The sequence below is a fragment of the Nostoc sp. DSM 114161 genome, assembly GCF_052692665.1.
Genome location: NZ_CP195141.1, coordinates 3,753,173 through 3,810,843 on the forward strand (window position 1 = coordinate 3,753,173; position 57,671 = coordinate 3,810,843).

The following is a 57,671-nucleotide window of genomic DNA, read 5'->3' on the forward strand; positions in this document are numbered from 1 at the left end:
ATGCTAGCAGCAATTAAATTTGATGCCTCTCAAGCTAGGGGATTAGGTGGTGCATTGGCAGCTTTGGCAAACCAACCCTTTGGCCCCTGGATTTTAGGTGTAGTGGCTTTGGGTTTAATTGCTTACGGTATGTATTGCGTAATAGAAGCTCGCTATCGGCATATTGCTAGATAGATTTTTGATTCTACTTTTGCTCGAAAATGCTTCTATCCCGTTAGAAGCGTACAAGTATCGCTGGTTTAGTGTTGAGTAATTAAAATCATCAGCTTATCCACTATGTAGTGTGATTGCAAAAAGATGAAGCTTAAACTTGATACAAATACTTGGTAGGGGCGCACAGCTAGCTGTGCGCCCTTACGTAAATCTATATGTATCAAGATTTTTGTGAAATGATATAACGTTTAAAAATTGGGTCTGATTTTTCTTTGATCGGAGTTATGAAAGAGCGATAGATCGTAAAGTTTCTTCATACTAGATATAGAGAATTTATATTTGCCATCCTGCATAAATTCAACCTCAATTCCTGAAGGTAGTAAAGAGAGTTTGTAGTAATTGAGGTTGAGCCGTTATGCACAAATCTGCTGTTGCCCGTCTCCTGTTCCCTCTTACGATGATTGCAAGGATGCGGAGATATCAGATTTACTCGATGGGTTGGTGTAGGCATATCCAAAATTCTTCGGAATTGGATTTTAGACTTTTGTAGTTTTATTTGAGTAAAATTGGCTATAAAATTCCAGCTTTCTCAATACGTTCATTTGTACTATATAAGTAATTAAATAACAATACAGTGTTAGATGAGGCCATAGAACTCTATCACCAAAAACTTGGAGCGTTTGAAGTTACTTCTGATGTATCAGATAACGAAATTTTGAGCGTTTTGATTGCTCGCGATCGCATCCAAGCTGGATTAAATGATATTACTCAAATATCCGACGAACAGTTATTTAAAATAATCGAGCTTGATACTCGCTTAAAGCAACAAGCTCATAAAATTAAGCAACTAGCTAAACTTGCAGAGTGGCGTACAAATCTGAATGTACCAGTCACATCTTGGTGGTGGTTTTTACAAACTCCTAGTCATCCCTTAGACAATTTTGATTGGCTTTGGAATGCACTCACAATCGCTTCTCTGACAAGTTCTCTAAGTTTAGTAATAGATATCTCTACCCGTTTTTTGAGTGGGGGAGCAGGTTTTTTAAGTTCATTTGCTGTCATTTCTCAGAGTGTATTAACACTATTAACTGTTGGTGGTGTGCTAACTGAAGCAGGACGAAAAGGAGTAGAACAAACACTTTCGCGTTTTGGGATAAAAACTTATCTTTGGCAAGAAACAAAATTTGGGTTATCAGCTTTACTTTTACTTAGTTTAATTTGCTTAAAAGCTTCACTTCCTGAAATTGCTAAATACTTTAACGATCGGGGTTTGGAACGCTACCGAGCTAGTGAATGGGACAATGCAATCTCTGACTATGAGCGGGCCATTAGCCTCGATCCAGACAATGCCGACGTTCACTATAACTTAGGGCGATTGTATGAACAAGTACGAGATGTTAATAAAGCACAAACTGAGTATCGGTTAGCTATTCGTGGCAATATAGCTATTGCCTACAACGATTTAGCACGATTGTATCTTCGTGAAAACAAACCCGGCGAGGCGATCTCTTTGCTTTTTAAGGCAAGAGATCTGGAGCCACAGCTAGAACAGCGGACTTTATCAGAAGATCAACAAATTTTGATGTATGAAATACGAAAAAATCGAGGCTGGGCTAGATTCCAGCAAAAACGCTATGCGGATGCTCAAGCAGAATTAGAAGATGCGATCGCCAAAAATATAAGTCTTAAAGATATAAATTATCCGACTTATGCCTCTGCTTATTGTCTGTTAGCCCAAGTTTTGGAAAAGACAGGTAATCCGAAAAAAGCACTAGTGCAATGGGATCTATGTAATAGATATGGCAACCCACGCCAACCAGAAGAAGATGAGTGGATGGGAATAGCTGAGGAAAAATTGAACAAAGGAAACAAATAATGGCACTAAAACCAACAAAGATTACTAAAGTATCAGGCACAGTAGAACTGCTACGAGATGGTCAACAAAATTGGTTCAAAGTATCTGTAGGCACAGAAATTTATCCTGGTGATTACCTGAGAAGAAAACAAGGCGCTATTGTCACAGTTCGTTGTAGTGATGGCAGGGAAGGAACATCTCTGCCAGAAGGTGTACAAAAGTCATTAGGCTATATTTGTCCGAGCAGGTTCCGCGATGCAACCGATTCCACCATTCCTTATACCATTAGCCCACGGGATACCCTAATTCTTAGTAAAAGACCTACATTACGTTGGCACGCTCCAGATAATGTTAATCGCTTCAGAGTGACAGTGAGAGGTCAAGGATTAGATTGGACAAAACAAGTCAATCGAGACAAGGCTTGTCAAGGGGATATCTGCCAACTAGTTTATCCAAGCGACGAGCCGCCATTGCAACTGGGGATTACCTACGTATTGGTGATTGAAACAACAGATCCAAATAGATCGTCGGAAGCCCCAGGACTCGGATTTAAGCTTATTGATGAAAGCAAAGCACTTGAGATTCAAAATCTAGCTCAAGAGATTGAGCAACAAGAATTATCTACTGTAGAAAAAGCATTAAAGCTAGCTGACATTTATGAACAAAACCTTCTGACAGCAGAAGCGATCGCCATTTTAGAAGCTTTACCAAACGAAGGCAAGAACGCAGCTGTTTACCGCCAACTCGGTCAAGGCTATGACTTGATTGGACTCCCCTTGGAAACTAAAGCATACTACGAAAAAGCAATTGCTAAGGCAGAATCCGTTGGGGATAAGTCAGAACTAGCAGCAGCACAGCTTGGATTAGGGGAAGTCAACTGGACTCTTGGCAAAAATCAGGAAGCGCAAAATTTGCTAGAAGCTGCTAAAGCAACATACACAGAATTGAAAAATGCAGATATGCTCAGTTATTTAGAAGAACGCCTGCGCGAAATGGCGAATGAATAGCTAGTAATTCACTCAATTCTATTAAGATACCCGACTTATTTAAACAGGTCGAGTATCTATAACATTTAATAATTTTTGTGGCTGATTAGATATTGTTACTACATACTAGAAAACTAAGAGCAAATTACTTATGCTTCAGATTCAAGAAACATTGCATAAGCAATCACAATCTAAGATACTGAATCTAGAAACCAAAGCATTCCAATTTTTGGAACGTTTTTGTTTAGTGTTGAACAACTATTTACCAATAATTGAATTTCTAGAAAAATTTCGTTTTATTTTGCCACTTATAAAAAATTATCGAGTCAAAGACAAATTGCTGTTGCTTGTATCTAACTTATATTATTACCAAGGGGAGAAATGTTTTAACAAGTTCAATATTTTAGAAGCACTGCAATGCTGGCAAACATCCCTCGATTGCCATGAAAAACTGAATAATTCTGATGGAAAAATGAAGCTTCTCAGAGCTTTAGGAAATGCTTACAACTATGGATTCTACGAGCAAAATAAAGCGATAGATTACTTGGAGAAGAGTTTAGAGATTGCCGAGCAACTGCCAGACGAGCAAATGCAAGGAATATTACAGGGAGACTTGAGTGCTGCCTATACGGCTCTGGCTATAAATGATGAAAATGGAGTTGATGATGAGAAAGTTAATCTAGCAGTTAATTATGCTCAAAACAGCTTAAATATAGCTCAAAAATACCAAAATATTCAACTTAAGTGGCAATCTTTAGACCATTTAGGAGATGTATACTTTTTTTTAAATGAAGAATACGAAGAAGCTATTAAATCCTACCTGGAAATACTCAAAATCGCCCAGCAATATAAACTTCCTGCTGCCGAAATGCAAGCTTTACACAATTTGGGAGAAGTTTACTTAAAGATGAAAAACTATGCTAAGGCATTGTTTTACTTTAACTGGGCTTTAGATCTGGCTAAAAAACTCCCAAATCGTCAACAAGAAGCAATGGAATTGGTAGCCTTGGGTAAAGTTGCTAAAGAACAAAAAAATATAACTGATGCTATTAATTATTACCAAAAAGGACTGAAAATTGCTGAAAACATTCGCAGCACGATCAAAATAGAAGAAAATACAGCATCATTTGTTAATTTTTGGGCAAAGTATTATAGAGATCTAATTCTGTTACTTTGGCAAGAAAATCGTTTAAAAGAAGCCTTTGAGTTCGTTGAACGGTCAAAAGCGCGAGCGTTTCTTGATAAACTTGCCAATGCAAGGGTAGGCGGGCGTGGGAGAGTAAAAGCTGATTTTTTGAAGCAGGAGCAAGCCCTAAGAAACCAAATCTTTGCTCTGCGTCAGGAAGACCCGAATCATGAGTTAATTTCCCGCGAAAAAGACTACAAAAACTTATTAGAAAAGTTAGAAATCCAGAATCCGGAGGCGGCCAGCTTAATCAGTGTTGATGTTGTATCTCTAGCTGAGATTCAGAAAAAACTAGATACTGATACAACTTTACTAGAATACTTTGTTACCAGTGAGTGTACCCTAGCTTTTATTATTACTCGCGATCGCTTGGAAGTAGTTAATTTAGATGTGAATCGAAAAGGCCTTAAGGAACAAATCATTCTGTTTAGGGATTTTGCCGATACATTTGAACCCCATCCCCTAGAACTGAAAAACCTCTATAATTACCTAATTGCACCCCTAAAATCTCAACTGCAAACACCCAGGCTTATTATTGTTCCTCATAACATTCTGCACTATCTCCCCTTTGCGGCTCTGACTGATGGGGAACGCTACCTGATTGATGACTATGCTCTAGTGAACCTTCCTTGTGCTAATGTTTTACGTTTTTTACCAAGCAAACGCAGTCAAAGCACTAATAAGGTTTTAGCCCTTGGCGCACCAGATAATACATTTAACAAATCATTACTACCTTTAAATTTTTCTCGTAAAGAAGTAGAAGCGATCGCCAACTTGTTCCACACTAAAGCTTATGTAGGCAAAGATGCGGCTGAAAGCCTAGTTTGGTCACAAGCCAAAAACGCTGAAATTCTTCATATTGCTGCTCACGGGGAGTACAATCCCAATGCTCCCCTGTTCAGTACCATTCACCTTGCGATGAATGACAATGCTGATGTCGCCCAGAAAGACGGTAGGCTAGAAGTTCATGATATTTACAAGTTAGATTTAACTACTGCTACAAATTTAGTCGTCCTGAGTGCTTGTCAAACTCTTATTGGCAATACTCAAAAGGTCAGCCTTGGAGATGAAATTATTGGGCTAAACCGAGCCTTTATCTATGCTGGCACACCTAGTGTAATAGCAAGCTTGTGGAATGTAGAAGATCGAGCAACACAATTACTCATGGGACACTTCTATGAATATTTACAAAGGGGAATGGATAAAGCAAAGGCTTTACAGCAAGCACAGATTGAAGTGCGGAAAGATCAACCCCATCCCTTTTACTGGGCAGCATTTGTGTTGACAGGAGATGCAGAAAAAATTCATCCTTCAACCTTTGAAGAAGACAGGCAGGCAAGAAGACACGAAGAATAATTTTTGATTACATACCGATGCTTCACAGCGATCGCCTCAAATTCCTGCCTCCGTTCATCCGGAGGGTTTACGCTCCCCAAAATGCCCCATTCGCTTCTGTATCAATAATCTTAATTAAGTAAAATGGCGCAAAAAACCAAGGTGATTTCTAACAAAGAATCTACCCAGGTTGACGAGTTTCGACTTCGCTCAACTCTCGATCCCTTAGTTGGTTGAGCGAAGTCGAAACCAACGGCGGCGCTAGATTTATTAACGGAAATTGCCCAAAGTATATAACGGAAAGTAAAGTTGCTCAAAAAGCTCTTTCCTCCTGCCTCCTGCCTTGTCATAACGACAATTTTCAACACCGACCTACTTCGACTTGACAACCACCCATTGCGTAACACCCCCCATTCCTCGCCAGCCCAAAAATTTACCAATAGGTTCCGCCCGCTGGATGGCAATACGAATTAAATCGCCACCAACTCGTTGATGCCATTGAAATAAAGTTTGTTCGCCCTCTACCGTCACTACATTTGCCACCAAACGTCCACCTGGACTTAGTGCTTCCCAGCAAACATCAAAAAGTCCCGTTGCTGTCACTCCACCACCAATAAAAATTGCATCTGGTGTAGGTAAGTCTTTTAAGGCAGCAGGGGCTTTACCTTCGACGATTTGCAGATTTGGAGTACCGAGAGTAGCGGCATTATCGGCAATATATAGCAGTCTAGATGAATTTTGTTCGATCGCCACTGCCCGACACCGCACATCAGTTCGCATCCATTCAATAGAAATTGAACCGCAACCCGCGCCCACATCCCACAATAATTGTCCCGGTGTCGGCGCCAAAGCTGCTAAGGTGATTGCCCTAACTTCACGCTTGGTTAACTGTCCATCGTGGTGGTAGGCGTTATCTGGTAATCCTGGTAATCTTGGTAAAGGCACAACCCCAGCATCGGCAATACAATCAACTGCGATCGCATTTAATGGTGCAATTTCAGTTTCACTCCAAGATGCAGCCGTACCTACCACAATTCTTTCATGAATGCCGCCCATACGCTCCAAGACGGTGATTTTGCTACCCCCGTAGCCGCGATTTGTCAAAATTTGGGCAACAATGGCGGGCGTGTCCTTTCCTTGGCTCAAAATCAACAGTTTAGCTTTCGGATAAATGTAAGATTCGAGCAAGGAGGATGGACGGCCATTTAAACTCAAGGTTTCTACTTCGGTTAAAGACCATCCCACCCTGGCACAGGCGAGGCTGAAGGTTGAAGGTGCGGGGATAATTGTTATTTCTGAAACAGGAATTCGTTGCGTTAAGGTGACACCAATGCCATAACACATAGGATCGCCGCTTGCTAGTACGCAGATTGACTCACCGCGACGCTTGATGATTTCCTCTACAGAAATGCTGATAGGAGATGCCCAGACTATTTTCTCACGTTGGTCATCACAAGGGAGCATTGCCAAATGGCGATCGCCTCCCACAATTACTTTAGCTTGTTCGATGACCGAAAGAGCGATCGGGCTTAATCCTTGTAATCCATCTTCTCCAATACCGACGATCGAAAGCCATTTTTCTGTCATGCTAATTCATGATTTATTACTTGGTAAATAAGACTTGATGCTCATTCTAATTGTGAATTATCCAGTCATTTTTGGTAAAATATAGTCTATAGTGCTGGATTGAGGATAACTCGATGAACTCACTTGCAGAAATCGAAGCTGCTATTATGCAATTGTCTGAAGGTGAAATACGAGACTTATCAAACTGGCTCCAAGAATATATTAATCATTCTTGGGACAAGCAAATTGAAGCAGATGCAAAATCAGGTCGATTAGATCGGTTAATCCAGCGTGCTAAAGCAGATATTGATGCTAATCAGGTGAAACCGTTAGATGAAGTCCTTAACAACCCCTGATTTTTGGCGTTCATATGCTGCACTTTCATCTGAAGTTAAAGAGCAAGCGAGAAAAGCATATCGCCTTTGGATTGGCAATCAATTTCATCCGTCTTTGCATTTCAAAAAAGTAGGAAATGATTTGTGGTCAGTCAGAATTACTGGTGGATATCGGGCACTAGCACTTAAGAGAGGTGAAGATTATTACTGGATCGGATTGGGTCACATGATGAATACGAGGCACTGATTGAATAAAACTTTTGCTGGTTCTCCCTTCATTCTTTAGCTCATGTTACTACTTTTTGAGCTGTTATAAATAAGTAATCTCCTATATGGTTTTCATATTTTTTGACAATCTCTGCGATGCGCCCTGTGTGAATATCTGCTGCTAGCCTTTCACATCCATTAGCAATTTCTTCCGCAGAAGCTACCAAAGCAAAGGTAGAAATTCCAGAACGCACATTTTCATCTAAATATATTTCTGGACGATGTTTTCCACTATATAAAAATAAGTCTTGTAAGTTTTCAGAAATAAAATAAGGTTCGATATCAACTGAATCAAAACCTGCTTCATTGAGAGCATATTTTACCTTTTCTAAACTTGGCATTTGTTCAGCAGATTTATATATAGCCTCTGGAAAATATTCGACCAACCAATATTTACTCATTTGCTCTGGCGTCGCACTAAATAATAAAAAACGGCCAGCGGTTAAGACACGATAAATTTCTCTAAAAGCAGGAGTTAGCGCCACAAAATGATGTATTGCTAGCGTGCATAGTATACCAGAAAAACTACCATCGGCATAAGGTAGCACCTCTACTTCTCCAACTTGCCAAGCTACAGCACTACTCTTATTTCTAGCAACATCAATCATCTTTGTTGATTGGTCTATTCCATGCCAAATACCGCCATGTTTTGCTAAAGCCAGCGTGTAATTTCCAGTGCCGCACGCCACATCTAGATATAACAAATCTGATTTTATCTGAAGTTGAACAGCTAATCGATTAGCAATTTCAGGGTCAGCACGACGGGTCAAATCATAGCTTTTACCAATTTGCTCATAAATAGCCATTTGTTTAAGTTTCTCACAAATTTATAGATGCGATGGGGCATTGGGCACTTGTACTGAGCGAAGTCGAAGTATTGGGTATTTATCAATTGTTTTCCTTGTGTCCCTATGCCCCATTCCCCATTCTCTTTTATACTAACGTTGCTGCTGATTTTAAAGTGAAAATCCTTTCAATTACATCTTCTACTACCTTATCTGGGGTGGATGCACCAGACGTAATTCCCACAACAATTTCTCCATCTGGTAACCAGTTTTCTGTAATGATTAATTGTCCATTTAATTGCCGATGTTCAATCGAGTTTGCTGATTGAATCCGTTCAACACTATCAATGTGATAAGAAGGAATTCCCCTCTCAATTGCAATTTGTTGCAATTGAGTAGTATTTGAGGAATTAAATCCACCAATTACTACGATTAAATCTAAATTATCTTCCACTAACTCCAACATTGCGTCTTGCCTTTCTTGGGTGGCATCACAAATAGTATTGAAGCTTTGGAAATGCTGATTTAATTCGGTAGGCCCATACTTCTGCAACATAGTCCGCTCAAAAAGCTTACCGATTTGCTCGGTTTCACCTTTGAGCATGGTAGTTTGGTTAGCAATGCCAACTCTTTCTAAATCGCGATCGGGGTCAAATCCTGGCGAACAAGCTTTGGCAAATTTTTTCAAGAATTCTTCACGATTTCCACCGTTAATAATATAATTAGCGACATATTCGGCTTCTGACAAATTCAAAACAATTAAATACTTGCCAGCAAAGGAACTCGTTGCAACAGTTTCTTCGTGTTTATATTTACCGTGAATAATTGAAGTATAATCAACTTTTTTGTGCTTTTCTACTGTATTCCAAACTTTAGATACCCAAGGACAAGTTGTGTCAACAATTTTGCAGCCTTTTTCGTGGAGTATCTGCATTTCTTGAACGCTAGCCCCAAATGCTGGTAATATAACGACATCGCCTGTATCAACAACAGAAAAGTCTTTTTGATTAGCTTCCACCGGGATAAATTTTACTGCCATCTCCTGCATCCGCTGATTCACAGAAGGGTTGTGAATAATCTCGTTAGTAATCCAGATGCTTTCTGTGGGGAAGTGTTGACGGGTTTCATAGGCCATAGCCACAGCACGTTCTACACCCCAGCAAAAACCAAAGGCTTGGGCTAGTCTGATGGTGACATCGCCTCGTTGTAGGGTGTAATTGCGATCGCGAATTTCCTGAATCAAGTTACTTTGATATTCAGATTGCAACTGGCTGGTAACTTCTGCTTGGTGACCAAACCCCTTGCGATTGTAATTTTCGGAATGTTGGAGCGTCCGCTTAAAAGCTTTTGTATCCATGATATTAGTCTACTTAAACCACTATTTTTTATTCTCTCGCGCCTAGACGCGATTTATACAGACTTGCATTCAAAGATATTACTTCTTATCACTTGCTGAAACGCGTTGAAGTTCAGGTTTTAATTCGATATTGCTATAAATCTGCAATGCAGAACGCCAAACTATATAGCCTTCGCGATTTAGATGTAAGCCATCAGTAGTAAATTCCTGGCGGAGATTACCTTGGGTGTTGGTAAACAGGGGATATAAATCGAGAAATTTCACACCTTTTTTTGCAGATATGCGTTGCAGCCGCTCATTTAATCGGCGAATGCGATTATTCGTAATAGCCAGAAGTTTATCTCGTCCTTGCCAAGTTGCTTGTTCTCCACCATGCGGTAAAATCGACTGGACAACAATTTCGGTTGTGGGATGCACTCTTCGGAGGTAACTCATAATTTGCTGGTGATTATCTAAAATCACCGCATCGCTCGTTCCCCGAATGAGGTCATTAATCCCAATCATCACAAAAATCACTTCTGGCTGGGTGCGGTCAAATATATTCAATCTTTTCAAAAGTCCGTGGCTGGTTTCGCCAGAAATTCCTTGATTGAGCCAATTTTTACCTTCGGGTAATAACTCAGCCGGAAACCATAAACTCAGAGAATCTCCCGCAAGTATAGTTAAGTCCGCAGGACGCCGGTCGGCGGCTACTTTTGCTTCTTGTTTGAGAATATCTACCCACTGTTGGTAAGTGAGTTGGTGACGGCGGCCTAAATCAGGTGTAACAACTGGGCGCGAGTTGTTTACGTTGATTTGCTCTGGAGATGTTATCATCCCCCCAAAAAAAGCGGTCAATTTCTGCTGTTGCCAAATTAGCAGAACGACCGCCAACAATAGTACGCCGTTGGTTAACAGCGAGAAAAATGCCCAGATAGGAAAGGTTTTAAAAGAAGTAGACACGACTAGCGAAATTTACCAATTATTTTGAATCAGATTTTAACGCTAGTACTCAAAAATCACACTAAATGAAAATAGGGAATCAGGAATAGTGAGTGGGGAAAGGGAAAGGGGTAAAGGGGAAAGGTTAAATTTATCTCTTTTCCCTTTTCCCTTTAACCTTTTCCCCTGCTCCCTATCTCCCCATCTCCCCATCTCCCGACCCTCATTACTGAATGGGGCGATCGCCACCAAACTCAGAATTATAACCTTCTTCGCCGTGTTCGTTGATATCCAAACCTTGCAATTCTGCCTCCTCTTTGACTCGCAGCCCGACTGTCGCATCGATAATTTTGAGAATAATCCAAGTACCAGCAGCTGCTATTACATAGGCAACGACAATTGCTACTAGTTCGACTCCCAATTCACCAAAATTACCGCGTAGCACACCCTCTTTACCGCCTCCGTTGACTTGAGTGGTAGCAAATATGGCTGTTAAAATTGCCCCCACTGTACCACCAACGCCATGTACGGGATAGGTATCTAAGGCATCGTCAATTAGTAGCTTGTGTTTGAAACTAATCGCATAGAAGCAAACAAAAGCGGTGATGAAACCAATTAAAATCGCTGATAGCGGTGTCACAAATCCCGCGGCGGGAGTGATGCCCACCAAGCCAGCAACGGCTCCTGTAGCGGCTCCTACGGCAGTTGGTTTACCCCGCAAAGCTGCTTCCAAAATTAGCCACATTAAAGCCGCCGCCGCCGCCGCTGTATTAGTAGCAACAAAGGCTGTTGTTGCCAGATTTGTGATTAAGGTACCCGAAGTTCCGCTAGCAACGGATAGCGCACTTCCAGCGTTGAAGCCGAACCAGCCAAACCACAGCAAGCCTGCACCCAGTAAAATGAACGGAACGTTGTGTGGCGGGCTAAGGCGATCGGGATGGGTTTTCCGAGGCCCAAGAACGATGGCTGCTACTAAAGCAGAAACCCCGGAACTAATGTGAACTACTGTACCACCTGCAAAGTCCAGGGCGCCCAAACCACCAGCTAAACCTAAAAATCCACCTTTGGCCCATACCATATGTGCCAGGGGAGCGTAAACAAAGGTTGACCACAGTAACACAAACAATGAATAGGCGCGGAAACTCATCCGTTCGGCGATCGCCCCAGAAATTAAGGCTGGGGTGATAATGGCAAACATGGCTTGATAAATCATGAATGCCTGGTGGGGAATCGTCGCTGCATAAGAAACAATTTCCGCAGGATTTGAACCTTTGAGATAATCGGTTGTCTCTAAACCGACACCATTCAACCCCAACCACTGCAATCCACCAATGAACGGCAAACCCGGCGCAAAGGCCAGACTATAACCCCACAAAATCCAGGTAACTCCGACGATCGCCATTAACACAAAGCTCATCATCAATGTATTTAGGACGTTACGCGATCGTACAAATCCACCATAAAAGAACGCCAATCCTGGTGTCATTAGCAGCACAAGCGCTGCCGAAATCAACATAAATGCTGTATCTCCAGTATCGGCAGCAGGTGGACTGGCCGCTGATGTTTGGGCAAGAGCATTACCCATCAACGGTTGTGCCAAAATTACCAGGGTCATAACCCCGATGGTGACAACTTTCTTCAACACTTGTTTTTGTTCCTAAGCACCAACAAATTTGTATTAGATTAATATATTTTCAGTACATTTTGATACGATTTTTTGTCTTGAAAGCTACTCTACTTTGCTTTTTTTGAAATGTTAACAAAAGTATAATCATTCAAATGATTTTATGAGAGTTTGATTAAGATTTCAAGAATTTGTAAGCCTGGAGAATCTTTCCCAGCCTTACCGAATAATTTGCACAAATCCAGAATGATACAATTTTTTCCATCTCATACACAAACACGTACATAATATAGCCGTATAGTTGCTTGTAAGTACGTAGTTACTAAAAAACCTTTGGAATTTTGGCTGGGTTACTGTCTTTTGAAAACGAATCATCATAAAATTTATAGGTCATAGAATAAAACAAGGGAAAGACTTGTTGCAAGTTTGTTCTATTAAGAGGAAGAGGGAACGGGCAACAGCAACAGGTAAATCCTATACTTACACCGCTTGACTTTAAGCTTTATACAAATACCTTGTTATGGGCGCACCTGTTCCCTGTTCCCAACTTCAAGGATCTTCGCGAGCAACAATGCAGTAATATTACTTAACTACGCGGTACGAACATAATAATTAATACGCTTACCAAAGCTAAACAAGCTCCAATTAGGTCGTAGCGGTCTGGAATCACCCTGTCTACCTTCCAACCCCAAAGCATTGCCATTGCAATAAAAACGCCGCCATAAGCCGCATACGCTCTCCCAAAATTGGCTGGCTGAAAAGTTGCAATAACCCCATAGATAGTTAAAGCAATTGAGCCTAATATCCCCCACCACAACGGCTTAGCTTCACGCAACCACAACCAAATCAAGTAGCCACCAGTAATTTCAAATAAACCAGCACACAAAAAATACAACAGCGATTTAATCATTTGACAATTCTTGACTAGGGTCGAACTCAGTGAAATTACGCTAACGCTTTTAACTCAAGTATTGTCATTAATTAAAGTAAGTTTGTCGATCGCATTGGGGATTGGGTATGGGAAAAGGTTAAAGGTTAAAGGGAAAAGGAATAAATTTAATCTTTCCCCTTACCCCTTTCCCTTTCCCCATACCCGATGCCCAAGGCCCAATGCCCAATGCCCCATGCCCCATTCCCAATTCTCCGTAGATAAGGCTTAAGGATGAAAGCACCATTACCTGATAACGAAGCACAGAGAATCGAGACGCTTTTGCAGTATAAAATCCTCGATACACCACCTGAAGCTGCCTTTGACGATCTCACTCGTTTAGCCTCGTATATTTGTCAGACTCCCATTGCCTTAATTAGCTTAATTGATACAAACCGCCAGTGGTTCAAGGCTAAGGTGGGTTTGGATGTGCCAGAAACACATCGCGACCAGGCGTTTTGCGGCCATGCGATTCTACAACCTAATGTTCTTGTTGTACCTGATGCCACAAATGATGAACGTTTCGCCGCAAATCCGCTGGTTACTTCTAACCCAAAAATCCGGTTTTATGCTGGTGTGCCTCTAACTAATCCTCAGGGATATGCACTAGGAACACTTTGCGTGATTGACTACGTACCGCGGAAACTTACTCCACAGCAGATAGAAGGATTACGGACTTTGGGTCGTCAAGTTATGAAGCAACTGGAATTGCGTCGTAATTTGGCAAATTTAGTACTTGTGGCTGATAAAGGCGAACAGTCAAACAAAGTACGCAAACAATTTTTCAAAAGAATTGCAGCGGGCTTTGTTTTAGCATCGGCAATTTTAGCTGTGATTGGCGCAGTTTCTTATCAAAATACAAAAGTATCTACTAATAACCGCAGCATCATCAAAAATATTAATAAAAAAATTAACAGCTTAGAAAAACTACTGTCGCAGACAAAGGACGCCGAGACTGGACAACGTGGTTACATCCTGACTGAAAAAGAAATTTATTTAAAAGCGTATCAACAAGCACTTACTAACGTAGATATAGAAATTACAAAACTAAAGAATTTAACGGCAGGTCAACCAAAGGAACAAAAGCAGATCGCAACGCTTGAATCTTTAGTTGTAGCTAAAGTTACTCAACTAAAACAGACTATCAGTTTGCGCCAAAATCAGGGATTACAAGGGGCGTTGCAGGGACTAATGGCAAATGATGGTCAAAATCTCATGAATGATATCCATAAAAGTGTCTATGAGATAGAGAACCAGGAAAAAGGGCGGCGCCAGCAATTATCGCAAGTTACAAAAGCTTGGACTCGCCAAACAACTTTGACAATTGCGATCGCCATTTGTCTAAGTTTTTTCATTCTGGCTGTAGTCTACTATTTAATCTATCGTGAGGTTTGCGATCGCAAACTCACAGAAGAAATCTTAAACCAAGAACGTAACTTTATCTCAGCAATCCTCGATACGGCTAGTGCTTTGGTAATAGTTACCGACTCCCAAGGGCAAATCGTTCGCTTCAATCAAGCTTGCGAACAAATAACCGGTTATTCCTTTGACGAGGTAAGAGGTAGGCATTTTTGGAACTTGTTTCTACTTCCTGAAGAAATAGAGTCAGTCAAAGCAGTTTTTGAACAACTGCAAGCTGGTAAGAGTTTCCAGGAACACGAAAATTATTGGGTAATGAAGGATGGCACTCACAGACTAATTACCTGGTCGAATACCATTTTAAAAAACCATGACGGTTCTGTAGAATACATTGTTGGTACGGGTATTGATATTACCGAGCGCAAACGAACCCAACAACATCTGAGCGCACAATACGCTGCAAGCCATGTTTTAGCAAATTCCACTACAATCAACGAAGCTATGCCGCAAATTCTTCAGGGAATTTGTGAAAGTTTAGGATGGGATTTGGGCGAAATTTGGATACTAGATCGGCAAGCAAATGTGCTGCGTTTTTTCGATGTCTGGCATAAACCATCCCTTGAAGTACAGGACTTCGTAGCCTGGAAGCAGCAAACAACTTTTGCACCAGGAGTCGGACTACCCGGCCGTGTTTGGGCGAGTTCCGAACCTGTTTGGATTGCTGATGTGGTTAAAGATCTGAATTTTCCTAACTTCAAAATCGCGGCTCAAGTAGGACTACATGCCGCTTTCGGTTTTCCCCTCCGCACTGATAGCAAAATTCTCGGCGTCATTACCTGCTTTAACCGCCAAATCCAAGAACCAGATGAAGGCTTGGCAAAAACCATGAATTTTATTGGCGGACAAGTAGGGCAATTCATTCAGCGCAAACAGGCTGAAGAAGAATTACAACGCCAAAACTTGCGATCGCAACTTTTTACAGAAATCACCTTAAAAATTCGCCAGTCTTTGCAAATCGAAGAAATTCTCGAAATTACTGTCAAGGAGGTGCAAAAAATCCTCCAAACTGACCGAGTATTAATTTATCAACTTCAGCCAGATGAGTCTACAACCACTGTAATTGAAGCAGTAGTTTCTGGCTTACCAGCAATTAAAGAGCAAAACATCACCCCACCCTACTTCCAAGCCGAATACTTACAACAGTACTATCTCCAACAGTACCGTCAAGGACGAGTTGTGGGGCTGGCTAATTTGGATTTCCTCGAACTCGAACAAAAACACCTGGAGTTCATGCAACAATTTGGCGTGAAAGTCAATTTAGTTGTGCCGATTCTGGTTAAAGAAGAACTTCGCGGTTTGCTTATAGTTCATCAGTGTGACTATTCTCACCAATGGTCTAACTTTGAAACTCATCTTTTGCGGCAAATAGCCGACCAAGTAGGTATAGCCATCGCCCAAGCCCAACTATTACAAGCAGAAACTCGTCAACGAAAAGAACTTGAAATTGCTCGTTATCAAGCTGAATTAGCTTCTCAAACCAAAAGTGCTTTTTTAGCGAATATGAGTCACGAAATTCGCACTCCCATGAATGCGGTATTGGGAATGACTAGTTTAGCTTTAGATACTCCCTTAGACCCAGAACAGCGAGATTTTATTGAAACGATTCGCATCAGTGGAGAAGCTTTATTAACTTTAATTAATGAAATTTTAGATCTCTCCAAATTGGAAGTCGGAGAAATGGCTCTGGAGACTCTAGATTTTAATCTATCTACTTGTGTTGAAGAAGTATTGGAATTATTGGCTCCCTCAGCCCATAATAAAGGATTAGAAATTGCCGCGTTGATTGAACATAATGTTCCCATTTATCTCCAAGGAGATGCTGGGAGATTGCGGCAAATTTTGATGAATTTAATTAGCAACGCCATCAAATTTACCAGTGTTGGCGAAGTAGTAGTGGAAGTACAATTACGTTCTCTTTCTTCCACTACAGTTAGTATCTACTTTGCTGTTACAGACACAGGTCTTGGTATTAGTCCTGAAGATGAACCCAGACTGTTTATGCCATTTACCCAAGTCGATGCTTCTACCACTCGCAAGTATGGTGGCACCGGGTTAGGGTTAGCGATTTGTAAACAGCTAGTGACTTTGATGGGAGGAATAATTGGGGTGGAAAGTCAAATTGGAAAAGGATCTAAGTTTTGGTTTGAAGTGCCTTTCGCCAAGCAGCTTGAGCCTGTTTTAAAATTATCCCCACTTTTAATTAATCGCCGCGGCTTAGTAGTAGATGATAACCTTACTAATTGCAAAACGATTCATCATCAAGCTACTAATTGGGGAATGCAAATAGATCGAGCCTACAGTGCAGCAGCAGCACTCAAAGCTATTCAGGAAGCTTGCGAGCAAGGAAATCCCTACGATTTTGCCTTAATTGATATGCAAATGCCCGAAACAGATGGCATTAAACTAGGAGAACAAATTAAAGCCAATTCTACAATTGCTGACATACCTTTAATTATCGCGATCTCAACTAATCAAAGGAATCAAGTACAGCAAGCCCTGAAAATCGGATTTGTGGGTTATTTAGTCAAACCAGTTAAGGCATCTCGACTTTTCGATATGATTGTGAATATTTTACAAACTCAGGCAAAACTAGAACAAGGGACTAGGGAAGAAGTTCAAAATATCACAACTTCAAATATTGCTAACTCATGTCCTATTTACGAAGCTCCAAACCCTAATTCTTCTCATAAATCAAAATTAAAAATTTTACTAGCTGAAGATAATTTAGTCAATCAGAAAGTAACGCTGAAACAAATCCAAACTTTGGGCTATAAAGCTGATGTTGTTGCTAATGGAAAAGAAGTTTTACAGTTATTAGAAAAAATTCCTTATGACTTGATTTTAATGGATTGCCATATGCCTATTCTTGATGGTTTAGAAACTACAAAAGAAATTCATCGTTGGCAAGAGAGTGCTTTTGCTAGTCGTCGTCGTCCCGTGGTAATTGCAATGACAGCTAATGCCATGAAAGAAGATAAACAAAAGTGTTTAAATGCTGGAATGGATGATTATGTCAGTAAGCCGGTCTTGAAAGAAAAATTGGCGACTGTCCTAGACCATTGGGCAGATATTATCCTTTCACAACAGGTGATAGTTGAATGCGAACAAACAGTTTCCCCCATCAGTAACGCTGAAATTGAACAAACAATCAATTGGGAATACCTACATCAGTTATCGGATAATGACAGGCAATTTGAATTAAATCTCTTACAAATCTTCGTTCAAGATATTAAACCCCGTTTAGAGGTCGTCAAAAGTGCGATCGCACTTTATGATTTTGGGCAAATTGTTCGAGAAGCTCATTATCTCAAAGGTGCTAGTAGCAACATTGGAGCCACAGCTATGTACCAAGCAATTGACAAACTAGAACAACAAGCTCTCCAGCAGGGGCATAAAGGCGCTACTAAACTAATTTCAGAAATAGAAGAATTTGTCAACTACATTCAAGAATTTTTAACGGTATCAGTGAAGCAATAGGGATTGGGGCATTGAGGGGTGTGGGAGGTCTGGGAGGTCTGGGAGGAGAGGGGGGCATAAATTCTCTTTCTCCCCACACTCCCCACACTCCCCCATCCTCGCCTCCCTTACACAGCCAAGCCTTGGGTTGCTTCCAGCAAATGTTGATGAACGGATTTTGACGCACCTAAGATCAATCCAGGGAGACTATAGTTTTTACAGTTATATAGTGGCGGCAAAGTCGAACCATCAAGAGTAGTGACAACATAGCCGGCTTCTTTTGCCAAAAAAGCCAGGGCAGCACCATCAATAAATTTGCCAGATCTGATTACTGCTCCACTCAAATCACCAGTGAGAATACCATTAAGATTGGGTATTTGAATCTCACTAGAATAATCATTGGCAATATCAATTACTTGATAGCGATCTTTTAATAGAGGTGCGATCGCATTCATTCCCCATCCTAACAATACAGCAGGTTTGGGTGATGTAATCTCCAAAGGAACGCAGGCTTCTAAATTCATTTCCAGCGTCCCTTTAAAAGTTCCTTCGCCCCTCAAAGCATAATAATAAACATTTTGGGCAGGAGAAATTGCCAACACTGCCTCAAAATCATCCGCATCTAAAATACTAAGAATAATTTGATAATTAGAATGTCCATCCATATAAAATTTCGTGCCATCAATTGGGTCGAGTGTGACTAAGTAATCACCTTCCAGCCCAAGTTCAGTACTACGAAAATACTTGGTGTTTCTAGAACTTTCATACTCTTCACCATAAAAGCGAATCTCTGGAAAACTGCCCAGCAGTACTACTTCCACTAGATTTTGAATCGCTACATCCGCATCAGTAAGTGCAGCCGCAAAAAAGTTATCTTCTTGTTCTTTAATGGGAAGTGCAGCAATTTTTGGTTGCATAAAACGAGCGTAGGCTGCTGCTACTTTCAGATGGGGAAGTAAAGTTGACAAAATTAATCGAGTACTCGGTGTTGTGGGCATTCCAGCAAACTCCTAGCTTGAAAAAACAGACAAGGGGAAACAAGAGGATGAGGAAACAAGCTGAATTGGAAACAAGGAGAATTGCAACAAGTCTTTCCTCTGTTCGCGCAGCGTCTCCTTTAGGAGAAGTTCACCAGGGGTGGCTTTGAGCATCATATCTGCTTGTAGCCTTGTCCCTCTGTCCTCTTGTTCTTTTCCATCATTAACAGACTGACAGAATTTTATATTCGGACAGAATTACGGTATCATGAACTACTATTTTTGGCGATGCCTACACCTGCCGTAACTACTTTAATCTCACCATCTCTATGGTTGAATATCACTTACTCAACCTGGATTTAAGTAGAAGGACTAAATTAAACCTAACTCGATCTCGCCGGATTTCGACTGCGCGGAAGTTGAGCGTAGTCGAAACTCAACCCTCAAAGAATAAGCTTACCGAGCATTGAGCGTACCCTACCCTGCGGGAACGCCAAGGCCGAACGGGATCTTGCTACGCGTAGCGTCTCCCCTTGGGAGAAGCCGAAATGCGTTTTCTAAATAATTGTGTCCACCTACTTAGATCCCCGACTTCTTTAAGAAGTCGGGGATCTGGACAGCTACTTTTGCTGAAGTCAGTGCCATTCATCTCTATGGTTAAGTATACTCATCCCAAGCCACAGGAAAGGAGTAATCTGAAAAAGCAGAGAAAACCTGATTTTCACTGCGGGTTTCTTCATCCAGAACTTTGACGACTTTGTTATAAATATCTTGTGCTTGTTGGGGGGAATCACCGATGCTGGTTAATCCCAACTTGCCAAACTGGGAAAGACAACCCATGAGATGAAAGACTGTGCCTGTCTCAGTACCGCTGTCAAAGTGCAGTCTATAGTCAGCGATGATATCCATTAAATCATTAGGTAATAGTCCCCGATAGCGATCTTTTTGGAGGTTATCAGTGGCAATGTAGTATTTGGGACGACCTTGTTGGCTGTAAAATAAGCCTGTGGAAAGGTCATAGCGGCCGTTCGTCAATAATTTCAAGGTCATGAATGGATGAGTTGTGCCGCCTTTACGCAGGTTAATTTCGATCGCCTGAATATCCCACTCTCCATTACCCTTGTCAACTGCGATAAAATCTACCCCAAATCGCTCTAGGGCGCCTTTTTCGGCTAGCTTTCTACCAACTTGCAGCCCCAATTGCTGTAGTTGCAACCGATACCTTTCATCAGCGGGAAAGCTACAACCAAGATAAATCTGACCGTCCGGGCCTCCAAGAATTTGGTCGTGGGTGGAGAGGATTTCGACTTCGCCGCCGGGGGTAATTCGTCCTTGAACGCTGGGGGAACGCTTAATTTTTCCTTCCACAAATGCTTCTGCAATTGCCCCTAATTCCGGAATTCTTGCCGAAAAATTCTCCCAAGTTTCTTGTTTTGCTTGAAAGCGCATTGTTGAAAAGCGATCGCTAATTGCTGCTACCCTTTGGGCATGACTACTTTTACCAGGTGCGACATTCTCAATTGGTCTTAAATCTACTAGCGCATTTCCTTCTCCAGAAATACCTTCGTTGAGTTTCACCACCATTCTTTGTAATGTCGGTTGGCGTTCCCACAAATCGCTAGCGGCTTCTGCTAAATCGCTGTGATGCCAAACTATTTCGCTACCATCTGGATGTGGTACTTCGCTTTCGCTAAAAATTTGCCGACTACCACTTTTTGTCCCCCAAATCTGTAAATCTGGTGCAGCAGCATACAGCGGTACGCCCAATTTTACAGATAATTCCCCTTCAAAAACCGACGAATTGTAGCAGATCATAAATGCTCTGTCCAGCCTCAATGCTTGACGAATTCGATCTAGTAAGCGGGGGCGTTCTAAAATCTTTTGGCTGAGGGGTTTAAGAGAGGAATCGTAAGTAGAAAGTAGCAACAAGCGATTGCGAGCATGAGAAAACGGGATTCCTGGCAAAAGTTGTAGATAATAATCAATGATACTGGGATGCAGCGGTACTGATGTAACATAAATCAGTCTAGTACGAGGATTCCGCAACCGAATCAAGGAAAATAGTAATCTTTCTTCATAATGTTCGCAGCCCTCAATTTTTCGGAGTTCGCGCTGGTCAATACTCAAAGAGGGAATAATTACAATATCAGCTTCACTATTATCAAATAGCTCGATAGTTTTCCAGCGATCGCGCAGAGTTGATTGCAGATAGCGAAACTTTTCAATCTGCTCTAATTCAGAAACATCCATTGTTGCCATAATCTCTACCTATCGCGATCCAAAAACTACTTTACTGTTCTGGTACATCCCAAGCGACTCATTTGCAGAAAATTAAATAATATTAATTTTCTTGTTCAAAAATTGAGTAATTTCAGAAATTAGTTTCAGCAAACCAGAGAAATTTGACAAAAAATGCTATGAGGTTCTGCGGAAATACCAGCTTAGATTAATATTAACGAAAATAGAAAGGGTTATAGTGCGTATTTTGGCACTTATGAATGTTCAAGTAAAAATTTATATTGAAATTTATCGCTGTATATTACAAAGATGTAGGACTCGTATTTTATTTTTTCAAAAATCAGTACACTTGTGCCTGGCCTGTTCCATCTCTAGGCAAATAATTTAAAAAATCAAAAAAAATCAAATCGGCTCCCTATAGTTATAGATAAATTTGGTAATTACAACACTTTGCAAGTAAATATTAGACAAGAGTGCAAAAGTGCTTTTTGCACTCTTGTGGGAAAAGGCAAAATACCAAACCTTTCCCCCTTTCCCCTTCCCCTTTTCCCAACTTCTGCAACAAGTCTACTTTGGGTTGGGCATCCTGCCACCCTTGTCTACCCCATTAAGATGAAATCTGCTGTATTGTGGTTTGAATTGATTTTACGTCTTAAGGTTGAGGAAATTTCAGGTTACTTTATCTCTGGAGACCGATAAAGACTTGGGACATACATAGTTTACTTAAATACAGATGAAAAGTACAAATCCTTCATATACGAGAGTTGTGTACTTGTTTTTCGTGGTCAGATGAATAACCTGTGTCAGGTGTGAGGAGAAATAAGGCAAGCCGCGTACAATTGTTATTATTAATAAGTACGTTTGGTAAGCACTCGGTGTGTAAAAGCCTAAAATTGCAAAGGCAAGTGGGAGCCAAAGCAAAAAATAAACCTTGGGTTGAATATTCAATCCAAGGTTTACTTTTGGAAATAGGGAATGGGGAGATAGAGAGATAGGGAAGTGTGGGGAGTGTGGGGAGACAGGGGGGAAAGATTTCTTCCACACCTCTCACATACCCCGCTTACCCCATACCCAATTCCCAGTAAATATTCAATTACTAAAACAAGACTTATGCCCAAATCAAAAGAGCAAAAACTACAACCGCCACAGCAACAACAACCACCAGGTACAGAATCAGAAATGACGCCAAAGCCGAAAGCTGATGACGATCGCTATCAGGGTAGTGGTAAGCTACAAAATAAAGTAGCATTAATTACGGGTGCAGATAGTGGTATTGGTCGTGCTGTAGCGATCGCTTTTGCTAAAGAAGGCGCAGACGTAGCAATTCTTTATCTTAACGAACACGATGATGCCAAAGAAACAAAACATTTGGTAGAAAAACAAGGGCGGCGTGCAGTAACTATAGCAGGTGATATTGGCGATGAAAACTTTTGCCAGCAAGCCATACAGCAAACAATTGGTGAATTTGGCAAACTCGATATTTTAATCAACAACGCTGCCGAACAACATCCCAAACAAAGTATTGAGGAAATCACCAAAGAGCAATTAGAGCGAACTTTTCGCACTAATATATTCTCTATGTTTTTCATGACTAAAGCTGCACTCAAGCACTTAAATGAAGGCAGTTCCATCATCAATACCACATCGGTGACAGCTTATAAAGGTAATCCCCAACTACTAGATTATTCTTCCACAAAAGGTGCGATCGTTGCCTTTACTCGTTCCTTATCACAAAGTTTAGTATCGAAAGGAATTCGTGTTAACGCTGTCGCACCAGGCCCTATTTGGACACCTTTAATCCCCTCAACTTTTCCCGAAGAGAAAGTTGAAACTTTTGGCAAGCAAGTACCAATGCAACGAGCCGGACAACCAGAAGAAGTTGCACCTAGCTATGTATTTTTAGCATCAGATGACGCTTCTTATATGTCTGGTCAAGTCTTACATGTTAATGGTGGAGATGTTGTCAACGGCTAAATCAAAAAATTAGTCATTGGTCATTAGTCATTAGTCATTTGTGAACTACAGAGGAGAACGGTTAAAGTGTCTTACAATTTTTAAGACCATCTTCACGAAGAGGGGGAAAGGTAACAATTTTGGAGGGGGATTGTGACAAGAACACCAAAATCAAACCACGCGAGATCGAGGTGGCTTTAAACCCGTATTGGGGAAAAGAAAAGAAAAAATCTATTCGGATTTCAAATAATTTTTTCCTTTCCCCTTTTCCCCTCCCTTTCGTAACTTTCTAAAAGATCGCAAATGACTAATGACAAATAAATAATCACTCTTAAATCTTCCCCTGGGTTTCATCCATTGGGGAGAGGATTTGATGTTTAAAAATTGCTAATATACCTAGTAGCAAACGTTTAACAAAAAATAACTATCTCTATGGCATCTCCCGAAACATTGCATGGTAGAGAACTAGTAGATTGTGCTAGAGCAAATGCTAAGCAAGGAATTGAAACTGCTGCTTATCAATGTGGCTATGGTGAAGATCTCAACAAATTTGCGCGAGAACTCAGGCAGGCTTGCGAAGAAATGAATTTGCAAGTAAAGGAACTTAGCGAACTGATTACCGAACAGGACTTGATATTGCAATTGGGTACTGGCGAAATCGTTGCTCCAGATACGGCATCAGAATTGTAAAATTTAGTCATTAGTCATTTGTCTTTAGTCATTAGTCATTTGTCGTTTGTAAATCAAAAATGACCAATGACTAATGACAGTTTTTATATCTTTAAAATCATCCGTGCCAAATTGAAGTAAATCAAAACGCCGAGTACATCAACTGCTGTGGTAATGAATGGTGCTGACATTAATGCTGGATCTAAGCGCAGAAAACGAAATAGAAATGGCAGTGCCGAACCAGAGACGGAAGCTAAAATAGAAATCGCTACCAGACTAGTGCCTACAGCGATCGCTACTTCTAATCGTCCTTGCAAAAAGTAAGCCCAGACAGTAGCGATGGTACCTAGCATTGCTCCTAATAAAGCACCTGCGATCGCCTCACGTCCAATTACTTGCAATGAACCAAGCGATCGAATTTCATCGGTGTTCATCCCGCGAATTACAACTGTGGAAGACTGGGCACCTACGTTACCACCAGTACCAGTAAGTAAGGGTATAAATGCTGTCAGTGCTACCACTCTTGCTAAAATATCTTCTTGGGACTTAATAATCGTTCCTGTGACGGTATTGGTTAAAAGTAAAACCAATAACCATAAAACCCGCTTCCGAGCAACTTCTAATAAATTCATCTGAAAATAGTTGTCGCCCCCAGACTGCACGCCACCACCCAAGGCATAGATATCTTCGGTGGTTTCTTGTTGCAGAATATCAATCACATCATCAACAGTAACAATACCTACTAGACGCTGTTCTCGATCTACCACAGGCACAGCCAAAAAATCATATCTTTGGATTAATCTAGCAACTTCTTCTTGGTCTGTATCGGTGTGGACAAACACCACATCACGCGTCAGAATTTCGCCGATAATTTCTTCTGGCTGAGATGTCACCAATTCCCGCAACGATACAATTCCTGTTAACCGCCTTGCCGCATCGGTGACATAAAGATAATAAATCATCTCACTGGCATTAGCTAAGTTGCGAATTCGCTCTAGAGCTTGAGATACTGTCAAGTTTTCTTTGAGCGAAATGAACTCTAGAGTCATGATTCGCCCAGCAGTATCAGCCTCATAACCCAATAACAGGCCTGTCGCTTGTCGTTCCGCTGGACTTAGTTGTTCTAGGAGACGATTAACGACTTTTGCCGGTAACTCATCAAATAACCTCGCCCGGTCATCCGATGACATTCGATCCACAATATCACAGACTTCCTGACTTTTAAGTTCCTCAAGTAACCGTTCTTGAACGGTGTAGTCAAGATACTCATAAACCTCGATAGCTTCATCCTTAGAAAGCAAGCGAAAAGCCAAAGCGTGCATCGCTTCTGGCAAACCCTCAATTGCCTCGGCAATATCCGCAGGCTGCACAGGTACGAGAATAGCTTTTGCTCCCTGCAAGTCCCCTGCTTCTAGGAGCATTTGCAGCTGAGTCCGCACTAAATCCCGCAATTCCCTGCGTGAGACATTCTGGAAGGTAGAGTTTAAATTGTTTGTCTCAGTCAAAGTTCACTTTCCTCAGCCAGTTTGAACAAAGTTGCTGCCATTAGTCTAGGGGAAAGTGGGGATATAGAACGTCAAACTTATGATTTTTCCCAACTTCAGCTGATTATACTTAACTGCCAATGAAGCGATCGCTGTTACATCAGTAATTTACTAACTCTTGTAACGAAAATTTAGTTTTAGAGTCAAAATGAAGTAACAGATAAATAATACTTTTTAAAATCTTTAAATATACAAAATTTCTTTATGAAATTTTTATATAACTATTATTTACAGGCAAAAAAATATGAGAATATTCTATATATGCGTAATTTTTATTTAAAAATCATAAAAAATTTCATGTATCTTTAAAAATCCATATTTAATATGAATATTTAAACAAAGTTGCATAAAAGACATAGACATAATACGGTGATGTGGTGTCAAATGTTCAATTGTATTGAACTCAGAAATACATATCAGTACAAGTGAGGTACTAAAACACCACTTACGTGTATACTTACTTTGATGGAGTATTGACTTATTTGCTGAAAAATTTCATGTGATTTTGTTATCAGGTTAAATTATCACTCGTTTATGCCGATTTATATTTTTTACATAAATTGACAAAACTGAATTGATACACATCATAAAACCTGAAATTTCTAGAAAACCAAGTTTAATCATGGCCAATGCGCCATATAACTAGTCTCTAGTATTTCAGAAGTACATATTTTCCTATATATCTGGTTGCTTTTAGCGGAGATATAGGAAGATGTGTAACTCTATGCTGGTTGATTTTTAACTTGTTACAAATCCACAGTAAAGGATCGGATTCAATACTCAAAAGAACAGATGGCGAAAATGTGTATCCGCATTGATTAATATATAAAGAAGTAAGTAAATTCCATTAGGGTGGCTACACATTTTCCTTCAAAACATTCGATTCAAAACTAATCCCAAGCTATTGATTATGGCATTAGTTTTAGCTTTATTATGAGGCACATATATCAATGAACGATTTACAGAATCAAAATAATTCACTCTCTCTAACATCTACAAGTCCAGTAATTGGCGGTCAATCATCTCTAGCAGCCCTCGATCAAGCGCAACCAAGTATATTGGGTGGGTCTAGTAACGCCATTTCTCAGGGAAATGGACTCAAAGGAGAATACTTTGACAACGTTGATTTTACTAACCTGAAGGTAACTCGCACAGATAGCACAGTGAACTTTTTGTGGGGTAATGCTTCACCAGATGCGCTCATCGGTGCTGACACCTTCTCGGTGCGTTGGACAGGTCAGGTAGAAGCTAAATACAGCGAGAATTACAACTTCTACACCAAAACTGATGATGGCGTGCGGCTGTGGGTGAATAATCAGCTGCTGATTGATAAATTTGTCAATCAAGGAAGCACAGAACATACTGGTTCCATCGCCTTGGTTGCAGGTCAAAAGTACGATATTAAAGTTGAGTACTTCGAGAATACTTACTCTGCGGTTTCTCAACTATCTTGGTCGAGCAACTCTCAAGCCAAAGAAATTATTCCTCAGTCCCAACTTTATACTCCGGTAAGTTCGTCTGTCGGTAATGGCAACGGACTAAAAGGAGAATACTTTGACAACGCTGATTTTACTAACCTGAAGGTAACTCGCACAGATAGCAAGGTGGATTTTAAGTGGGGCAGTAGTTCTCCAGATCCGCTCATCGGTGCAGACACCTTCTCGGTGCGTTGGACGGGTCAGGTACAAGCTAAGTACAGCGAGACTTACAACTTCTACACTAGTAGTGATGATGGCGTGCGACTGTGGGTGAATAATCAGCTGCTGATTGATAAATTTGTCAATCAAGGAAACACAGAACATACTGGTTCCATTGCCTTAGTTGCAGGTCAAAAGTACGATATTAAACTTGAATATTTCGAGAATACTTATTCTGCGCTTTCTCAACTATCTTGGTCGAGCAACTCTCAAACCAAAGAAATTATTCCTCAATCTCAACTTTATACTCCGGTGAGTACACCTGTCGGTAATGGCAACGGACTCAAAGGAGAATACTTTGATAACGCTGATTTGACTAACCTGAAGGTAACTCGCACAGATAGCAAGGTGGACTTTAAGTGGGGCAGTAGTTCTCCAGATCCGCTCATCGGTGCAGACACCTTCTCGGTGCGCTGGACGGGTCAGGTAGAAGCTAAGTACAGCGAGACTTACAACTTCTACACCAGTAGTGATGATGGCGTGCGACTGTGGGTGAATAATCAGCTGCTGATTGATAAATTTGTCAATCAAGGAAACACAGAACATACTGGTTCCATTGCCTTAGTTGCAGGTCAAAAGTACGATATTAAACTTGAATACTTCGAGAATACTTATTCTGCGCTTTCTCAACTATCTTGGTCGAGCAACTCTCAAACCAAAGAAATTATTCCTCAATCTCAACTCTATTCACCAGCCCTGTCAACCACTATCACCTTAAGCACATCTCCTACCAGTGTGAACGAAGGAGATGGTAATGTGGCGGTTACTGTGCTGAGGACTGGCGATCTAAGTGGTACATCTACAATTAAGTATGCAACCTTAGCTGGTACTGCAACAGTAGGGAATGACTACGCCAATGGCGGGGAAGAAATAGGGGGGACGCTCACTTTTGCACCAGGAGAAAGTAGCAAACAAATCCTCATTCCGATTTTTGATGATTCATTAGCAGAATCAGATGAGAATTTTAGTGTAGCTATCGATCAGCCAGAGGGTGCAACGCTGGGAATCCAAAGAACTTTGGGAATTACAATTAAAGATAATGATAGCCAAGGTCTGAGTTTCAGTCAGCCAGTAGTTAAGGAGAATGATGGTACTGCACAAGTAATAGTTACGCGGAATAATGCTTCGGGAGCTGCTAGTGTAAACTATACAACTGTGGATGGAACTGCTAAAGCTGGATCTGACTATGTAGCTCTAGCTGGAGCCTTGAACTTTGCAGTAGGGGAAACTAGTAAGACTATTTCCATTTCCCTGAAAGATGATTCCGTTACAGAAGGCGATGAAGCGTTTACTTTGAAGTTTAGTAACGCAGTTGGGGTGTTGCTGCCTATTACTCAGACGACAATAACTATTAACGATAATGACTTAGGTGACTTCAAGAGAGAAACTGTAGTTTCTGGGTTGACTACACCTATAGACTTTGGCTGGTCAGCCGACGATAAGCTGATGTTCGTTGCCCAGAAAGATGGGGTAGTGAAGGTGTTCGACACCAGTACGGGTGTCTTAGAATCAAAGCCATTTATTGATATTTCATCCCAGGTAAATAACATATCCGATCGCGGCTTGTTAAGTTTGGCGGTACATCCAGATTTTGGCAAGAATCCCAATGGCAACAACTATGTTTACCTGCTGTTTACCTACGATCCAGTAGAAACAAATCCAAACAATTCCAAAAATAATCCCAATAGCACCTTAGACGATGCCGATAGGCGAGGTAACCGTGCAGCACGGCTAATCAGAGTCACAGCCGATGCCAACACTGGTTACAAAACAGCGATCGCTGGCAGTGCAGTTATACTAGTAGGCAAAAATAGCGTTTGGGATTACATCAGTCGCCCAGATAAAGACAGCACATTTGTCGATCCTAACGATGAAACCAAGAATGAAGCACCATCTGGTATTTTAAACAAAACCACTAACAAATTATTTGCCAACGCCCAGGAATATGTGGACGCTTTGAAAAACAACAACATCAAAAACGTCCAGGATTTCGTAGCAACCGATAGTTCAACCCACTCCGGTGGTAGTGTACGCTTTGGTAACGATGGTACTCTGTTTGTCAGCTTTGGTGATGGTACTTCCTACAATCGAGCAGACATCCGAGCAGCTCGCGTTCAAGATATCGATAATTTATCTGGTAAAATCCTGCACATTGACGCCATCACTGGTCAAGGTTTAGCAAGCAATCCTTTCTACAACGGCGATCCCAATAGCAATCGTTCCAAAGTTTATGATTTAGGTCTGCGTAACCCCTTCCGCTTCACCGTAAATCAAGACACTAATGTTCCTTTCATCGGCGATGTAGGCTGGTACAAGTGGGAAGAGGTGAATGTTGGCGGCCCGGGCAAAAACTTTGGTTGGCCATTCTATGAGGGTGGTATTGATGCAAATGGCAATCTCATTAATATCAAACAACCCGCCTATGCTAATCTCGACATAGCCAAGGATTTCTACGCTAGTGGTGAAACCATTACAGCACCAATTTATGCCCGCGATCATTTAAGCGGTTCTACTTCTATCGGCGTCGGTACTTTTTACACTGGTGGTGCCTTTAATAATGCTTTGATGAGCTTCGATCCCACCAATGGAACTATCATTGCTTTCACATTGAACAATCAGAACAAAGTTATTGCAACTACACAGTTTGCTTCCAATTTAGGAGCACCTGTGAGCGTTCAGGCTGGAGATGATGGCAAGTTGTACTACGCAGACTTGATCTCAGGAAAGATTGATAGCTGGACACCTGTTTAAAGTAACTGGGAAGTAGGGAGAGGAGTTGACTTCTGAGGCTCAACTTTGACCTTCTGAGGCTCAACTTTGACCTTCTGAGACTCAACGTTGACCTTCTGAGGCTCAACGTTGACCTTCTGAGGCTCAACTTTGACCTTCTGAAGCTCGACGTTGACCTTCTGAGGCTCGACGTTGACCTTCTGAGGCTCAACTTTGACCTTCTGAAGCTCAAGGTTGACCTTCTGAGGCTCAAGGTTGACCTTCTGAGGCTCGACGTTGACCTTCTGAGGCTCGACGTTGACCTTCTGAGGCTCAACTTTGAAACTTACACGTTGAATCCAATGCCACTAACATATACTACTGACATCAGAAACAGCTTAAATCCTCACTGCTTTGGCGATCGAAATTGCTCGATCGCCATAAGGCATTTGGCAAAGATGCGATCGCCACTTTACACCCAACTCCACCCATCTTAAACTCAAAAGCGATGCATCAATCCGCAAGTTAAACGCACCAGCCACAGTCCCAGGTTGTTGTAGAGCCGTGCAATCATCTCATCAAACCCAGCAGTTAAACGGGTATCTGCATGAAGAAATAACACTACAGCACCCACATTCATTTGCACAGCACGACCGGAAGATGATGAGATAACTTTGACACCTAAAAACTAAGCTATTTCTTTGGTATCATCGCTAGAGCCGCCATCTACGACAATAACTTATATATTTATACTGCCTTTGGTAGTAGCAATTGCTTCTTCAATATTTCCGGCCTCATTAATAGCCGGAATGATAATAGAAATTTTGGCTGCGTCAATATTCTCACTCATGATTGCTGAGTTTTCTGTTCCGCTTTGTCAGGAAATGAACACTCTACGGTTATCTTAAGATTACTTTCAGCCGTGCCTTTAGTTATATAAGGTATACCCGCTTCACCGCCGACTTTGATGCCAAATTCTAGAGTGACTTTATCAATATTAGCAACAGGGATTTTCTTAAAAGCATTGAGTGAATAAACGGTGTAAGCCCGAATTGTACCTTCAATTGCTTGGAAATTTTGCACTATCTGTTTTTGTGCAGCATCAGCATCCCATCCTTTATCAATTAATGCTTCTTCTTCTCCTTCTGGAGAAACTTCGATGTTAACTGGTGGTGCATCTACATTATCTGTGGCTTCAATGTAAATAATCGTGCCATCTTCTAAATAGATAGGTGTGAGTTGAGTCATGGAATAAGCCTCGTTTAAAAGAATTGCGGCTAGGGGCTTTACATCTGTCATTGGTGTCAAATTAAGCTCAAACGCTTATCCCACAAGCATTTTACCCCACCCCCAACCCCTCCCCTTAGCAAGGGGAGGGGAGGTTTTGCGCCAGCAAAACCGGGGTGGGGTAACGCGGATCTTGATGCTAAGTGAGTAGAACTCGCTCATTACGTTTTCATCAGGGTTTCACGTTAAATTGACACCAATGTACAGCTGTAAAGCCCCTACACATTTTTACGGAAAATGCGGTAAATTTCTTGTAGAAGCTGGAAATAATGCAACTAAACTATCATAAAGCTTATTAATATGAGTCGAGACGCTTTAGTGGTGGCAATTAATACCTATGACCGCTTAAAGAGTCTTAACGCGCCAGCTAGTGATGGTGAAGCGATCGCTCAAATTTTACAACAGTACGGCGAATTTCGAGTAACGCGGCTACCAGCAGTCAAAGATAAGGAAAACCAGACAATTCGCATTGGTAAGCAAACTAAAGTTAGTTTAACTCAGTTAGAAAAAGCCATAGTCCAATTATTTAAACCAGATGGAAAGCCGCCAGATACGGCGCTGCTGTATTTTTCTGGTCATGGTTTGCGGAAAAATGTCGGAATTCAGGAGGGCTTTTTAGGGACGAGTGAAGTCAACCCTGACGCGGGGAATTGGGGACTATCTCTACAATGGCTGCGGCGACTGCTGCAAGAAAGTGAAGTCAGACAACAAATTGTGATTTTGGATTGCTGCTATAGCGGAGAAGTGCTAAATTTTGCAGAGGCAGATCCAGGCGATCGCGGTAAAGGCAGAGACAGGTGTTTTATTGCGGCTTCTCGTGATTTTGAAGTTGCTTTTGAAGAGATTAACAGCCAACACAGCGTTCTCACCGCTGCACTAGTTCAAGGTTTGGAACCAAAACAAGACCGTTGGGTAAGTAACTACACTTTAGTAGATTTGCTCAATCAACAATATCATCCCTTTCCCCAGCGTCCCATTTTTGCGAACTCTGGTGAAGCAATTAATCTCACCCGCAAATGGAATTCCTCTGTTGTTAACTCCACAGTAGAAATATCAGCTATTTGTCCTTACAAAGGCTTGTCTTATTTTGATTGCACAGAAGCAGATGCTAAATTATTTTATGGCAGAACAGCGTTAACTGATGAATTATTAGAAAAAGTGCGATCGGGTAATTTCCTCGCTGTCTTGGGAGCATCAGGAAGTGGCAAATCTAGTGTTGTTAGAGCAGGTTTACTTTATCAATTAAAGTTAGGACGTAGGTTATCAGGTAGCGATACTTGGCAGTTGAAAATATTTCGACCAGGGATTAATCCCTTACAAAATTTAGCACTGGCATTTGTAGAATCAGAATTATCAGATATTGACCGAGCCTCACAATTAGCTAAAGCAGAAGAATTAATAGCTAAAGGCGCAGTTGGTTTAGGACAGTTGATTACTGCTAGTCAAACTCAACGTGTAGTGTTAGTGGTAGACCAATTTGAAGAAACTTTTACTCAATGTCAAGACATTACAAAACGACAGCAGTTTTTTGAATGTGTGCTAGATGCTTTGCAACGGGATGATAATAAACTCTGCCTCATAATTACAATGCGGGCTGATTTTTTTGGTAAATGTCTGGAACAAGAGTATGGCGGACTAGCTAAGAAGATTCAAGAGCATTTAGTAACAGTAACACCGATGAATCGGGAAGAATTAGAAACAGCAATTATCAAACCTGCCCAACAGGTGAACTTAGAAGTAGAACCAGAATTAGTTTCTCAGATGATTGCAGATGTAGAAAATTCACCGGGGAGTTTACCGTTGTTGCAGTACACGCTGACAGAACTATGGCAGCAAAGAACTGAAGAACGGTTAACCCTAACTACGTATAGCAAACTAGGTGGAGTCAGGGGAACCCTGCAAACACGCGCTACACAAGTTTATGAGTCATTATCACTTGAGGAACAGCAAGCAACAAAGCGGATTTTTTTAGAATTGACGCAGTTGGGAGAAGGGACAGAAGATACACGTAGACAGGTTGTGCAACGAGATTTAGTTACTTCACAGCATCCAGAAGTTGTGATTAATAGAATAATTCAACGGTTAGCTGATGAGAAGCTAGTTGTCACCAGTACCTTATCTAATCAAATTGCTGTGGTAGATGTGGCACATGAAGCACTGATTCGCCATTGGTTGCTATTACGCAAATGGATTGAGGAAAGTCGGGATGTATTGCGACAAAAGCGAAAGATTGAAGTGGCGGCTGTGGAATGGCAAGATAAGGGAAAAGTAAAAGATTATCTGCTTCAGGGAAAACGTTTAACAGAAGCAAAGGTTTTTCAGAAAGAACAATCTAAAAATTTGAGATTATCCAACCTAGCTATTAATTTTATTCAAGTAAGCATCAGGCAAAGGTGGAGTAATCGCTTTAAATCAATAGTTTTTTTCTCAATTATTCCGCTAGGTTTATCAATATATTTAGGCATTGTAGCGGAGAAAGAGATCAGGATAAGGGAACTTTGGCAAACCGTCGATGCTGATAAGGGTAAAGAGTATAGTCAAGCCAGAAATCAAGCACTTGAAAAGCTGGTAAAAGCTGGTGAGAGTCTAACTAACCGAGATTTTAGCAATGCCAACCTCAGCCGTACCAACCTCATCAAAGCCAACCTCAACAGTACCAACTTCAGTGGTGCTAACCTCAGTGATGCTGACCTCGGTGGTGCTGACCTGGAATTTGCCAACTTCAGTCATGCCAACCTCAGCCATGCCAACCTCCTCCAGAACTACCTGAACTATGCCAACTTCAGTCATGCCAACCTCATCGGAGTTAGACTGGCTGGTGCAAATCTCTGGGGGGTCAACCTCGAAGGTGCTAACCTCAGCAACGCTAACCTCGAAGCTGCTAACCTCGGTGGTGCTAACCTCAGCAACGCTAACCTCAGCAATACTGAACTTATTCGTGCCGTTTATACTAAGGAAACTAAGTTTCCTAAGAATTTCAATCCTGCTAATAAAACAATGTATTTGATTGATTCTAATGCTGACCTCAGTGGTGCTGACCTCGGTGGTGCTTACCTTAGAAGTGCTAACCTCGAAGCTGCCGACCTCAGCTTTGCTAACCTCGAAGCTGCTAACCTCGGTGGTGCTAATCTCAGCAATGCTGACCTCATTGGTGCTAACCTCAGCAATGCTGACCTCATTGGTGCTAACCTCAGTGGTGCTAACCTTAGACGTGCTGTTTATACTAAGTCAACTAAGTTTAGCGACGATTTCAATCCTGCTGACAAACAAATGTATCTAATTGATAATGATACCAACCTTAAGGGTATCAACCTCAGAGGTACCAACCTCAGAAGTATTAGTTACCTCAACAGTGTTGACCTCAGCTATGCTGACCTCAGCTATGTCAACCTTAGCGATGCTGACCTCCGCCAGACCAATCTCAGCTATGTTAATCTTAGCAATGCCTACCTCGTCAATGCTAACCTCAGCAATACTAACCTCAGTGGTGCTAACCTCCAAGATGCCGACTTCCGCAGTATCAAAAACCTGACTTCTGAGCAAGTGAAAGCTGCTAAAAATTGGGAGAAGGCAATATATGACGAGGATTTTCGTGCCAAACTTGGGTTATCACCAGAACCAGCTAAGTGAACATTGCTGGCAATGAGTTTTATAATTAAGCGATCGCAGAGCTAATCTAAAAAAATGGTATCAAATAGCGATCGCTCTTTTCGAGATTGCTTTGCTAGCAATGAGTTTTTATAATTAGGCGATCGCACCCCACAAAAACGAACCCTGAAGCGGCTATCCTCGACTCAATAGTGGCTATCCTCGACTCAATAGTGGCTATTCTCGACTCAATAGTGGCTTTCCTCAACTCAATAGCGGCTATCCTCGACTCAATAGCGGCTATTCTCGACTCATTAGTGGCTATTCTCGACTCATTAGTGGCTATTCTCGACTCATTAGCGGCTATCCTCGACTTTGCATCTAATCTGAAAAAATTGCAATTCAATTAGTTTTGGTAAAGTATCAAGTCTCACTATTAGTTATTAATATGAAGAAAGAGGAGATTGTGAAATGGATAATTTAACTCAATATCAAAATTTAATCAAGAAAATATTAACAAAATATCAAAAAATATCTTCACAAGTTACTGTAGCGCTTTATATCGAATTTTTAGGAAAATGATTTTTTGATAAATGACAATCTTTACTAAAATTGATTGCTGTCTGTATAAGCAGAGTTTTATAATACTTAGGTAAATTTTATATCTAAATCTATGTTGAAGTCTTGGGAATCAAAACTGCGAAATTTACGGGTTGAACTGCTAGGAAGTGTTCCCGATCTTCTGCTTAAACCTTTTGCCAATTCTAGCGATGTATTCAAGAAAATCAATCCTTATAACTTTTACATACTTTTGAATATTCAAGACAAATATATTGGGCGACCACTTCTGATAAAAGGCAGCTATGAACAAAGCGCATCAGAAACATTTGTCAAATATCTCAAGCCAGATTCTTGTATTATAGATATTGGAGCTAATATAGGCTATTATAGTTTACTCGCTGCCAGCCAATGTCCTCACGGTAAAGTGTTTAGTTTTGAACCTGACAACAATAATTTTCAACTTTTGAAAACGAGTATTGCTTATAACGGATTTGAGGAAATTATCCAACTATATAATTTTGCTGTCAGCGATGCAAATAAAACTATTATTATTTCTGACCTGGGTAATACATCTAATTCTGGCGCTAGGGTTACTTCAGAAAATGAAAATTTGTTAAAATCCGTAGTTTCTGCTCCAAATGCAAACTTTAAAAAGATAGAAGCTGTTCAACTTGATAGTTTTTTAAAAGAAATTAAAGTAGATATAGTCAAAATTGACATTGAAGGACATGAACCTTACGCTATCCGGGGTATGATGAATATTCTCAAGCGAGATAAACCTATTATTTTTGCCGAATTTGCGCCTTCAAATCTCAAGTTATTCGGTGGAATAGAACCATCGGATTTTTTAGATATATTTTTAGATATTGGCTATTATATTTCTCTAGTTGAAAGAAGTGGTAAATTAATTAAATTTGGTAAAGAGATTCCAGCACTTATGAGTTACTTTGAGCAACAAAAAACTCATCATCTTGATATTATTTTGACAGTTGAATGACTTTTGAGTTTTAATTGCGCTAAATTTTATGCCATCCCTAATTTAGTTACTATGACAGCGATCGCCATTAAATTAAACTCCATCATCCAACTCACCGACAACCAATTTTATCAACTCTGTCGGGAAAATCCTGAAATCAAATTTGAACGCAATGCAGCCGGAGAACTGCTAATCATGCCACCCACAGGCGGAGAAACTGGAAATCGTAATTTTGAAATTTGTGTTGAATTCGGAATTTGGAATCGTCAAACTCAATTAGGAATTTGCTTTGATTCTTCCACATGCTTTAAACTTCCTAATGGTGCTAACCGTTCTCCTGATGTTGCTTGGATAATAAAAGAACGCTGGGATGCACTCACCCCCGAACAAAAAGAAAAGTTTCCCCCAATTGCACCAGATTTTGTTTTGGAGTTAATGTCTCCTAGTGATAGTTTGCGAGAAACGCAAGAGAAAATGCAAGAATATATCGATAATAGAGTCAAATTAGGTTGGTTAATTAATCCTAAAATGCGGCAAGTTGAAATTTATCGTCTTGGTCAACCAGTAGAAATATTAACATCTGGTCAAGAATTATCAGGAGAAGATGTTTTACCAGGATTTATTTTAAATTTGTCAATTATCTGGAGATAGATATCTATTATTTTTAATTTACCAACCAAAAATATAAAACTCTAAAAACAGGGAGTTAAGATTACTCTTAGCTCCCCAATAAATTTTATTTACTCGCTGAAAAATTACCCCCTGACAGCTTTCTCCGCGGGGTAAAATACCTTAGTTGATCTCTCTTTAATGAAGCGTTCGCAATTAATCTTCTAGGTGTTTTACTAGATTTAGATTCTGTCTGTTTTGTATCATGTTCAACACCAATAGCATCTAAAACTTCTAATTCACCAGGATCGGTTAAAACCTTGCCTAATGATTCACTGAAATAAACAACTTGATAATTAGGTGCAAGTTCCGTTTGCAGTTGCTTCCACAAACTAATTCCTTCTTTTTCAAAAGCTGCTTCGGCTTCTGGACTCAACTCTGGTGAATTAGCAGGATCTTGCCAATTTAATGTTGCATTGTAAGCAGATGCCCATTTTCTCAAATGGCTAATAGTTTCTTGACTAACGGGGAGTCTTGCTGGATCGATATTGCCAACTTTATCACCATCTGCCCACCATAAAGGGTCGCACCCATAATCAGCCATTAGTTTAATTTTTATTGCCATAGCTATTGAGGTGTAATTATGGTAATGAGGCGGGATTAGCTCCGACTATATAACCATTATCGCTTACTGTCACTGCTATATACTGTGTTTCTCCATTAAAAATTACTTCATAGATTTCCCGGCGAGGTTCTATCGTTCCTTGATAACCAAGAAATGTTCCACTAGTTACAGCTGCTATAACAGCATCCGCAATTTCATTTTCAGAAATTCCACGTCTGGCAAAATCATCTCGATGTTCCTTTAAGATATGTGCCAGTCCACTTGCTCTTTTAGTAGCTTTTCCCTCTTCTAAAAATACAATTTTGCCATCAGCTTGCTTGGCAATCCGCACAATTTTTTCAGGATTATGCTTAATGCCAGCCTGACACAGTGCCGCTAACAATGCCGCTTTGTCATCGTTCATATTTAATTTAGTTATTTTAAATAGTTATTGATAGAAATATATAAAAATTTATATTAAATCTATGATATCTCATAATTTAATTTTTCTCACTAGATTTCATCATGAAAGCAAAAAAATGGGGGTAAAGAGTATATGTAACTCCTCACCCCTCAATCTTCTTCATTAACTGCTAATCTACGCTCCAACGGCTTCCTTCGCAGCGTATAAGACCTCAGCACTGATTTCTTTGAAACCTCGTTCGCGGGCAAATTTCTCAGTATTTCGCTTCACTTTACCGCGCACAAATCCTGGAATTTTATTCAATTCTGCTTGACCATCTTTTGTCCAAGTCAAATCGGAATCAGCAGAAATTCCTTTAGTAATTACTTCCTTAGTATCGTGACCTCCGAAGATTTCCAAAAGGTGATCTTCCATTCCTAAAGTGAAGGAATTGTAGATTAAATCTGTAATTTGATTTGTACCTTCGTAACCCATAAATGGTTTGTAACCAATGGGGAAATTCTGGATGTGGATGGGTGCTGCAATTACACCGCAAGGAATATCCAAGCGCTTACCAACGTGGCGTTCCATTTGTGTGCCGAAAATAGCAGAGGGTTCGACGCGGGCGATCGCATCCCCAATTGCGCCATGATCGTCTGTAATCAACACTTCATCGCAATATTCGCTCACCTGTTCCCGGAACCAGTCGGCATCATATTTGCAGTAGGTTCCAGCCCAAACAACATGAATCCCCATTTCCCGCGCCAAAATTTTGGTGATGGCGGCGGCGTGGGTATTGTCGCCAAATACCACTGCTTTTTTACCGGTTAAGTTCTGACAGTCAATGGAACGGGAGAACCAAGCAGCCTGGGATACGTGTAAAGTTTGCTCGTTGATGAACTCTTCGTAGTCTACATCAGCGCCTTGGGCGTTAATTACCTGCTGAATCTTACGGATACAACGAGCAGTTTCCACTACACCCATCGGCGTAATGTCTATGTAGGGCGTTCCGAATTCTGCTTCTAAATAACGAGCCGCAGCCAAGCCGAGTTCGCGGTAAGGTACTAAGTTAAACCAAGCTTTGGGCATTTTCTTCAATTCATGAACTGAAGCGCCTTCAGGAATTACCGTATTTACCTCAATTCCCAAGTCAGCCATTAACCGCTTGAGTTCGGTGGAGTCGTGCTGGTTGTGGAAACCAAGGGTAGAAATACCGATGATGTTAACGGATGGCTTTTCGGTTTTGCCTTGTGGCAATTCGCCTTTTTTGCGGGCTTTCTCAATGTAGAATTGCACAATTTGGTGCAGAGTGCGATCGGCCGCTTGCAGTTCGTTGTAGCGGTAGTGGTTTACATCCGCTAGCATTACGTCGCCTTTGGCTTCCAGCTGCGCCCGTTCTACAAAGTTGTGTAAGTCTTCTTGCAAAATGCTAGAAGTGCAGGTGGGAGTTAACACAATTAAATCTGGACGTTCCTCGGCGTCTTTACGGGTGATATTATCTACCACCTTTTCCTGAGAACCACGTGCCAAAACATTGCGATCGACAACGCTGGTTGTTACTGGCGTGAAGTTCCTCTCCCGTTCTAGCATAGAGCGCATGACGTTGAAGTAGTCATCGCCTAGCGGGGCGTGCATGATTGCATGAACGTTTTTGAAAGAACTAGCGATTCGGAGAGTCCCGATATGGGCTGGGCCTGCATACATCCAGTAAGCCAATTTCATTTGTGTCTTCTCCCTTTTCAACTGAAACAACACGAAGTCCCATAAAAGTTGGACTATAAGTGCATGATTATTTATTCAATCGTTTATGATTGTCGCAAAACTTGTATCTCTGATGAAGTGAAGACTTGTAAGGGTTTTGCCTGGAGTCAGTAGGTATAAGCATCGCTCAAACCTCGTTCCTGATTGGAATCTAGCTTCTGACTTTAACAACATTACTGTTGCTTTTGCAAATAAATCTTAATTTTTCGGCAAATTTGTTTTCAATTCGGAGCAATGCCTTAACAATCATCAATAAATTAAGAAAACTTACAGGATAATTCAAAAGCAGACTTCAGAAGTCAGAATTAATAAAGCTTGCATACCCAAGCTTGATAATTGATATAAAATCAAACAGGTATACAACCATTGATTTTCCAACATTTTGAATTCTGACTCCTGAATTATCGCAAGAATCGTGTTAGTTATTTCCGAAAAATTTCTACTTTTTGTAACACAACCTCTTGATTGGGACGATCTCTAGTCGTAGGCACATTGGCGATGCGGCTGACTATATCTAGACCTTCGACAACTTCACCAAAAACACTGTGTTTGCCGTCAAGATAAGGTGTTGGTACTTCTGTAATAAACCATTGCGAACCATTAGTACCAGGCCCTGCATTTGCCATTGAGAGGATACCCGCTTTAGAGTGTTTCAATTCTGGATGAAACTCATCTTCAAATCTATATCCAGGGCCGCCAGTACCCCAGCGGTTAGCCATATCCAGATAACGAGCCAGGGGATCGCCGCATTGAATCATAAAATTAGGAATGACTCGGTGAAAGCGAACCCCATCGTATGCAGGAGTACCCTTGAGAGATTGACCGGTTTTAGGGTCTTTCCAATCGATTGTTCCGGTTGCTAGACCGACAAAATTTTTGACAGTGTTAGGAGTTTTCTCTTCTTCTAAACGAACTACAATTTCGCCTAAAGAAGTAATTAAACGAGCGTGAAGTTTGCCATTGCCGGGTATATTAATTTCTGGAAAAGCCATGAAGTATCCTAGTGAATTAAAACTGCAAAGATTTGAGCTATTCTCAGCATTCAAGTTACAGGTTTACACATTACCAAAAAAGTCAAGCAAAAAAACTTAAGAAAAAGAAGATTTTACTCTGGTAAATTAACGGCCGGATTGCGGCTAAAGAATCCTCTAGGTATTAGCTTAAATCCAACTCGATGCACAGGCATGACAGGCCAATCTTCCGATCGCGGAATATGAGTCACGCCCATTGTGTACCATAACACGATATCTTCACCCAATAACGATTCATCATCTGCAATATATTTAGGTAAACCCTCTCCTGCTTGAGTTTGATTAGGATAATCGCCGCCAGCATAAAGTTCGCTAGGTTTATATTTTGTTACCCAAACATGATGCGTGGCGAATTCTGCGCGTTCCCTGATTTTTGAGCCTTCCACAGGAAAAAATGTAGAATTTCCTTCAGGCATCAGCATATATCCAGGCGCAGCACCAAGAGTATTTTTTTTGTCTGCACTCACAATCATCCATTCTCGACTGTGTTTCATATCCAAATCGCGCACAGCAACCGTTTCTTTAGCTAATGGTTTTTCTATCATTACCATTGCATTTCCTAAAGGATTTTTGTCATCCATCGGCAAAGCGTTAACATTCATTTCCATCACAGAATTAGCTTTACCATCGACATCAAAATCTAGGCGATAGTTGAAAAAGTGTTGGTGATTTACTCCGATAATATTTTTGGCGATTAGCTGACCATAGGAACTTTCTGAAGATTGTTTTTCGGCAGCGGTTCCCTGTGCTAAAACAATACCGGTTAATTCGTTTTGTACTTCTAAAGTTCCATCTTGGCGAAAAATCCAATTGAGGGTGTAATCGTAGTTGTCAATTGCCACCGTCATCGTCATCACTAATTCTTGATTGCGATGGACATCGTTACGTTGAGTATTATACTCATAATGTTTCCAAAGCATTCCATTATCGCGTTCGTAGATACCGATAACTCCTGGTATTTTATAAGGTTCTCCCTGTTCATCAGCAAATATCGCATCTAATAAAAGACCGTTTTCAGGGATTTCCTTACCTAGCTCCATCTTATTTGCTAATAAGCCAAGATTATATTCTCCAACATCAAAAGCATTTCTAAATGACCAAGTAGGCTGAGGATCTCCATAAGGAATTACCATTTCCGAGAGGCTAGCGCGATATAAAACTGGTCGGACATTTCCCGAATATTTATGTGTAACTTGGTATAGGATTAATCCACTACGGGGATGCATTAAATAGCGAAAATTCCAACCTTGCCAGCTAATTTGATTATCATTAAGTTGGAAACTTTTACCATTGGGTTGCAAAATCTTTAATGATTTAAGTGGCGGAATTAATTTACTCAAAGATTTCACGTCATAATTCCAATTATCTTGAGAAAAAGGTACTTTTTGGGTATCAATAAGACTCGCGATTTTACCTGAATTTAAATTTACTGTTGCTATCACTCCTTCAATGGGACTACCGTAATAATTCCAGCGTTCGCCTTTATAGTAAAATAACCCTCGACAAAGACGATAACCTGTTTTTTCTTCCTGTTCGCTGAGAATTCCTGGTGTCCACCAACTTATTTTGACTCGCTCAAAATCATTAATTCCCCGCCTTCGCATCGCCGCTTGCCATCGGAGATCGTCTTTAACTACCTGGGTTGCGAGTTCATATTCTGAACTAACGAGTGCAGGTTGGACGGAGGCTATTTCTTTCCAAGAATTCAATGTTTTGCTTGTTAAATCAACAACTCCCTCGAAGGTTTTGTTTTGGGAACGCTCATAGATTACTAAAAAAGCTTGGCGCTTGAAAACTTTACCAGGTGTGAAATTTAGAACTTCTTCTTTATCTGGTTCTTGTAAAGCAATAAGTGGAAAAACAGCCATTTCGCTCAAAGTTTTCTCTCTTTTAACAACCGAAACAGCCGTAGTAATTTCTGCCTCAGTTAACGCACTTAGAGGATGGGAAATTGAAGGCTGCTGAGCAGATAATTTTCCCATTAATCCAAATGAAATAGAAACAACAACAATGATGGCAATAGCCAGCAAAAAAAAATACCTTAGCCGCTTAATCATCTTTCACATTCTGACAAAAGGGACTCAACACAGAAGCGCTACAGTTATCTATTTCCAAGTCAAAGCCTGAAAACCGATAAAATATGAAAGCTAAAGTTAAATTAATTTGCCAACAGTGTCCCTGATTGTGAAACCCGATATATTCCTCAATCTAGGCGATCTAATTTATGGTTTCTCAACAGAGGTTAACTGGCTGAATCGACATCAGTGAAGGACACAGGAGTATGGACGAGCAATTTACCCGTGATATAGCAGAGCATTTTACACGCCCTTGGTCACAAAGGCGGGGTATTGAGTCCATCGATCGCAATGCTGAAGTTGTACTAGTGAAAGTACCATTAGATCGGCTATCTGATGTCCTTGCTGAGGTAGCGATCGAATCTCAACGTAATGTGATAGGAGCGGAAATTGAAGTCTCAGGCGCTTTCGTTTTCGCCTATCAACTAGTCGGACATCCTTGGTCGATTATGGTTTCTGGGCTACTGGACGCTCCATCAATTTTACAATCGAGCGAGTTAGCTCAACTTTCAAAACAGTTGGGACAACCAGTTATCAGGCTGCTTGTAAGCGACACTGCATGTGAAATAGGCTATGACTTGTTTGAGGGTGGAGAATTGGTTGAATACTTTAGGGGATCGGATGGTGAGTTAACTGACAATTCTCATGAATATGAGATTCAGTCCCAGCTATATCTATTGTTTCCGTATCCAGATGATGTTGAAGAAGATGACGACTCCGAAGCTCAACAAACAGCATACTTTTGGTCGCGTCGTCGTCAAATAACAGCCGAAGACATTAGCAATGTTTGGGATTTTCCACACCAGCTAATGCGCGATCGCGATGCCTTCGATCCTGCCATTGACTCTAACTATTTACTAGGAGAAGACTTTCCGAATTCTGGCCGCTATCGAGTTCAGAATTTAGGGTTCACTTTAGTTCTTGGTTATGAAGAAAATGGGCATAGTCAAGAAATCACTTCTATACCCGATTTAGCTAGGGTTGATTACTTCAGATTTTAAAATCGCTCTGTTATGGAATAAATCACGACAGATGTGGTTTTTTAATCGTCCATATTTGGTATTTTCTGTCAATGCGTAAGTCCTATGTACTTCATACAAATGAAAACTGCTGTATTTTATCATCCAAAAACTTTAACTGCTGATATATACACCTAATCTGCGGTAAATCTACATTGGCGGCTTGAGCTTTCCGTAATGGATTTCCAAAAATTGCTTCTACTTCTAAAGGGCGTTTTTCGTCATAGTCAATTTTCATGCTGGTACGATAAGGCTTCATCTTCACGGTATAATCTAGCATTGCTTGAATGAAGCTATCAGGAATAATGCGTCCGCAACTAAATGACCCTGCTGCAACTTCATACATCAACTGTTCAACTAACTTGCGGGTGTGGACATAGGACATTAATTCATCTGTTCTAGCGTTGAGAATTACAGACAGTCCATTATAGGGAATATTCCACACCAGTTTTTTCCATCGCCATAGTAATAAGTCTTCAGCTAATTCTATTGAGATACCAGCACTCTTAAAGTCATCGCCAATTTGCCGCATCTTATCTGTAATTCCTGTAGCATCGTAGCCAGAAGCATATCCCCCTAAGGTAATTTGACCATAGTCGAGGTGGTGGATATGTCCTGCTCCGACTTTATTAGAACAGAGAAAACACAACCCACCAATAATACTGACATTGCCGACTATTTTGGCAACTTCTTCTTCCACCCCCAGTCCATTTTGTAATACCAACACTACCCCATCATCCCTGACGAGTGGAGGTAACATCTGTGGCAATAAATGGTTTTGTGTCGTCTTTAGTGCTACCACTACCACATTGCATTGTGGCATTTTTTCTATATCATTGTAGGCATTGACTTGAGGAAGGGTGAAATCACCATCTTTTGACTCAATAACCAAACCAGATTTACTGACATATTCATAATCACTCTTCAGTAAAAAGTGGACATCTAAACCAGCTTTTTGCAGTTTGGCGCCATAAAAGCCACCTAATGCACCAGTTCCGAGAATGGCGTAACTACGCTTGGACATTTTGCTAACAAAGAGATTTTTCTATAACCATCGTAAAGCGAATACTTTAGACTTCTTGCAGAAGTTGGGAAAAGGGAGAAAGGTTTGATATTTTCCCTTTACCCTTTACCCACAAGAGTGCAAAAAGTATTTTTGCAAGAGGTCTTTTGTATAGAGTAGTGCAGCTATGAGATACCATTTAGCAGCTTCAGTATAATTTACCTTCACACCAACATCAGTTTCATAGAGTTTTGCTTTCATCTTACAAAGTCAACTACTTTCTAAACTGTCTAGATAATTATCTATTCTTGCTTTTAATTTTTCAATTGCATGTTCTTCGTTTTTGCCCCACGAAGACAAATAATTATATCCCCATAAGCTCAACTTTTTCTCAAGGATAATTTTTGTAGCTTTCGCTTACCACCTACTGCTAGGTAAATTATCTTTTTCCTCTGTGCAGATAGAATATCCTCTGTATTCGATGTAGGTCTTCTCGAATTTCTCAATCTGCATAAAACTCTCAGCTTCCTGAAATTGTTAATTCAACTAACTTTTTGGTTATTATTAAATTTAAATTATTTTAAATTGATTAATAATGTAGAGATTGCTGAAAAATAATTTTATATGCAATAATTTGTTAAGTCTGTAAATATTAAAAAACAATTTATTTAGCACAATAATAAAATAAGTTTTAATAATCTGTCAAAATTAACTTAACTAAGCAGAAGTCATAGCCATTATTATGTATAGCAATCTGTCTTTAACTATCAAGAAAGAGCGATCGCCTATATAATATTTGCTTCAAAACCAATTTAGTTTTATATAAATTATTTATAAAAAATCACTTAAATTTCTATTTATATAACACAAATTAGGAGCTAAAAAAAATAAAACGCTAATTATTTAATTATACTTTTGTCACGAAATTATATTTATCAATTTTTAATTTTATACCCATTTATCAAAAGTAGTCTGTAAGGTTTCGTACATTAAATCTTTATAGACTATTTCCAAGGATTTTTATTATTTAAATCTTTATAATTCCAGAAAATATTTAAATTAAAATAATATTGTATCGGTAATTTCCACATTGTTAATAAACATTAAACGATTTACATTTTAAAAAAGTAATAAAACCTAAAATTTGATTCATTAATATATTATTAACGGTTTTTATTTATACTAGTAAATGTAAAAATATGAACTTACCAGACGATATGCCAACGGCTTTAATAATTAGTAGTGACTTAAATAACGTAGGTAATTTAATCTATTATTTGCAGCAAAATGGTTATTTTTCTATACATTTATTTAATAGCGATACAATCAAAGAAATCATAAATTCGTCAAAGCCTAATTTAATTTTTATAGATATAGTTTTACCAGTAAAAAGTGGTTTTGAAGTGTGCCGGGAGTTAAAAAGCGATTCTAGAACCAGAAAAATACCAGTTGTAATTATTTCAGCAGGAGACAATAATATTGGCCAAACATGGGGGCAAATGTTAGGGGCTGAAGCTTATTTACTTAAACCAATAGATCAAAATCAGGTAGCAAGAGTATTGGAAGAATTAATGGCTAAAAAAGTTTAAACATCATTTTTTATTAAGATAAGCCAAAAATGCGATCGCACCTCACTAACCGTTTAAAAAAAAGATACTGGCTAAACAATGGGTAGTTTACATTCTGCCATAACACTGGGTATTTGCTTTGTACTTTTGAGGCGATACTACAGTGATTTATCGTCCCCTTACCGCCAATTCAAATCAGCTAGATGAATCTGTTAATTTTCCGATCCCTCCAAAAACAATTAACCAAACTACTACCACAGCCCAGTGAATTAAAACGATCGCCCACAACGAACCTGTAACCGCATAGGCAACTGTACATATCAGCCCTAATAATGCAGCTAAACCCAGAAAAACCAAATTAAAAAATGTGGGCAATCCCTTTTTAAAAAAGGTCATAGCATTCAAGGGATGATAGGCAATAAATAATAATAAACTGACAAGTCCCGACAATACCCAATTAAACCAATTGATAATTTCTGTTGGATGAGGCAGCAGAAAAACTCGAAAAACTAGTTCTTCTAAAATTGCAGGCATAAATAAGCAACGCAATATCAAGAAGCTTTTATCAATCCAATTTGCAGACCAAATTTGTATCTGTAAAAACTTAAATTTAAAGCCAATAGGTATGGCGATCGCACTATAAATTACCAACAATAAAACAACAGCTAACCAATCTTGAAATCTGGGAATTACTAACGATGCTAAAAAACGATTCAAAAGAATTGATAGCGGTGAAATATTGGTAAAGGGAATTTGGATTTGTCCGAAAACTACTGTTGGGGCAATGGGTGTAATATCAGCTTGCCAACCGCCTACTTGATTGGTTCGCCATACTTGCATCATCGCACCGTGTTTTAAAAATATTGCGGCGAGTTCGTCGTGTGCTTGTCTTGGCATAATTGTTCGCCATGTTGTCAAACCAGCCCAAATACTTCTATCTTGAAATGGTTTGGTGGTTTTGCCAATTCCCGTACCCGCGAGTATGCTAGCTTGAGAGTGCCAGTCGGCGCGGACTATCCCCAAAGGTGCTAATTGTTTTTCTAAAGCTTCACCTAATTTAATTAACTGTTGAAAGCGTAAGGTTTGCGGATGATTGGGGTTGGCTTTCAACCAAGTTTGAATTTGAGGGCTTGCAACAACTTGATTTCTAATTGCTTGTATCGCTGCATACAGCGCTTGGCTAGAGTCTTGAATACAGGAAGTGGCAGGTGATACCATTGCTCCACCAGTACCATCCCCAACTCGATAACGGGCCATTGTCACGTGTAATTGTTGCTGAAACTGGTCTAAAGGCGAAAGTTTGACTCCATCAAAATCATAATCTTGGGTTACAGGGTCAAATTTTATCAGAATATCTGATACCGGACGCGTCGCCAGCCAACCGCGTTGTAAGTTACCCATATAATCAGCCCATGTATGCGTTGCAGCAATAATTCCGTCTGGGTTATGGGCATAAATTTGGTGATATTTCGTCTCGAAGCGTAATTCGTTAGTAAACTCATCCCGCACAACTTCTGCAATTCCAAAAGCAAAATGTCCGGTGACAGTATAAGGTATTCCCAGTGTTTCCGCTTTACGTCCCCCAATTCCACCAAATAGGTGCAGTAAAATCGCTTTGTCGCCTTCTTGCCATTTTGAGATCGATTGATTGGGTAAATTGCCAGTTTCTACTGGGTTTAACAAAAGAGTATTCAATTGGCCTTTATTTTTCTCCGTATTTTGCCAATTTGCAGTTGTGATATAATTCAGCGCCGATTCTTTGCCAGTAATGTTTTGATTTGGCTGGGTGCGAAACAGAGAACGAGGAGCGATCGCCTCTACAGTAAATACATCATTGATATCTTCAGCACCGTAAATATACCAGCCTTCATTCCCCGCAGGTGACTTTTCAATTTGCTGCGGACTCGAAGGGGCAAAATTTCGCGTATCTATAACTTGTTGGGGAATGCGAATAATTTCTGAAACACCATCAAACTTTTTAGAAGTAGGGTTGTAATGCTGTACCAAAAAATAATCGCTACCTTTTTGATTTTTGGTTGAGGAAAAAGTTGGGCGATCGGGTTTAATAATTTTTACCAAACCATAAAATCTACCAGTTACCAAAATAGGTTCGCGTTCAATTTGTAAAAGCGGTTTTTCTTGACTTTGCGTAACGATTGTATGGGAATCCAAAGCAACAATTGTATCATCACGAAAATTTGCCCCAGCCAAAGAACGTAACGCCCCTACCTGACGAACTTCATCGAGTCGAAAAGGATGAATATTTCCTTGTTTTTGGCTTTTAATTACTTCGGCATTAAAATTTACATCTCGCGTTACAGCTTGAACGTAAGCGAGTAAATCTTGATTTTTTTTCCACTCCAAACGCACAATTTTTCCTACTAAGCTTTGTGCTGTCGGTGGTGCGTGTTGTACTTCTAGCCATACCCAATCTAAATTATCTGCTAATTGCTGTTTTGTTGGTAAAATTAATCTTCCTACCCAGTCTGCAATAGGTTTATAAAGATTTGCAGAGGGAATTTTTGTAACTGGGTAAAAACTAGGTTGATTAAAATCCTGTTGAATATGTATCGCATAATTGCTGTTGCGTTCAACTAGCTGCGCTTGTCTTGGGGAAAATCGCAACACCCCAACTAGTGCTACGAACAGTAGCAGTAAAAATATTGTCAACTTTAACGTGCTTTTTCGACTCAATCGAGGCCAAATCAAGGGAATATACCTAGTAGCAATTTGTAATTAATATATTACTCCCATTTTAAGAGTGAAAAAGATGGCGGCTGTTGAGCGATCGCTTAAATCCTTAATTTTGTATAATAGCTCCCAAAGTCCCACTGACTGCGAGTAAATAGTCAGATGGGGATAGCAGAAGTAGCATTCCTCGCATTCCGGCAGAAACAGTAATCTGCTCAAAAAGAGTTGCTGTCTCATCAACATAAACTGGATAGCTTTTTTTACTTGCTAAAGCCGTTACACCGCCACGAATATATCCTGTTAGTGGCTGAACTTCTTTGAGAGCAACTGTCTCTACCTTGCGGTTCCCTGAAATCTGCGCCAAGGCTTTCAAGTTTAACTGAGCATTTCCTGGTATAACAGCAAAACAGATACCTGTTCGATCTCCTCTAATTACTAAAGTCTTAAAAACCTTCTCTGGTGGAAGCCCTACTTTTTGCGCTGTACTTTCAGCAGCCAAATCATCAGGATCGACTTCATAGCTGAGAATTTGATAGGAAATGCCTAGTTTATCAAGCAGTCGAGCCGCATTAGTTTTCATTTGGATCCACATCAGAACTGCATAGCGTTTAGGGATTTGCAGATAATAAATTATCCCAAATTATTTGTGCATTTATAGGGGCTTTACAGCTGTCCATTGGTGTCAACTAAAAATTGCTTAACACTTGGCTTCATCACCCGCATAGGAATCAATACCCACGCTATCACCTCAAACCTTTGCTATGGCGCGAGTACCCTTATCAAAATCTAGATGGATAGTTCGCGTGCGATCGCCATCAACTTCAGTTAATCTTTAAAAAACTAGTATTTACACTGAAGTAAATTGTAAATAATATAGCGAATATATATAAAATTATATAACACTTGTTACATTAAAGATTCGTAAATTAACTAGTTAAACTTAAACATTTTTGAGGACAAAACAAGCCTCAAATCTATATATGGCAAGGAAAATATATTAAATGCTCAAGAAAGACCAAACCCAGATCTATCAATAAACTAGACAAAACGATGCCAAATTCTCTGTGTATATACAGTTGAGCATTTTTTATTGTTACTTTTGTCTCAGCCCCACTAAATAACTATTTATACAAAATAAATTATCTACTTAGACCGGGGAACTCTTAATAGTGATGGAATGCAGCGATTTTAATTGTTTTGAAAAATGGTTAACTATTTATACACAGGTATTTAAATGTGAAGAGAGAATCGATAATTAACCATACCCAACCCAGCGTCGCAGCACTGAAACTTTTAACATTCGGCTTTGTTTTAGCACCAATATTGTGCCAGTCTCATCAGGCCGTTGCCCAAACTTCCAATCCTCAAACACTACCACCTAGTCGGATCGAAGATGTCCCAGTCACCCCCTTACCTGCGGATGTGCTACCGCAGCCATCAGACCAAAATCAATTAGTTCCTTCCCCACAACTACCGGATCGACCAATTATAGAAGACAACGATCCTAATGCCAAATTCCGGGTCGATCGCATTGAAGTTATTGGCAGTACAGTTTTCAAACCAGAAGATTTTGCCCCGATTACGGCTTTGTATGTAGGACGAGAAATATCCTTTGCAGAGTTGTTGCAAGTCAAAGATGCCATCAGCAAGCTCTACACTGATAAAGGCTATGTTACTACCGGAGCTTTAATCGCGCCCCAGACAGTAGAAGCCGGAGTCGTTAAAATTCAGGTAGTCGAAGGCAGTTTGCAAGAAATTAAAATCGTTGGCAACCGCCGATTGCGTAGTCAATACATTCGCGATCGCATTCGACTCGGCGCTAGCCAACCCCTGAATGTGCCGCGCTTAATAGAAAAACTGCAACTGCTTCGCCTCGATCCCCGCATTCAAAATTTATCAGCTGAGTTGCAGATGGGTGTACGTCCCGGAACCAATATATTGCAAGTCGAAATTCAAGAAGCCGATACTTTCTCCCTGACAGCAACTTTGGATAATGGGCGATCGCCCAGTGTTGGTAGTTTTCGCCGGGGTGTAGATCTGCAAGAAGCCAATCTACTCGGCTTTGGCGATACTCTTAGCGTGGGATACGCCAATACGGATGGCAGTAATACAATCAATGTCAATTACACGCTGCCGATTAATGCTCGCAATGGCACTGTATTTTTTGGTTTTAACCAAGGGTGGAACCAAGTAATTGAAGAACCATTCAGCGTCCTTGATATTCAATCAAACACTAGGTCTTACGAATTCGGTTATCGTCAACCATTAATCCAAAAGCCAACTCAGGAATTAGCAGTTGGACTATCCTTCTCACGCCAAGAAAGCCAAACAGAGTTAGGTCTTGATAATATTGGCGGGTTTCCTTTATCACCCGGTGCGGATGCCAACGGCAGAACCAAAATTTCCGCCCTGCATTTTACCCAAGAGTATACCCAACGCAGCAATCAACAAGTTTTTGCCGCGCGATCGCAATTTAGCGTTGGGGTAGATTGGTTCGATGCCAATACCAATGAAAATGCACCAGACAGCCGCTTTTTTGCTTGGCGGGGACAGACACAATGGGTGCGGCAATTAGCACGAGACACACTATTTTTAGTCAGAGGCGATTTACAATTAGCAGCAGATTCACTTGTGCCTTTAGAGCAATTTGGCCTTGGCGGACAGCTAAGTGTGCGGGGCTATCGCCAAGACACATTACTTACAGATAATGGTCTCTTATTTTCAGCAGAATTACGGCTGCCAATTGTGCGTGCGCCCAAAATCAAAGGGATACTACAACTGACACCGTTTATTGATGTGGGCACAGGCTGGAATAACAAAGGCGAGAATCCATCACCAAGTACATTGGTAGGTACTGGTTTAGGGTTGCTATGGAAACAAGACAATAACTTATCAGTTCGTCTAGATTGGGGGATTGGGCTAACATCAGTGGAAGGTGAAAAGCGTAGTCTCCAAGAAAATGGTTTGTACTTTTCGGTGCAGTATTCGCCGTTTTGATATTTGAGGGTATTCAAAGCTATTAATTTAGGCAATTTGAAATATTGGGTATAAAGGACAAACTAAGCAATGAAAACAACCTTGATTCGACTGGGCTTGTTAAATAGCATCGCAATTTTGGGCGTCTGGTGCAATGCTATCAACGCTCAGGTGACACCTGACGACACCCTCAAAACCACAGTCTCCCAAAATGGCAATAACTTTACCATCATCAACGGTAACCAGCACGGGAATAACTTATTCCATAGCTTCAGTCAGTTTGCCATACCTACAGGTGGTTCTGCTCTGTTCGATAATGCGATCGATGTGCAAAACATTTTTGCCCGCGTTACAGGTGGTACTGTGTCCAATATCGATGGAGTAATCCGCGCTAATGGTAGTGCTAATTTGTTCCTAGTGAATCCTGCGGGTATTTTGTTTGGGCCTAATGCTCAATTAAGTATCGGCGGTTCCTTTGTAGGGACAACTGCCAATAGCGTAGTGTTTGCAGACGGGTTGAAGTTTAGTGCAACCGATACCACATTGCCTGCCTTATTAACTATCAGCGTCCCTATTGGTTTGCAATTTGGCAGCAAACCGGGAGCCATTATCGTTCAAGGATCGGGACACAATGCCCAATTAGGCGACTCGCTTCAGGTTTCTGGACTAAACCTCGGTACGAGAGGGCTACAGGTGCAACCTCAAAAAAGCCTAGCATTAGTGGGTGGAAATGTTGCTTTGGATGGAGGCTTGCTCTCGGCGCCGGGAGGACAAATAGAACTAGGTAGCATCACTAACACAAACGCGATCCTCAATTCTACACCTCAAGGATTTACACTGAGTTATCCCAATGCTTCGAGTTTTGGCAATATTGAAATCACGCAACGAGCTTTAGCATCTACACGTGATTTCACCGGGGAAAATGGAGGAGCCATCCAAATTCAAGGGAAACAGATCGGCATCAGAGATGGCTCCCTAATATTAGTACAAAATCGCAGCAACCAAACTGCTGGCGATATTGTAATTAATGCTACAGAATTATTGGAGATTAATGGCAAGTCTCCTGATTTTAAGAGTTCCAGCAGTTTAGTGAATGAAACTATATCCTCAGGTGCAGCCGGGAATGTTATTGTTACCACCCCACAGTTAAATATAGATCGGGGTGGGTATATCTTTAACCGTACTTTTGGCACCGCATCAGGCGGCAACATAGTAGTAAATACTGATGAAATGCGGGTTAACGGTTTTGCATTTGGCGATCCTTCTGCTTTTCGATCGGTAAGTCAGATATTAGCTGCTTCCTATGCGAATGGAAAGGGCGGAAATATTTCTATCTCCACTCAAAACCTGTCTGTTTCAGCTGGAGCCAATATAGCAGCCAGACCCTACGCTTCGGGGCATGGCGGTAATGTTGCGATCGAGGCAGATAGGATTCAGGTAACCAGCCTGGGAACCCCAAAAGGTAGTTATTTTAGTCTAATTTCTACTGCCACATTCGGATCTGGTGATGCAGGAAGTTTGAAAATTGATACCCGCACACTGTCGGTTGAAGCTGGCGGTAGAGTGTCTGCTTCTAGCATAGTTTTAGGAAATGCGGGTTCGCTGACCATCAATGCATCTGAATCGATTGATGTAAGTGGTGTAAAAGATGCAGAAAATCCTAGCTATATTGGTACTGCTGTTCGTCCTGTTGGTTTTTTTAGTCAAATTTCTAAGGCTGATGCAGGTAACACCACTATTAACGCCCCAATTTTGAAAATTACTGATGGTGGAACGGTTTTTGTCCAGAACCTTGGCTCTGGGACAGCTGGGACTTTGTACATTAATGCCAATACTCTCAAACTCAACAATACAGGAAACATTTCCGCATCGACAAAAGCTGGAGAAGGGGGCAATATTAACCTCCAACTGCGAGATATATTACTGATGCGTAATGGCAGTTTCATTAGTGCAGAAGCTGGTGGTAGCGGTAATGGTGGCGATATTACAATCGGCGCTCCTGTAGTTATGGGTTTAGAAAACAGTGACATTATTGCGAATGCAGTCAAAGGACAGGGGGGCAATATTCAAATCAGGACTCAAAGCATCTTTGGACTCAAATTCCGCGACCAACTCACCCCCGAAAGTGATATTACTGCCAGTTCTGAATTTGGTGTAAGTGGTACAGTTCAAGTCAATACTATTGGTATTGACCCCAATTCTGGTTTAGTCGAACTACCAGCAAATGTCACCGATTCATCGCAGCAAATTGCTACAGGTTGTTCTGCAAATCAAACTGGTAGGTTTATAGCTACGGGACGGGGTGGTATGATGCAAAATCCCACACAGGAAGTAAGGAGCGATGTCTACGACGGGCTACGCCTACGCACTTGGTCTGATACCCGCGATATCTCTGCATTCCGCAAAACACAAGCTTTACAAGCACAAACCCCTACATCCCCAAATATTCTAGTCCAAGCTACTTCCTGGCATCGTAATGCTAATGGAAAACTAGAGTTAGTCGCAGCACAATCTCCCACTTACACCCAACCACAGTTAACTTGTGCTGTTGTCCCTAACTGAAGTTTGAGCAATTGCCATGTCTGCGGTAAGTTCTGTTTGCAGCTAAGTAATCAAGCGAAGTTGATATTAAAACACAAAATAAGTAGGTGGACACAATTATTTAGAAGACGCATTTCGATTTCGCTCAATGCTCGGTAAGCTTATTCTTTGAGGGTTGAGTTTCGACTACGCTCAACTTCCGCGCAGTCGAAACCCGGCGAGATCGAGTTAGGTTTAATTTAGTCCTTCTACTTAATCGTCAAACCGCCACATCAACAGACTTTATTTCCCTATTGCTTGTTCGCTGCGATAAAACTTTTGATGGTGTTAAAGCCCAATGCGATTTAGGGAACCCTATTTATATATATTGATGGAAACCGAGTGATGAAAGCACCCTCTGTTTGCTGGGGTTTAGTTTACGGAATTTTGACAGGTGGGATGTTCCTGTGGTGCGGTTTTGCCAATGCTCAAGTCACCGCAGACGGCACCCTCAACACCACTATCTCCCAAAGTGGTAATAACTTCGTCATCACTAAAGGTAGCGCCGCAAACAGTAATCTATTTCACAGTTTCCAACAGTTTACTATTCCCACTGGTACTTCAGCTATCTTTGATTTAATCAATACTCCTAATATATCCTCTATATTTGCTCGTGTTACAGGAGGTAGCATTTCTCAGATTGATGGCGCGATCGAAACCATCAACAGCAATAATCCTGTTAGCTTGTTTTTGATCAATCCCAGTGGAATTATTTTTGGGCCTAATGCTCAACTCAATATTGGTGGATCGTTTCTTGGTACAACTGCAAATAGCATTGAGTTTGCTGATGGGGTGAATTTTAGTGCTACCAACACCATAACAGCCCCTCTATTAACCATCGCTGTGCCAGTTGGCTTGCAGTTTGGGCAGAATTCAGCGGCGATCGCAGTACAAAACTCGATTAATGGCGTATCTCAAAATCCACTAGGCTTACAGGTAAGTTCGGGTAACACCCTTGCTTTGCTGGGAAATGGAATTGACTTAGCAGGTGGCGTTCTCAAAACAGTAAATGGCTCCATCGAGCTTGGCAGCGTCCAGTCCGGAGAAGTTCGCCTCACACAAGCATTTAAGGGATGGACATTTGACTATTCCAACACTAGCGGACTGAGCGATATCCACTTGACTAAGCAATCACAGCTATTTGGTTTTGGGACAGGAAGTAGTACGATTCAAATGCAGGGTAAAAACGTTAGCCTTGTGGAAGGTTCAACTGTTACCCTGCAAAATCGAGGTGCCCTCTCATCAGATCGTATAACCATTAATGCCACTGGTTCGTTCGCCCTCGCAGGAACAAACCCAACAGGAACTAGAAGCAGCCAATTAGCAAGCTACACAATCGGGACGGGGCAGGCTGGAAACATTACCATCTCAACTGGACAATTATTACTGAGGGATGGAGCGCAAATCAAGTCTCAAAATTTGAGTTCTGGGCAGGCTGGGGATATCTTTGTGAAAGCTTCTGAGTCGATCTCTGCCAATGGATTTAATCCTGTCAATCCTTCAGTAATGACATCGATTCTGACAAGCTCGGCTGGTTCTGGAAAAGCAGGAAACGTTACCCTTTCAACTCAAAAATTGACAGTTGCTAACGGTGCTAGTATTGGGTCAACTGCTCTGGTAACTGGAGATAGTGGCAATGTGCAAATTGATGCCTCAGAGTCCATAGATGTTTCTGGAATTAATAATGTCACATTTCTGCCCACCACTGTGGCGTCATCAACGGTAGGAAGTGGAAATGCTGGCAATCTAACGATCGCAACTGCGCGATTAACTGTGCGAGACGGGAGCTTAGTTACTTCCTCGACTGGTGCAATGGGAAATGCTGGCAATGTCAAGATTTTCGCTTCAGACTTCATTGAGGTGAGCGGTGCAGCACGCGATAGTATGTTGAGTAGCAGCATTGGATCTAATGCGTTACGCCTCGATGCTGTTACCCGCGCCACTTATCGATTACCCGAATTTCCCAGCGGTAATGCAGGAGGGGTAATTCTGATGACCCCTCAATTGCGTGTTATGGAACGAGCTGACATTGGGGTGAGAAATGAGGGTACAGGCAATGCAGGTAATTTCGAGGTTTATGCTGACTCAATTCTCTTGACTAATCGCGGAACGATTTCCGCAGCAACACAATCTGGAAACGGAGGAAACTTGGTTCTCAATGCCCAAGAACTATTGCTAATGCGCGGTAATAGCAAAATTTCTGTGGAAGCAAAGGAAGCAGGCGATGGTGGTAATATCACCCTCAAGGCTCCTATAGCCGTAGGTTTAGAAAACAGCGACATTATTGCTAATGCAGTTAAGGGTCGGGGGGGCAATATTCAAATTACTACTCAAGGTATTTTTGGATTGCAGTTTCGCGATCGCCTGACTCTAGAAAATGACATCACCGCTAGTTCCCAATTTGGCGTCAGTGGCACTGTTCGAGTGAATACTGTTGGTGTCGATCCAAATTCGGGCTTATTGGAACTGCCAGCAAATGTCACCGATCCATCGCAGCAAATTGCTACAGGCTGTTCTGGCAATACTGGCAGCAGTTTTGTCGCTACAGGACGCGGTGGCGTGCCGCAAAATCCGACACAGGAAGTGAGGAGCGATGTCTACGACAAGCTACGCCTACGCACTTGGTCTGACACCCGCGACATCTCTGCATTTCGTAAAACACAAGCTTTACAAGCACAAATACCACCATCCCCAACGGTTCTCGTTCAAGCTAGTTCTTGGCATCGCAATGCTCAGGGAAAAGTTGAGTTAGTTGCAGCGCAATCTCCTACTAATGTGCAGCATTTAACTTGTGCTGCACTTTTTCGTAATTAATTACCCCAAGAATGCAACCCTTGTAAATCGCCAGTGCAATTTAAAGAAACTCTTAAACTACCACTAACCACCTATGGCTTTCCAAATCAAAAAACGTCTTTGGCTATATATCAGTGTAAGTATTTTGAGCTTGTATTTAGCAGTAACCATTACGCCTGCTAGAGC

38 protein-coding genes and 1 pseudogene (2 of these 39 running past the window's edge) are annotated in these 57,671 nt (G+C 40.8%); 20 read left to right on the forward strand and 19 right to left on the reverse strand.

The genetic code is table 11. The annotated features are described in order from the left end of the window. From NSTC745_RS16340 to NSTC745_RS16355, 4 genes are all read left to right on the forward strand, one after another. Positions 1 to 174, forward strand: the final stretch of a protein-coding gene (locus NSTC745_RS16340) for a DUF1206 domain-containing protein (protein WP_445638072.1). The gene continues 675 nt to the left of window position 1, outside the view; only the last 174 of its 849 coding nucleotides appear in the window; its start codon lies off the left edge, out of view; it ends in the stop codon at positions 172 to 174. Positions 175 to 787: 613 nt separating this feature from the next. Then, positions 788 to 2,029, forward strand: coding sequence for a tetratricopeptide repeat protein (locus NSTC745_RS16345; protein ID WP_445638073.1), 1,242 nt, complete (start codon positions 788 to 790; stop codon positions 2,027 to 2,029). Continuing rightward, the gene (locus NSTC745_RS16350; protein WP_445638074.1) at positions 2,029 to 3,015 is read left to right on the forward strand and encodes a hypothetical protein; all 987 of its coding nucleotides are present in this window, start codon (positions 2,029 to 2,031) and stop codon (positions 3,013 to 3,015) included. Before NSTC745_RS16345 ends, NSTC745_RS16350 begins: the two co-directional genes overlap by 1 nt. A gap of 130 nt (positions 3,016 to 3,145) precedes the next feature. Further along, positions 3,146 to 5,536 carry a CHAT domain-containing protein gene (locus NSTC745_RS16355; RefSeq protein ID WP_445638075.1) on the forward strand — a complete coding sequence of 797 codons (2,391 nt, stop codon included), beginning with the start codon at positions 3,146 to 3,148 and terminating at the stop codon, positions 5,534 to 5,536. 351 nt (positions 5,537 to 5,887) lie between these two features. On the opposite strand, the gene cbiE is transcribed toward NSTC745_RS16355, so the two are convergent. Next, positions 5,888 to 7,102: a precorrin-6y C5,15-methyltransferase (decarboxylating) subunit CbiE gene (gene cbiE / locus NSTC745_RS16360; RefSeq protein ID WP_445638076.1), complete on the reverse strand. Its 1,215-nt coding sequence runs from the start codon at positions 7,100 to 7,102 to the stop codon at positions 5,888 to 5,890. A 113-nt stretch (positions 7,103 to 7,215) separates the two neighbouring features. Here cbiE and NSTC745_RS16365 point away from each other — a divergent pair, with 113 nt between their 5' ends. Further along, on the forward strand, positions 7,216 to 7,437 hold the full coding sequence (locus NSTC745_RS16365) for a hypothetical protein (protein ID WP_445638077.1): 222 nt from the start codon (positions 7,216 to 7,218) through the stop codon (positions 7,435 to 7,437). Continuing rightward, positions 7,415 to 7,663 (forward strand): hypothetical protein, encoded by a 249-nt coding sequence (locus NSTC745_RS16370; RefSeq protein ID WP_445638078.1) that lies wholly within the window; start codon positions 7,415 to 7,417, stop codon positions 7,661 to 7,663. The genes NSTC745_RS16365 and NSTC745_RS16370 overlap by 23 nt, the downstream gene beginning before the upstream one ends. A gap of 40 nt (positions 7,664 to 7,703) precedes the next feature. Here the strand turns inward: NSTC745_RS16370 and NSTC745_RS16375 are convergent, their stop codons facing one another. The 5 genes from NSTC745_RS16375 to NSTC745_RS16395 all read right to left on the reverse strand — a co-directional run bounded on the left by NSTC745_RS16375 (position 7,704) and on the right by NSTC745_RS16395 (position 13,280). Next, entirely contained in the window at positions 7,704 to 8,489 is a 786-nt protein-coding gene (locus NSTC745_RS16375) for a class I SAM-dependent methyltransferase (RefSeq protein ID WP_445638079.1), read from the reverse strand. Between the two features lie 127 nt (positions 8,490 to 8,616). Then, positions 8,617 to 9,825, reverse strand: a complete 1,209-nt coding sequence (locus tag NSTC745_RS16380; RefSeq protein WP_445638080.1) for a 4-hydroxy-3-methylbut-2-enyl diphosphate reductase — start codon at positions 9,823 to 9,825, stop codon at positions 8,617 to 8,619. A gap of 78 nt (positions 9,826 to 9,903) precedes the next feature. Beyond that, a complete protein-coding gene (locus NSTC745_RS16385) occupies positions 9,904 to 10,767 on the reverse strand; it encodes an SGNH/GDSL hydrolase family protein (RefSeq protein WP_445638081.1) in 864 nt (287 codons plus the stop codon). Positions 10,768 to 10,972: 205 nt separating this feature from the next. Beyond that, positions 10,973 to 12,361 (reverse strand): ammonium transporter, encoded by a 1,389-nt coding sequence (locus NSTC745_RS16390; protein ID WP_445638621.1) that lies wholly within the window; start codon positions 12,359 to 12,361, stop codon positions 10,973 to 10,975. 595 nt (positions 12,362 to 12,956) lie between these two features. Then, entirely contained in the window at positions 12,957 to 13,280 is a 324-nt protein-coding gene (locus NSTC745_RS16395; RefSeq protein WP_445638082.1) for a YnfA family protein, read from the reverse strand. Positions 13,281 to 13,532: 252 nt separating this feature from the next. Here NSTC745_RS16395 and NSTC745_RS16400 point away from each other — a divergent pair, with 252 nt between their 5' ends. Beyond that, the gene (locus tag NSTC745_RS16400) at positions 13,533 to 18,194 is read left to right on the forward strand and encodes a GAF domain-containing protein (RefSeq protein ID WP_445638083.1); all 4,662 of its coding nucleotides are present in this window, start codon (positions 13,533 to 13,535) and stop codon (positions 18,192 to 18,194) included. A gap of 107 nt (positions 18,195 to 18,301) precedes the next feature. Here the strand turns inward: NSTC745_RS16400 and NSTC745_RS16405 are convergent, their stop codons facing one another. Together NSTC745_RS16405 and NSTC745_RS16410 are read right to left on the reverse strand one after the other, a co-directional pair. Then, positions 18,302 to 19,171 carry an inositol monophosphatase family protein gene (locus NSTC745_RS16405; protein ID WP_445638084.1) on the reverse strand — a complete coding sequence of 290 codons (870 nt, stop codon included), beginning with the start codon at positions 19,169 to 19,171 and terminating at the stop codon, positions 18,302 to 18,304. A gap of 636 nt (positions 19,172 to 19,807) precedes the next feature. Beyond that, positions 19,808 to 21,409 (reverse strand): peptide ligase PGM1-related protein, encoded by a 1,602-nt coding sequence (locus NSTC745_RS16410; RefSeq protein ID WP_445638085.1) that lies wholly within the window; start codon positions 21,407 to 21,409, stop codon positions 19,808 to 19,810. A 1,089-nt stretch (positions 21,410 to 22,498) separates the two neighbouring features. Between NSTC745_RS16410 and NSTC745_RS16415 the strand changes: the two genes are divergently transcribed. Beyond that, on the forward strand, positions 22,499 to 23,362 hold the full coding sequence (locus tag NSTC745_RS16415; protein WP_445638086.1) for an SDR family oxidoreductase: 864 nt from the start codon (positions 22,499 to 22,501) through the stop codon (positions 23,360 to 23,362). A gap of 411 nt (positions 23,363 to 23,773) precedes the next feature. After that, entirely contained in the window at positions 23,774 to 24,031 is a 258-nt protein-coding gene (locus tag NSTC745_RS16420; RefSeq protein ID WP_096542112.1) for a hypothetical protein, read from the forward strand. 83 nt (positions 24,032 to 24,114) lie between these two features. Here the strand turns inward: NSTC745_RS16420 and mgtE are convergent, their stop codons facing one another. Continuing rightward, positions 24,115 to 25,515: a magnesium transporter gene (mgtE, locus tag NSTC745_RS16425; RefSeq protein WP_445638087.1), complete on the reverse strand. Its 1,401-nt coding sequence runs from the start codon at positions 25,513 to 25,515 to the stop codon at positions 24,115 to 24,117. Between the two features lie 989 nt (positions 25,516 to 26,504). Here mgtE and NSTC745_RS16430 point away from each other — a divergent pair. After that, positions 26,505 to 30,002: a PA14 domain-containing protein gene (locus tag NSTC745_RS16430; RefSeq protein ID WP_445638088.1), complete on the forward strand. Its 3,498-nt coding sequence runs from the start codon at positions 26,505 to 26,507 to the stop codon at positions 30,000 to 30,002. A gap of 365 nt (positions 30,003 to 30,367) precedes the next feature. Here NSTC745_RS16430 and NSTC745_RS16435 read toward each other — a convergent pair. Both NSTC745_RS16435 and NSTC745_RS16440 read right to left on the reverse strand, forming a co-directional pair. Further along, positions 30,368 to 30,810: pseudogene (locus NSTC745_RS16435) on the reverse strand (glycosyltransferase); the annotation flags it as partial. Next, positions 30,807 to 31,259 (reverse strand): CU044_2847 family protein, encoded by a 453-nt coding sequence (locus NSTC745_RS16440; RefSeq protein ID WP_445638089.1) that lies wholly within the window; start codon positions 31,257 to 31,259, stop codon positions 30,807 to 30,809. The gene NSTC745_RS16440 and the pseudogene NSTC745_RS16435, both read right to left, overlap by 4 nt. Before the next feature lie 288 nt (positions 31,260 to 31,547). Here NSTC745_RS16440 and NSTC745_RS16445 point away from each other — a divergent pair, with 288 nt between their 5' ends. From NSTC745_RS16445 to NSTC745_RS16460, 4 genes are all read left to right on the forward strand, one after another. Further along, entirely contained in the window at positions 31,548 to 34,877 is a 3,330-nt protein-coding gene (locus tag NSTC745_RS16445) for an nSTAND1 domain-containing NTPase (protein ID WP_445638090.1), read from the forward strand. A gap of 170 nt (positions 34,878 to 35,047) precedes the next feature. Further along, positions 35,048 to 35,245 (forward strand): hypothetical protein, encoded by a 198-nt coding sequence (locus NSTC745_RS16450; protein WP_445638091.1) that lies wholly within the window; start codon positions 35,048 to 35,050, stop codon positions 35,243 to 35,245. Positions 35,246 to 35,508: 263 nt separating this feature from the next. Next, positions 35,509 to 36,393, forward strand: coding sequence for an FkbM family methyltransferase (locus NSTC745_RS16455; RefSeq protein WP_445638092.1), 885 nt, complete (start codon positions 35,509 to 35,511; stop codon positions 36,391 to 36,393). 51 nt (positions 36,394 to 36,444) lie between these two features. Further along, positions 36,445 to 37,023, forward strand: coding sequence for a Uma2 family endonuclease (locus NSTC745_RS16460; RefSeq protein ID WP_445638622.1), 579 nt, complete (start codon positions 36,445 to 36,447; stop codon positions 37,021 to 37,023). 85 nt (positions 37,024 to 37,108) lie between these two features. On the opposite strand, the gene NSTC745_RS16465 is transcribed toward NSTC745_RS16460, so the two are convergent. From NSTC745_RS16465 to NSTC745_RS16485, 5 genes are all read right to left on the reverse strand, one after another. Continuing rightward, complete coding sequence (locus NSTC745_RS16465) at positions 37,109 to 37,606, reverse strand: hypothetical protein (RefSeq protein WP_445638093.1); 498 nt, start codon at positions 37,604 to 37,606, stop codon at positions 37,109 to 37,111. 16 nt (positions 37,607 to 37,622) lie between these two features. After that, entirely contained in the window at positions 37,623 to 38,009 is a 387-nt protein-coding gene (locus NSTC745_RS16470) for a hypothetical protein (RefSeq protein WP_445638094.1), read from the reverse strand. A 174-nt stretch (positions 38,010 to 38,183) separates the two neighbouring features. Beyond that, positions 38,184 to 39,710, reverse strand: coding sequence for a ferredoxin:protochlorophyllide reductase (ATP-dependent) subunit B (gene bchB, locus NSTC745_RS16475; protein ID WP_445638095.1), 1,527 nt, complete (start codon positions 39,708 to 39,710; stop codon positions 38,184 to 38,186). Between the two features lie 461 nt (positions 39,711 to 40,171). Continuing rightward, on the reverse strand, positions 40,172 to 40,741 hold the full coding sequence (locus NSTC745_RS16480) for a peptidylprolyl isomerase (RefSeq protein ID WP_445638096.1): 570 nt from the start codon (positions 40,739 to 40,741) through the stop codon (positions 40,172 to 40,174). 113 nt (positions 40,742 to 40,854) lie between these two features. Next, complete coding sequence (locus NSTC745_RS16485; RefSeq protein ID WP_445638097.1) at positions 40,855 to 42,837, reverse strand: primary-amine oxidase; 1,983 nt, start codon at positions 42,835 to 42,837, stop codon at positions 40,855 to 40,857. Between the two features lie 224 nt (positions 42,838 to 43,061). Here NSTC745_RS16485 and NSTC745_RS16490 point away from each other — a divergent pair, with 224 nt between their 5' ends. Continuing rightward, positions 43,062 to 43,856: a hypothetical protein gene (locus NSTC745_RS16490; RefSeq protein ID WP_445638098.1), complete on the forward strand. Its 795-nt coding sequence runs from the start codon at positions 43,062 to 43,064 to the stop codon at positions 43,854 to 43,856. Positions 43,857 to 43,947: 91 nt separating this feature from the next. Here NSTC745_RS16490 and NSTC745_RS16495 read toward each other — a convergent pair whose 3' ends face one another. After that, the gene (locus NSTC745_RS16495; RefSeq protein ID WP_445638099.1) at positions 43,948 to 44,898 is read right to left on the reverse strand and encodes a putative 2-dehydropantoate 2-reductase; all 951 of its coding nucleotides are present in this window, start codon (positions 44,896 to 44,898) and stop codon (positions 43,948 to 43,950) included. A gap of 1,178 nt (positions 44,899 to 46,076) precedes the next feature. On the opposite strand from NSTC745_RS16495, the gene NSTC745_RS16500 reads away from it, so the two are divergent. Then, positions 46,077 to 46,466: a response regulator transcription factor gene (locus tag NSTC745_RS16500; protein ID WP_445638100.1), complete on the forward strand. Its 390-nt coding sequence runs from the start codon at positions 46,077 to 46,079 to the stop codon at positions 46,464 to 46,466. 174 nt (positions 46,467 to 46,640) lie between these two features. On the opposite strand, the gene NSTC745_RS16505 is transcribed toward NSTC745_RS16500, so the two are convergent. Continuing rightward, positions 46,641 to 49,109, reverse strand: coding sequence for a CPBP family glutamic-type intramembrane protease (locus tag NSTC745_RS16505; protein WP_445638623.1), 2,469 nt, complete (start codon positions 49,107 to 49,109; stop codon positions 46,641 to 46,643). Positions 49,110 to 49,245: 136 nt separating this feature from the next. Beyond that, positions 49,246 to 49,716, reverse strand: coding sequence for a Cys-tRNA(Pro) deacylase (gene ybaK / locus NSTC745_RS16510; protein WP_445638101.1), 471 nt, complete (start codon positions 49,714 to 49,716; stop codon positions 49,246 to 49,248). 656 nt (positions 49,717 to 50,372) lie between these two features. Between ybaK and NSTC745_RS16515 the strand changes: the two genes are divergently transcribed. The 4 genes from NSTC745_RS16515 to NSTC745_RS16530 form a co-directional block, all read left to right on the forward strand. Further along, positions 50,373 to 52,133 (forward strand): ShlB/FhaC/HecB family hemolysin secretion/activation protein, encoded by a 1,761-nt coding sequence (locus tag NSTC745_RS16515; RefSeq protein WP_445638102.1) that lies wholly within the window; start codon positions 50,373 to 50,375, stop codon positions 52,131 to 52,133. Positions 52,134 to 52,202: 69 nt separating this feature from the next. Continuing rightward, positions 52,203 to 54,674, forward strand: a complete 2,472-nt coding sequence (locus NSTC745_RS16520) for a two-partner secretion domain-containing protein (RefSeq protein WP_445638103.1) — start codon at positions 52,203 to 52,205, stop codon at positions 54,672 to 54,674. Between the two features lie 363 nt (positions 54,675 to 55,037). Then, complete coding sequence (locus NSTC745_RS16525) at positions 55,038 to 57,506, forward strand: two-partner secretion domain-containing protein (RefSeq protein WP_445638104.1); 2,469 nt, start codon at positions 55,038 to 55,040, stop codon at positions 57,504 to 57,506. Positions 57,507 to 57,579: 73 nt separating this feature from the next. Beyond that, on the forward strand, positions 57,580 to 57,671 hold the 5' end (the start) of the coding sequence (locus NSTC745_RS16530) for a CHAT domain-containing protein (protein ID WP_445638105.1). 2,470 nt of this gene lie beyond the right edge of the window; the window shows 92 of its 2,562 coding nt (coding positions 1-92); it begins with the start codon at positions 57,580 to 57,582; the stop codon falls past the right edge of the window.

Bases quoted from the DNA above. Each gene is read 5' to 3' on its own strand.
- NSTC745_RS16350 (WP_445638074.1), top strand. From the start codon at position 2,029: ATGGCACTAAAACCAACAAAGATTACTAAAGTATCAGGCACAGTAGAA.
- NSTC745_RS16355 (WP_445638075.1), top strand. From the start codon at position 3,146: ATGCTTCAGATTCAAGAAACATTGCATAAGCAATCACAATCTAAGATA.
- cbiE (WP_445638076.1), bottom strand. From the start codon at position 7,102: ATGACAGAAAAATGGCTTTCGATCGTCGGTATTGGAGAAGATGGATTA.
- NSTC745_RS16365 (WP_445638077.1), top strand. From the start codon at position 7,216: ATGAACTCACTTGCAGAAATCGAAGCTGCTATTATGCAATTGTCTGAA.
- NSTC745_RS16370 (WP_445638078.1), top strand. From the start codon at position 7,415: ATGAAGTCCTTAACAACCCCTGATTTTTGGCGTTCATATGCTGCACTT.
- NSTC745_RS16375 (WP_445638079.1), bottom strand. From the start codon at position 8,489: ATGGCTATTTATGAGCAAATTGGTAAAAGCTATGATTTGACCCGTCGT.
- NSTC745_RS16380 (WP_445638080.1), bottom strand. From the start codon at position 9,825: ATGGATACAAAAGCTTTTAAGCGGACGCTCCAACATTCCGAAAATTAC.
- NSTC745_RS16390 (WP_445638621.1), bottom strand. From the start codon at position 12,361: ATGACCCTGGTAATTTTGGCACAACCGTTGATGGGTAATGCTCTTGCC.
- NSTC745_RS16395 (WP_445638082.1), bottom strand. From the start codon at position 13,280: ATGATTAAATCGCTGTTGTATTTTTTGTGTGCTGGTTTATTTGAAATT.
- NSTC745_RS16400 (WP_445638083.1), top strand. From the start codon at position 13,533: ATGAAAGCACCATTACCTGATAACGAAGCACAGAGAATCGAGACGCTT.
- NSTC745_RS16405 (WP_445638084.1), bottom strand. From the start codon at position 19,171: ATGCCCACAACACCGAGTACTCGATTAATTTTGTCAACTTTACTTCCC.
- NSTC745_RS16410 (WP_445638085.1), bottom strand. From the start codon at position 21,409: ATGGCAACAATGGATGTTTCTGAATTAGAGCAGATTGAAAAGTTTCGC.
- NSTC745_RS16415 (WP_445638086.1), top strand. From the start codon at position 22,499: ATGCCCAAATCAAAAGAGCAAAAACTACAACCGCCACAGCAACAACAA.
- NSTC745_RS16420 (WP_096542112.1), top strand. From the start codon at position 23,774: ATGGCATCTCCCGAAACATTGCATGGTAGAGAACTAGTAGATTGTGCT.
- NSTC745_RS16430 (WP_445638088.1), top strand. From the start codon at position 26,505: ATGAACGATTTACAGAATCAAAATAATTCACTCTCTCTAACATCTACA.
- NSTC745_RS16440 (WP_445638089.1), bottom strand. From the start codon at position 31,259: ATGACAGATGTAAAGCCCCTAGCCGCAATTCTTTTAAACGAGGCTTAT.
- NSTC745_RS16445 (WP_445638090.1), top strand. From the start codon at position 31,548: ATGAGTCGAGACGCTTTAGTGGTGGCAATTAATACCTATGACCGCTTA.
- NSTC745_RS16455 (WP_445638092.1), top strand. From the start codon at position 35,509: ATGTTGAAGTCTTGGGAATCAAAACTGCGAAATTTACGGGTTGAACTG.
- NSTC745_RS16460 (WP_445638622.1), top strand. From the start codon at position 36,445: ATGACAGCGATCGCCATTAAATTAAACTCCATCATCCAACTCACCGAC.
- NSTC745_RS16465 (WP_445638093.1), bottom strand. From the start codon at position 37,606: ATGGCAATAAAAATTAAACTAATGGCTGATTATGGGTGCGACCCTTTA.
- NSTC745_RS16470 (WP_445638094.1), bottom strand. From the start codon at position 38,009: ATGAACGATGACAAAGCGGCATTGTTAGCGGCACTGTGTCAGGCTGGC.
- bchB (WP_445638095.1), bottom strand. From the start codon at position 39,710: ATGAAATTGGCTTACTGGATGTATGCAGGCCCAGCCCATATCGGGACT.
- NSTC745_RS16480 (WP_445638096.1), bottom strand. From the start codon at position 40,741: ATGGCTTTTCCAGAAATTAATATACCCGGCAATGGCAAACTTCACGCT.
- NSTC745_RS16485 (WP_445638097.1), bottom strand. From the start codon at position 42,837: ATGATTAAGCGGCTAAGGTATTTTTTTTTGCTGGCTATTGCCATCATT.
- NSTC745_RS16490 (WP_445638098.1), top strand. From the start codon at position 43,062: ATGGACGAGCAATTTACCCGTGATATAGCAGAGCATTTTACACGCCCT.
- NSTC745_RS16495 (WP_445638099.1), bottom strand. From the start codon at position 44,898: ATGTCCAAGCGTAGTTACGCCATTCTCGGAACTGGTGCATTAGGTGGC.
- NSTC745_RS16500 (WP_445638100.1), top strand. From the start codon at position 46,077: ATGAACTTACCAGACGATATGCCAACGGCTTTAATAATTAGTAGTGAC.
- ybaK (WP_445638101.1), bottom strand. From the start codon at position 49,716: ATGAAAACTAATGCGGCTCGACTGCTTGATAAACTAGGCATTTCCTAT.
- NSTC745_RS16520 (WP_445638103.1), top strand. From the start codon at position 52,203: ATGAAAACAACCTTGATTCGACTGGGCTTGTTAAATAGCATCGCAATT.
- NSTC745_RS16525 (WP_445638104.1), top strand. From the start codon at position 55,038: ATGAAAGCACCCTCTGTTTGCTGGGGTTTAGTTTACGGAATTTTGACA.